Source organism: Paenibacillus sp. FJAT-27812, from assembly GCF_001273905.1.
In the GTDB taxonomy this organism is placed as follows: Bacteria; Bacillota; Bacilli; order Paenibacillales; family Paenibacillaceae; genus Pristimantibacillus.
The window spans coordinates 4,869,921-4,926,524 of sequence record NZ_LIGH01000001.1 but is presented as its reverse complement, the minus strand read 5'-3'; the positions used below and the strand labels follow the sequence as shown (position 1 = coordinate 4,926,524).

59 protein-coding genes and 1 tRNA gene (2 of these 60 running past the window's edge) are annotated in these 56,604 nt (G+C 48.9%); 13 read left to right on the top strand and 47 right to left on the bottom strand.

Annotated elements, in window-relative coordinates:
* The 3 genes in view from pqqB to ADU23_RS20455 are tightly spaced (at most 51 nt apart) and all read right to left on the bottom strand, a layout consistent with a single transcriptional unit that may run on beyond the window.
* Positions 1–831 carry the 5' portion of a pyrroloquinoline quinone biosynthesis protein PqqB gene (gene pqqB / locus ADU23_RS20460; RefSeq protein WP_063846064.1) on the bottom strand. The gene continues 90 nt to the left of window position 1, outside the view, so only the first 831 of its 921 coding nucleotides appear in the window; it begins with the start codon at positions 829–831; the stop codon falls past the left edge of the window.
* A 51-nt stretch (positions 832–882) separates the two neighbouring features.
* Positions 883–954, bottom strand: a complete 72-nt coding sequence (gene pqqA, locus ADU23_RS34305; protein ID WP_369688908.1) for a pyrroloquinoline quinone precursor peptide PqqA — start codon at positions 952–954, stop codon at positions 883–885.
* A gap of 25 nt (positions 955–979) precedes the next feature.
* Positions 980–3,220, bottom strand: a complete 2,241-nt coding sequence (locus tag ADU23_RS20455) for a PQQ-dependent sugar dehydrogenase (RefSeq protein WP_053375426.1) — start codon at positions 3,218–3,220, stop codon at positions 980–982.
* Positions 3,221–3,940: 720 nt separating this feature from the next.
* Between ADU23_RS20455 and ADU23_RS20450 the strand changes: the two genes are divergently transcribed.
* Both ADU23_RS20450 and ADU23_RS20445 read left to right on the top strand, forming a co-directional pair.
* Entirely contained in the window at positions 3,941–4,579 is a 639-nt protein-coding gene (locus tag ADU23_RS20450) for a cell wall hydrolase (RefSeq protein ID WP_053375425.1), read from the top strand.
* Between the two features lie 47 nt (positions 4,580–4,626).
* Positions 4,627–4,815: a hypothetical protein gene (locus tag ADU23_RS20445; protein ID WP_053375424.1), complete on the top strand. Its 189-nt coding sequence runs from the start codon at positions 4,627–4,629 to the stop codon at positions 4,813–4,815.
* Positions 4,816–5,025: 210 nt separating this feature from the next.
* Here ADU23_RS20445 and ADU23_RS20440 read toward each other — a convergent pair whose 3' ends face one another.
* From ADU23_RS20440 to ADU23_RS20430, 3 genes are all read right to left on the bottom strand, one after another.
* Positions 5,026–5,949 (bottom strand): D-alanine--D-alanine ligase, encoded by a 924-nt coding sequence (locus tag ADU23_RS20440; RefSeq protein ID WP_053375423.1) that lies wholly within the window; start codon positions 5,947–5,949, stop codon positions 5,026–5,028.
* Positions 5,946–7,409 carry a MocR-like pyridoxine biosynthesis transcription factor PdxR gene (gene pdxR / locus ADU23_RS20435; protein WP_053377745.1) on the bottom strand — a complete coding sequence of 488 codons (1,464 nt, stop codon included), beginning with the start codon at positions 7,407–7,409 and terminating at the stop codon, positions 5,946–5,948. The genes ADU23_RS20440 and pdxR overlap by 4 nt, the downstream gene beginning before the upstream one ends.
* A 258-nt stretch (positions 7,410–7,667) precedes the next feature.
* Positions 7,668–8,018: a hypothetical protein gene (locus tag ADU23_RS20430; protein WP_053375422.1), complete on the bottom strand. Its 351-nt coding sequence runs from the start codon at positions 8,016–8,018 to the stop codon at positions 7,668–7,670.
* Here ADU23_RS20430 and ADU23_RS34300 point away from each other — a divergent pair.
* Together ADU23_RS34300 and ADU23_RS20425 are read left to right on the top strand one after the other, a co-directional pair.
* Positions 7,995–8,105, top strand: coding sequence for a hypothetical protein (locus ADU23_RS34300; RefSeq protein WP_442950616.1), 111 nt, complete (start codon positions 7,995–7,997; stop codon positions 8,103–8,105). The two genes, ADU23_RS20430 and ADU23_RS34300, sit on opposite strands and share 24 nt — an antisense overlap.
* 278 nt (positions 8,106–8,383) lie before the next feature.
* Entirely contained in the window at positions 8,384–9,556 is a 1,173-nt protein-coding gene (locus tag ADU23_RS20425) for a two-component system sensor histidine kinase NtrB (protein WP_053375421.1), read from the top strand.
* 185 nt (positions 9,557–9,741) lie between these two features.
* Here ADU23_RS20425 and ADU23_RS20420 read toward each other — a convergent pair whose 3' ends face one another.
* The gene (locus ADU23_RS20420; RefSeq protein WP_053375420.1) at positions 9,742–12,354 is read right to left on the bottom strand and encodes an adenosylcobalamin-dependent ribonucleoside-diphosphate reductase; all 2,613 of its coding nucleotides are present in this window, start codon (positions 12,352–12,354) and stop codon (positions 9,742–9,744) included.
* A gap of 277 nt (positions 12,355–12,631) precedes the next feature.
* Between ADU23_RS20420 and ADU23_RS20415 the strand changes: the two genes are divergently transcribed.
* The 3 genes from ADU23_RS20415 (at position 12,632) to ADU23_RS20405 (ending at position 16,429) form a co-directional block, all read left to right on the top strand.
* Positions 12,632–14,455, top strand: coding sequence for a DEAD/DEAH box helicase (locus tag ADU23_RS20415; RefSeq protein ID WP_053375419.1), 1,824 nt, complete (start codon positions 12,632–12,634; stop codon positions 14,453–14,455).
* Positions 14,452–15,411 (top strand): YqhG family protein, encoded by a 960-nt coding sequence (locus ADU23_RS20410; protein WP_053375418.1) that lies wholly within the window; start codon positions 14,452–14,454, stop codon positions 15,409–15,411. The genes ADU23_RS20415 and ADU23_RS20410 overlap by 4 nt, the downstream gene beginning before the upstream one ends.
* Before the next feature lie 121 nt (positions 15,412–15,532).
* Positions 15,533–16,429, top strand: coding sequence for a hypothetical protein (locus ADU23_RS20405; protein ID WP_053375417.1), 897 nt, complete (start codon positions 15,533–15,535; stop codon positions 16,427–16,429).
* On the opposite strand, the gene ADU23_RS20400 is transcribed toward ADU23_RS20405, so the two are convergent.
* Positions 16,420–16,614: a YqzE family protein gene (locus ADU23_RS20400; protein WP_053377744.1), complete on the bottom strand. Its 195-nt coding sequence runs from the start codon at positions 16,612–16,614 to the stop codon at positions 16,420–16,422. The genes ADU23_RS20405 and ADU23_RS20400 overlap by 10 nt on opposite strands.
* Positions 16,615–16,753: 139 nt before the next feature.
* Between ADU23_RS20400 and ADU23_RS20395 the strand changes: the two genes are divergently transcribed.
* Positions 16,754–17,455 carry an N-acetylmuramoyl-L-alanine amidase family protein gene (locus ADU23_RS20395; RefSeq protein WP_053375416.1) on the top strand — a complete coding sequence of 234 codons (702 nt, stop codon included), beginning with the start codon at positions 16,754–16,756 and terminating at the stop codon, positions 17,453–17,455.
* Here the strand turns inward: ADU23_RS20395 and ADU23_RS20390 are convergent.
* The 3 genes from ADU23_RS20390 to ADU23_RS20380 form a co-directional block, all read right to left on the bottom strand.
* Complete coding sequence (locus ADU23_RS20390; RefSeq protein ID WP_082311157.1) at positions 17,420–18,325, bottom strand: divergent polysaccharide deacetylase family protein; 906 nt, start codon at positions 18,323–18,325, stop codon at positions 17,420–17,422. The genes ADU23_RS20395 and ADU23_RS20390 overlap by 36 nt on opposite strands.
* 167 nt (positions 18,326–18,492) lie before the next feature.
* The gene (locus tag ADU23_RS20385; RefSeq protein ID WP_053375415.1) at positions 18,493–18,915 is read right to left on the bottom strand and encodes an Rrf2 family transcriptional regulator; all 423 of its coding nucleotides are present in this window, start codon (positions 18,913–18,915) and stop codon (positions 18,493–18,495) included.
* A 102-nt stretch (positions 18,916–19,017) separates the two neighbouring features.
* Positions 19,018–19,620, bottom strand: a complete 603-nt coding sequence (locus tag ADU23_RS20380; RefSeq protein WP_053375414.1) for a xanthine phosphoribosyltransferase — start codon at positions 19,618–19,620, stop codon at positions 19,018–19,020.
* A gap of 82 nt (positions 19,621–19,702) precedes the next feature.
* On the opposite strand from ADU23_RS20380, the gene ADU23_RS20375 reads away from it, so the two are divergent.
* Positions 19,703–19,786 (top strand) — tRNA-Leu (locus tag ADU23_RS20375).
* 212 nt (positions 19,787–19,998) lie between these two features.
* Here the strand turns inward: ADU23_RS20375 and ADU23_RS20370 are convergent.
* The 4 genes from ADU23_RS20370 to ADU23_RS20355 form a co-directional block, all read right to left on the bottom strand.
* Positions 19,999–20,202, bottom strand: coding sequence for a hypothetical protein (locus ADU23_RS20370; RefSeq protein ID WP_053375413.1), 204 nt, complete (start codon positions 20,200–20,202; stop codon positions 19,999–20,001).
* A 223-nt stretch (positions 20,203–20,425) separates the two neighbouring features.
* Complete coding sequence (locus ADU23_RS20365; RefSeq protein WP_053375412.1) at positions 20,426–20,650, bottom strand: hypothetical protein; 225 nt, start codon at positions 20,648–20,650, stop codon at positions 20,426–20,428.
* Between the two features lie 130 nt (positions 20,651–20,780).
* Positions 20,781–21,101, bottom strand: a complete 321-nt coding sequence (locus ADU23_RS20360) for a hypothetical protein (protein WP_053375411.1) — start codon at positions 21,099–21,101, stop codon at positions 20,781–20,783.
* An 82-nt stretch (positions 21,102–21,183) separates the two neighbouring features.
* Positions 21,184–21,753, bottom strand: coding sequence for a xanthine phosphoribosyltransferase (locus ADU23_RS20355; protein ID WP_053375410.1), 570 nt, complete (start codon positions 21,751–21,753; stop codon positions 21,184–21,186).
* A 267-nt stretch (positions 21,754–22,020) separates the two neighbouring features.
* Here ADU23_RS20355 and ADU23_RS20350 point away from each other — a divergent pair, with 267 nt between their 5' ends.
* Positions 22,021–22,731, top strand: a complete 711-nt coding sequence (locus ADU23_RS20350; protein WP_053375409.1) for a hypothetical protein — start codon at positions 22,021–22,023, stop codon at positions 22,729–22,731.
* Between the two features lie 3 nt (positions 22,732–22,734).
* Here the strand turns inward: ADU23_RS20350 and ADU23_RS20345 are convergent, their stop codons facing one another.
* Complete coding sequence (locus ADU23_RS20345; protein ID WP_053375408.1) at positions 22,735–24,024, bottom strand: ArsB/NhaD family transporter; 1,290 nt, start codon at positions 24,022–24,024, stop codon at positions 22,735–22,737.
* 116 nt (positions 24,025–24,140) lie between these two features.
* Here ADU23_RS20345 and ADU23_RS20340 point away from each other — a divergent pair, with 116 nt between their 5' ends.
* Entirely contained in the window at positions 24,141–25,181 is a 1,041-nt protein-coding gene (locus ADU23_RS20340) for a YkvI family membrane protein (RefSeq protein WP_053375407.1), read from the top strand.
* Positions 25,182–25,202: 21 nt separating this feature from the next.
* Here the strand turns inward: ADU23_RS20340 and ADU23_RS20335 are convergent, their stop codons facing one another.
* The 3 genes from ADU23_RS20335 to ADU23_RS20325 are packed head-to-tail and all read right to left on the bottom strand — an operon-like array spanning position 25,203 to position 30,998.
* Positions 25,203–28,499, bottom strand: a complete 3,297-nt coding sequence (locus ADU23_RS20335) for an AAA family ATPase (protein WP_053375406.1) — start codon at positions 28,497–28,499, stop codon at positions 25,203–25,205.
* Between the two features lie 53 nt (positions 28,500–28,552).
* On the bottom strand, positions 28,553–29,836 hold the full coding sequence (locus ADU23_RS20330) for a metallophosphoesterase family protein (protein WP_053375405.1): 1,284 nt from the start codon (positions 29,834–29,836) through the stop codon (positions 28,553–28,555).
* 34 nt (positions 29,837–29,870) lie between these two features.
* Positions 29,871–30,998, bottom strand: a complete 1,128-nt coding sequence (locus ADU23_RS20325; protein WP_053375404.1) for a glycosyltransferase family 4 protein — start codon at positions 30,996–30,998, stop codon at positions 29,871–29,873.
* A 124-nt stretch (positions 30,999–31,122) separates the two neighbouring features.
* Here ADU23_RS20325 and ADU23_RS20320 point away from each other — a divergent pair, with 124 nt between their 5' ends.
* Entirely contained in the window at positions 31,123–32,295 is a 1,173-nt protein-coding gene (locus tag ADU23_RS20320) for a GGDEF domain-containing protein (protein WP_053375403.1), read from the top strand.
* 91 nt (positions 32,296–32,386) lie between these two features.
* Here the strand turns inward: ADU23_RS20320 and ADU23_RS20315 are convergent, their stop codons facing one another.
* The 13 genes from ADU23_RS20315 to nrdI form a co-directional block, all read right to left on the bottom strand.
* The gene (locus ADU23_RS20315; RefSeq protein ID WP_197286092.1) at positions 32,387–33,172 is read right to left on the bottom strand and encodes a helix-turn-helix domain-containing protein; all 786 of its coding nucleotides are present in this window, start codon (positions 33,170–33,172) and stop codon (positions 32,387–32,389) included.
* 167 nt (positions 33,173–33,339) lie between these two features.
* Complete coding sequence (locus tag ADU23_RS20310; RefSeq protein WP_053375401.1) at positions 33,340–33,609, bottom strand: glycoside hydrolase family 88 protein; 270 nt, start codon at positions 33,607–33,609, stop codon at positions 33,340–33,342.
* A 152-nt stretch (positions 33,610–33,761) separates the two neighbouring features.
* Positions 33,762–34,016, bottom strand: a complete 255-nt coding sequence (locus ADU23_RS20305) for a DUF2164 domain-containing protein (RefSeq protein WP_053375400.1) — start codon at positions 34,014–34,016, stop codon at positions 33,762–33,764.
* Between the two features lie 4 nt (positions 34,017–34,020).
* A complete protein-coding gene (locus ADU23_RS20300) occupies positions 34,021–34,812 on the bottom strand; it encodes a PhzF family phenazine biosynthesis protein (RefSeq protein ID WP_053375399.1) in 792 nt (263 codons plus the stop codon).
* On the bottom strand, positions 34,809–35,285 hold the full coding sequence (locus ADU23_RS20295) for a hypothetical protein (RefSeq protein ID WP_053375398.1): 477 nt from the start codon (positions 35,283–35,285) through the stop codon (positions 34,809–34,811). The genes ADU23_RS20300 and ADU23_RS20295 overlap by 4 nt, the downstream gene beginning before the upstream one ends.
* Positions 35,286–35,405: 120 nt before the next feature.
* Positions 35,406–35,858 carry a GyrI-like domain-containing protein gene (locus ADU23_RS20290; protein ID WP_053375397.1) on the bottom strand — a complete coding sequence of 151 codons (453 nt, stop codon included), beginning with the start codon at positions 35,856–35,858 and terminating at the stop codon, positions 35,406–35,408.
* Between the two features lie 145 nt (positions 35,859–36,003).
* On the bottom strand, positions 36,004–36,912 hold the full coding sequence (gene hprK / locus ADU23_RS20285; protein WP_053375396.1) for an HPr(Ser) kinase/phosphatase: 909 nt from the start codon (positions 36,910–36,912) through the stop codon (positions 36,004–36,006).
* Positions 36,913–37,001: 89 nt separating this feature from the next.
* A complete protein-coding gene (locus tag ADU23_RS20280; RefSeq protein WP_053375395.1) occupies positions 37,002–37,784 on the bottom strand; it encodes an ABC transporter permease in 783 nt (260 codons plus the stop codon).
* 5 nt (positions 37,785–37,789) lie between these two features.
* Complete coding sequence (locus ADU23_RS20275) at positions 37,790–38,593, bottom strand: ABC transporter permease (protein ID WP_053375394.1); 804 nt, start codon at positions 38,591–38,593, stop codon at positions 37,790–37,792.
* Positions 38,593–39,570, bottom strand: a complete 978-nt coding sequence (locus ADU23_RS20270) for an ABC transporter ATP-binding protein (protein ID WP_053375393.1) — start codon at positions 39,568–39,570, stop codon at positions 38,593–38,595. The genes ADU23_RS20275 and ADU23_RS20270 overlap by 1 nt, the downstream gene beginning before the upstream one ends.
* A 154-nt stretch (positions 39,571–39,724) precedes the next feature.
* Positions 39,725–40,681, bottom strand: coding sequence for a class 1b ribonucleoside-diphosphate reductase subunit beta (nrdF, locus tag ADU23_RS20265; RefSeq protein ID WP_053375392.1), 957 nt, complete (start codon positions 40,679–40,681; stop codon positions 39,725–39,727).
* Positions 40,682–40,727: 46 nt separating this feature from the next.
* Positions 40,728–42,812, bottom strand: a complete 2,085-nt coding sequence (gene nrdE / locus ADU23_RS20260; protein WP_053375391.1) for a class 1b ribonucleoside-diphosphate reductase subunit alpha — start codon at positions 42,810–42,812, stop codon at positions 40,728–40,730.
* The gene (nrdI, locus tag ADU23_RS20255; protein ID WP_053375390.1) at positions 42,799–43,158 is read right to left on the bottom strand and encodes a class Ib ribonucleoside-diphosphate reductase assembly flavoprotein NrdI; all 360 of its coding nucleotides are present in this window, start codon (positions 43,156–43,158) and stop codon (positions 42,799–42,801) included. Before nrdI ends, nrdE begins: the two co-directional genes overlap by 14 nt.
* A 278-nt stretch (positions 43,159–43,436) precedes the next feature.
* Here nrdI and ADU23_RS20250 point away from each other — a divergent pair, with 278 nt between their 5' ends.
* Complete coding sequence (locus ADU23_RS20250) at positions 43,437–43,658, top strand: hypothetical protein (RefSeq protein ID WP_053375389.1); 222 nt, start codon at positions 43,437–43,439, stop codon at positions 43,656–43,658.
* Between the two features lie 376 nt (positions 43,659–44,034).
* Here the strand turns inward: ADU23_RS20250 and ADU23_RS20245 are convergent, their stop codons facing one another.
* The 15 genes from ADU23_RS20245 to spoVAC form a co-directional block, all read right to left on the bottom strand.
* The gene (locus ADU23_RS20245) at positions 44,035–44,802 is read right to left on the bottom strand and encodes a class I SAM-dependent DNA methyltransferase (protein ID WP_053375388.1); all 768 of its coding nucleotides are present in this window, start codon (positions 44,800–44,802) and stop codon (positions 44,035–44,037) included.
* The gene (locus ADU23_RS20240; RefSeq protein WP_053375387.1) at positions 44,799–45,755 is read right to left on the bottom strand and encodes a CvfB family protein; all 957 of its coding nucleotides are present in this window, start codon (positions 45,753–45,755) and stop codon (positions 44,799–44,801) included. The genes ADU23_RS20245 and ADU23_RS20240 overlap by 4 nt, the downstream gene beginning before the upstream one ends.
* Positions 45,752–46,099, bottom strand: a complete 348-nt coding sequence (gene rsfS / locus ADU23_RS20235) for a ribosome silencing factor (RefSeq protein WP_053375386.1) — start codon at positions 46,097–46,099, stop codon at positions 45,752–45,754. Before rsfS ends, ADU23_RS20240 begins: the two co-directional genes overlap by 4 nt.
* Before the next feature lie 26 nt (positions 46,100–46,125).
* Complete coding sequence (gene yqeK / locus ADU23_RS20230; RefSeq protein WP_053375385.1) at positions 46,126–46,680, bottom strand: bis(5'-nucleosyl)-tetraphosphatase (symmetrical) YqeK; 555 nt, start codon at positions 46,678–46,680, stop codon at positions 46,126–46,128.
* Positions 46,670–47,260, bottom strand: a complete 591-nt coding sequence (gene nadD, locus ADU23_RS20225) for a nicotinate-nucleotide adenylyltransferase (RefSeq protein ID WP_231637499.1) — start codon at positions 47,258–47,260, stop codon at positions 46,670–46,672. The genes yqeK and nadD overlap by 11 nt, the downstream gene beginning before the upstream one ends.
* A 95-nt stretch (positions 47,261–47,355) precedes the next feature.
* Complete coding sequence (gene yhbY, locus ADU23_RS20220; RefSeq protein ID WP_053375384.1) at positions 47,356–47,661, bottom strand: ribosome assembly RNA-binding protein YhbY; 306 nt, start codon at positions 47,659–47,661, stop codon at positions 47,356–47,358.
* Between the two features lie 57 nt (positions 47,662–47,718).
* Positions 47,719–48,582 (bottom strand): shikimate dehydrogenase, encoded by an 864-nt coding sequence (gene aroE, locus ADU23_RS20215; RefSeq protein ID WP_053377741.1) that lies wholly within the window; start codon positions 48,580–48,582, stop codon positions 47,719–47,721.
* A 37-nt stretch (positions 48,583–48,619) separates the two neighbouring features.
* Positions 48,620–49,744, bottom strand: coding sequence for a ribosome biogenesis GTPase YqeH (gene yqeH / locus ADU23_RS20210; RefSeq protein WP_053375383.1), 1,125 nt, complete (start codon positions 49,742–49,744; stop codon positions 48,620–48,622).
* Entirely contained in the window at positions 49,744–50,268 is a 525-nt protein-coding gene (locus ADU23_RS20205; RefSeq protein WP_053375382.1) for a YqeG family HAD IIIA-type phosphatase, read from the bottom strand. The genes yqeH and ADU23_RS20205 overlap by 1 nt, the downstream gene beginning before the upstream one ends.
* Before the next feature lie 129 nt (positions 50,269–50,397).
* The gene (locus ADU23_RS20200) at positions 50,398–52,650 is read right to left on the bottom strand and encodes a transglutaminase TgpA family protein (protein WP_053375381.1); all 2,253 of its coding nucleotides are present in this window, start codon (positions 52,648–52,650) and stop codon (positions 50,398–50,400) included.
* Entirely contained in the window at positions 52,647–53,894 is a 1,248-nt protein-coding gene (locus ADU23_RS20195) for a DUF58 domain-containing protein (protein ID WP_053375380.1), read from the bottom strand. The genes ADU23_RS20200 and ADU23_RS20195 overlap by 4 nt, the downstream gene beginning before the upstream one ends.
* A gap of 4 nt (positions 53,895–53,898) precedes the next feature.
* Positions 53,899–54,855 (bottom strand): AAA family ATPase, encoded by a 957-nt coding sequence (locus ADU23_RS20190; RefSeq protein ID WP_053375379.1) that lies wholly within the window; start codon positions 54,853–54,855, stop codon positions 53,899–53,901.
* Between the two features lie 142 nt (positions 54,856–54,997).
* Positions 54,998–55,348, bottom strand: coding sequence for a stage V sporulation protein AE (gene spoVAE / locus ADU23_RS20185; protein ID WP_053375378.1), 351 nt, complete (start codon positions 55,346–55,348; stop codon positions 54,998–55,000).
* A 6-nt stretch (positions 55,349–55,354) separates the two neighbouring features.
* The gene (gene spoVAD / locus ADU23_RS20180) at positions 55,355–56,368 is read right to left on the bottom strand and encodes a stage V sporulation protein AD (RefSeq protein ID WP_053375377.1); all 1,014 of its coding nucleotides are present in this window, start codon (positions 56,366–56,368) and stop codon (positions 55,355–55,357) included.
* Position 56,369: 1 nt separating this feature from the next.
* A protein-coding gene (gene spoVAC / locus ADU23_RS20175) for a stage V sporulation protein AC (protein ID WP_053377740.1) crosses the window boundary here: on the bottom strand, positions 56,370–56,604 show its 3' portion. Its footprint extends 218 nt past the window's final position; the window shows 235 of its 453 coding nt (coding positions 219–453); the start codon falls outside the window, past its right edge — the gene reads right to left on this strand; its stop codon occupies positions 56,370–56,372.

Here is a 56,604-nt window from a genome sequence, read left to right as displayed (position 1 = left end):
GTTAGTATTGTTGATATGGATATAGATTTTACGGGAAGCGGGCATTGAAATAAGCTTTTGCAAACTTCCATCAGAACCCGTGATAGGGATGTGCCCCATATCAGCGGCTCCTAGTTCAGAGATGCCCAGATTTCGAAGCTCATCTCCCTGCCAGAAGGTTCCGTCTATAAAAATAGTATGTGCGCCCGCCAAATTCTGCTCTAACTCAGTGGTCCAAGACTCTATGCCCGGTGCATAGACCGCAACGCCGCCGGATAATAGATCTTCGATGCGATAGCCAATTACCCATTCGCGATTCATCCAGTCATTCTCCATACTGCCGCAAGCGGCCACGTAACGGGGCGACTTGCAGCCTAAATAGAAAGGACGAATGACCACATTTCCTTCGAATAGGAATAGAGGCTCGCCCATTTTCACCTCTTGCCAGCGCAGCTTTGCATATGGCTCTAGCACCTTGCGGACTGGAAACGCATACGAAAGCGCATGCAAAACTGGGGCTGACGCATAAATCTCCAGCTCCGCGCCTTCCCTTAAGCTTAAAAGTCCAAGAGTATGATCTAGCTCCGCATCGGTTAGCAGAACGCCCAATAGGGGTGTATCCCGCAGGCCTGGGCCTGGCCATAAGGTGCAATGTGCCTCGATCTGCTCCCGAATATCCGGCGTCGCGTTCAATAAATACCACGACTGCCCATCCAGGCTAAGCGCCAGCGCATTATGCATTCTCGCTTTCACGTTTGAGTCTCTTTCCCTAGCACGGCTACAGTAGCGACAAGCGCAATTCCATTGTGGAAATCCTCCCCCAGCCGCCGATCCCAACACTTTCACAAGCATCTTCATGACCTCCAATAAAGAATAGTGCCGGATTTCTCCGGCACGCAGCTGCTACTTTTGAGAAGCGTAAGAAGTCACTTCAGCACAAACATCAATCACCTTATAGCTTGGCTTAACCCACATAACTTCACCTCCCTCCGCGATCCAATTAAAAGTTAGGCACCAAACGAACGATTTTGTCCGGTGATCCGTCTCCGTTTTTATCGCCGTTGTTGCTGGTAACAAAGTAGATGGAGCCATCTGGCGCTTCCACGACATCGCGGATGCGTCCATATTGGTTTTTGTACAAATAGCTCAAATTGCTGCTGCTGATCGTTGGCTTGCCGTTTTTCTCGACGATACCCATCCGAATGATTTGTTTGCCCTTCAAATTGGCTACAAGAAGATCGCCTTTCCACGGGCCTTTCGTTACGAACGTAATGCCCGATGGCGCCCACGTTGTGCCTTGCGCGTAAATGAGCGGCGCCGTAATTCCCGTGCCATTATGGTTTGGTCCTTCAAACTTCGGCCAACCGTAATTGCCGCCTGGCACGACATAGTTGATTTCATCATGCGACGATTCGCCATGCTCTGACTCAAAGAGGCGGTTCGTTCCAGGCTGGAAAGCAATTCCTTGCGGATTGCGGTGTCCACGACTGAAAATCGGCGAGTTTGGTCCAAACGGGTTATCGCTTGGAATCGAACCGTCTAGATTCAGGCGGAAAATCTTTCCTCCAAGATAGTTAAGCGTTTCTTCTGAATGACCATAGTTACCATTGCCAAAATACAGCTTTTTGTCCGGTCCGACTTTGATGCGGCCGCCGTTGTGATAAACTGCGCCAGGAAGGTCGCTGATCAGCACTTTATCCACCGTTGCCTTATTATCTTTTTCAACCAGTCGAACGACGCGGTTTTTAACTTGGTTATTGCTCGTTCTATACGTGTGGTATACATAGAGATAATGATTTTTATTAAAATCCGGATCGACGGCTATGCCAAGCAATCCGCCTTCACTTCTAGGCATATAGTAGAATGGTGCGCCAAGTGTGATGACCGGTGTGGATTTGACTTGACCGTCAACAATGACGCGAATTCTTCCGCTGTTGCGCTCTGTAAAGAAGATTCGCCCGTCCGGCGCAAAGTCAAGCGCCCATGGAACCTCTAGGTTGTTGCCTACGACTTGCACTGAGTAAGGCTCCGTTGAAGCTGCATTGGTTTTCACGGACAGCGCACTGCTGGCTGCCGAGATGTTGCCTGCTATATCTCTTGCTTTCACTGTAAAGCTGTACGTCGTGTTCGCATTCAATCCATTGATAACTACGGAAGTGCTTGAAGCAATCGCTGCAATTACCCCGTTGTTGAACACGTCATATTGATATACGCCAACATTATCCGTAGCTGCCGTCCATGCAAGACTAACGCTTGAAGACGTTTTGCTCGTGCTCTTCAAACCCGTTGGAACAGTTGGGCTTTGCGTGTCATTCGAAGACGAGGTTTTCACTACAAGCGGGCTGCTCGCTGCGGAAACTTGCCCCGCTGCGTCTTTTCCTTTGACGGTAAAGCTATAGCTCGTATCCGCTTTTAACCCAGTGAAAGTATAAGCTGTTCCAGGCACATTAGCTTGTGTTAATACACCGTCTTTAAAGACGTCATACCCTGTCACTCCTACATCGTCGATCGATGCTGTCCATGAAATGCCCACGCTTGCGTTCGTTATGTTTCCTACCTTCAAATCCGTCGGAGCGGTGGGTGGATATACATCCCCGCTGTTATTGACCTTTACATTTTCAAAGGTAGCCGTGCTTAAAGCATTGACGTTATGGCTTGAAACCGCCAAACCAACGAACAAGGAATTACTCATCGCAACCGTTGCGCTTCCTAAGTCACCCCAGTTAAGACCATTATTGGATACATAACCTTTGATGAGATTGCCGGTGCGCTCCAGCTTAATCCAATAAGGGCTGGTAGAGGCTGCTTTAACGTCTTTCGTAGTGCCTCCTGTGGCCGATCTGTATTGAAACGCCAAACCGTTTTTAGGGGTAAGCAGCAAATCCACATGCTTGGAATTTGCATTTAATGACTCCCTGATCGATATGCCGGCTTTGGCATATTCGTTCGTATTCGTTTGTGAAGATACAAGCGCTATAATGGCTCCATCGCCCGTCCAAGGCTGATAAACGTAATTAAATTGATCGCTGGTTCCCCAAATATCCGTTCCGGCGCCGCTTACTGAAAACTTGCCATTGGCAGGATCAAACGTAGCATTTCCCGGAATTGCAGGTGACCCAATATTTTGAGCTTTCCAAGGACTTGGCACAGGTCCGGGAGCTGCTAATCCAAACGATGGCAACATAGTGATGGTTAAACAAATGCTCACGGCTAGCGCTAACCATCTTTTACGATGAATCATCTAAACACCTCTTTTCCAGTTTTTTTCACTTATTGTTGATTGAAATCGTTTTTAAATAAATCAGAATTAATAAGAAAGATCGAAGAAAAGCGATGCACGTTTGACATGCCCGCATTTCTTCTTCTGAATCTTCACTAAAGCTTTTCTCCTCTCTTTTAATTTGTTTTTATTTACATATTTTCATTTTCTTATCAATTCCTATTTCAACTATACGTATTACTTGATTTGTTATAAAGGCATCTAAAGTTAGATAACGTATCATTTTTCTCTATTTTTAAATAATTTAAGCGCTTTAACTTTAGGGCTGCAGCAATGATATATTTTGTTCGTGCATGTAGACTTACAAGCTGCTGCTTACAAATATATGGCTCTCTCGACCTCATAAATTACATTAATTTGAATCGTAGTAAAAATATTCTCCGCAAACGCCATAATATCCTCTACCGAAAGTAGATTTTTTTAATCCCTTGCATATAACCTGCTGTAACAAAAAAGGGACTGTCTCACCGTTGATGAAACGGCCCTAACAATGGATTAGGCCAAAAATTAGTAGTCCATCATCGTAAATATAATAATAATTCGATGCATTTCCCTTCTTTCAGGGGGCGATGTATATGAGAAAATCTTAACAAGATTATCCTATTCATGCTGTGCTAGAATAAACGCTCTAAGCCATTCAATAATTTTCCTATTATTCGCACACGGAGGGATTTATTCATCATGTACAGACTTCTGACTCTATTCGCTCTACTAGTACTAGTTACCGCCACCGCAACAAATCACAAAGCAGATGCTTCACCTGTGTTGAAACTCGGCAGCGAGGGAGAGGATATTCCGGAGCTGCAGTTCCGACTTCAGTCGGTCGGATATTACAACTTGCCCATCGATAAAAATTTTGGCAAGGCCACCTTCAGCGCCGTCCAACGGTTTCAAAAAAATAACGGGATCCAGAGTGATGGCGTTGTAGGTCCGAAAACTTGGGCGAAGCTCAAAAAATTGTCGGTCAACAAAAAAGAGCTTTCCATGCTAGCGCGAGTCATCTATGCCGAAGCCAGAGGGGAAGAATATAAAGGTCAAGTGGCGGTCGGTGCGGTCGTAATGAATCGCCTCCGGTCTTCCAAGTTTCCGAATACAGTAAAAGAAGTCATTATGGAGCCAAATGCTTTCTCAGCCGTAAAAGACGGACAGTACTGGCTTATTCCGAATCAAACGGCTTTCAAGGCGGCTAAAGCTGCTGTGAAAGGAATGGACCCGACCGGCAATGCGTTGTTCTACTTCAATCCGGTTATCTCCAAATCGACTTGGTTCAATTCGCGTACAGCCACCAAAAAAATCGGCAATCATCTTTTTACGCTATAGGTATGCCAAGAGAGAAGGACATTTATCTAGAACAGGAGAACAAATGAATGAGCATGGACACGAAGGACCGGAATCAAGTTAGAGTTGAATTGGTAATGGATATTATCAAAGGAATTTGTGAAATAGAGACTATTCCGGAAGCTGTTAAAGCGAAGTTAGATGCAATGAGTTATGATGATTTAGGCGTTTTTCTGATGGATATCGTAAAAAAACGGTCTATTGATGAAATCCTTTAATTGAATATCGGGATCTGTTATGCTTTCTTCCCGTTATTTCAATAAAAAAGAGCAAACGCTGTCGCAGCGCTTGCTCTTTTTATCTTTACGACGCTTTCGTCTCCCGGCAGTGCTTGCTTTGTGCTTAGGTTCGCATTTCAGAAAAATAAAGCAGGCATGCTCTTTGCCGTCCCGGTCCAGGTATGCTGCCGCTATAATATTTAACTATCGTTATATGGCACTATTCTTTGATTTATTTCTTTCCTTAAGTGAGTATTTAATGATCAAATCCAACAGTTGGCTGAATGAAATACCCGCAGCTTTGGCACTTTTGGGCAAGAGGCTATTTTTCGTCAAGCCAGGCAATGTGTTCACTTCCATTACATAAGGAATTCCATCTTTAATCATCATGTCGATTCTGGCGTAAACACTGCATTTCAATGTTTGATAGCAGCCTAGCGCAGAAGCACGGACTCGCTCGAAAGTATCGGGAGGCAATTGGATCACTTGTTCATCGGCCCCGCCGTCATCATACTTGGAAGAGTAATCAAAAAATTCAGATTGAGACCGAATAGCGACGATGGGAAGAAGTTTTCCATTTAAAATGGAGCAGGTTATCTCTTCGCCTCTAATATATTGCTCAATCAACACTTCATCATCCCATCGAAAGGCTTCATGCACCTCGGCTATTAACGATTCTCTGTTTTTTATCACTTTAATTCCTATGCTCGAACCGCCTGAATTGGGCTTCACAATAACCGGATATCCCAGTCGTTCGACGTCTTCAATGGATAATTCATCTGCACTGCCCAAATGGATCCAATCAGGGGTATGGATGCCTTCGTTGCGAAATAGTTTTTTGGACATGTTTTTATCCATGCAAAGACTGCTCGATAAAACGCCGCACCCGGTATAAGGAACGCTCAGCGTTTCAAGCGCTCCTTGAATCGTACCGTCTTCACCATACTTTCCATGAAGCGCAAGCAACGCCACATCCATGTTTTTCACTTTTTCTACGAGCTCATCTTTACTATTGATTTCAATCGGATACAACTCATATTTATCTCTATCCAAATTAGCAATCATTTCTCGACCAGTCATAAGGGATACCTCTCTTTCCGATGAAATACCCCCCATAATCACACCAACTCTCATTGCCGTGCCTCCCTCATCATTTGTTTAGCTGTATCGCCTATGATTTGAAGCCCTTTTACAATATCCTCGTCTGCAACTCGTGAGAATCCAAGGCGCATAGTATGATGGCCCTCGTTGTCCGTAAAAAAAATGGTTCCCGGTGTGAATATGACCCCTTTATGACGACAGCGTTCTAACAGGTCATTGGTATCAAAGTTATGATCGAATTCTATAAACACGTGAAGTCCACCGTCGCCTGAAAGACGCTTTAACGGAATAAACGCTTTGCAGCACCGAATGACTAATTCACACTTTCGCTTGTATTCAGATTTGGCTTTTTTTAAATATTTCTCGAAGTTGCCATTATGAAGATATTGATAGAGCAAAGATTGATCTAGCGTAGAAGTGTGAATGCTTCGCGCTCTCTTTACGCTTTCCAGATAATCAATTAATTCCTCGTCGGCCAAGACCCATCCAACCCGGAGGCCAGGGAAAAGGATTTTCGAAAAACTGCCTATATAGATGACGCTGTTTCCAATACCATTGCAAGCAACTAAAGGGGCAACGTGGGATCCTGAATACCTCAGTTCCTCATTGAAACCGTCTTCGATGAGCGGGACTTGGTATTTATGCAGCAGCTTGATAACTTCCGTTCGTTTATGGGGAGACATCACAATGCCAGTTGGATTATGATAAGAAGGCACAAGGTAAGCTAAATCATACGGTCGTTCTGACAATTCTCTCTCCAGCTCCATAAGATTGATCCCGTCTTGCTCCATCTCGACTCCCGTAATCTCCAATCCATGCATCTTGAACATTTTAATGGCTGCATGATGAGTAGGATTCTCGCAAATGACACGCCCATTTTTTTGGATTAAAGCCGACAAAATGATGTCTAACCCTTCTGTAAAACCGTTCGTAATCAGGATTGCCTTACCCTCCAGATTAACCCCTTTATTCTCCATGTATCGAAGCAAATAATCCATTAACGGTTTGTAGCCCTGCGCATATCCGTAGTTTAAGATGATTTCACCCTCAATGGACATCCGATCCAAAAAAGCTCGTTTGACATTGCCCAGATCAAACAGTTTTTCATCCGGTGCGATACTGGTAAAGTTGATTTCCCCTTTGTTCGAGCGTATTCCATGCTTGATAAGATCCAGTTCTTCAGCAATCTTTGCTTGGTCACTAATGTTTTGCTTCCAATTAAACTGCCATGATGGTGCAGTTACGGCCTCGCCCAACATTTGAGCAACATAGCTCCCTTTTCCTTTTTCTACATACACGAGCCCTTCGTCTTGCAGATCAGCGTAAGCGCTAACTACCGTATTTCTACTGACGTTCAACAATAAACTGAGTTCACGCGTGGACGGAAGTTTCTGATTCGCTTGCAATACACCTATTGTCATTAAACGTTTCATGTATTCCTTTACCTGGATATGAGCTGGGCGGTCATCCGTCAAATTGAACTCAGTAAACATCCAATCACCCCTAGAAATATAATGGCATACATTCATCAATAAAATAAGAACCACGCTGCGTGGTTTTCTACCCACTCGTGGATATGTAACTAGCTTTTTTTCCAGTTCGTCCCAATTGGGTGCCGCAATGTTTACTCGTTGTTTCAACTTATCGAACGAATCAAACATTGCTGCAACTTCTCCAAAAGATCCATCAATCCACTTCATAAACGGTAAATGATGAATTATTTTCAGAGCATAATATGAACCCTGTCTGTATTATCGAATGAAGCTAGCTTGATTCGCTGGTGTGATCGTATAACCTAGCTTTTCTAATATATGAAACCCCTCATCCATTACGGATATAGCTTGCTTTAAGAGCGCCTTGTCCTTAGATGCTTTTTTCAAATCGCCGTCGAAAAGAAAACTAACAGAGCTCAAAGCGACTATAGGGACGATATGACTTTTGAGCCAAGCATCCATATCATCATGATATACTAATTTATACTTAACCTGTTGAAACGCATTTTCTAATAAAGGCTTTATCGGAATCTCGCGCTGAGTAAAGATATTTTCGCGCAATTTTTGAGTTCTGCGATTGTCGGAGTGATTGAATGGTGGTTTACCCATGCAATGCCTTGTTCTGTAGAGGAGATTGCTGATAAGTTATGGTCACTGCTCGAGCTGAATCAGATGATACTCCGCAATCAATCTTGATTACATTTTAATTGCCCGTTGGTTAACTTATTTTGATAATTAAAAAAGTCCGCTATTCCGCAGACTTCATTCGGACTATCCCGACGGTAACTCCCCATAAGCAATTAGTGTAGCCTCAGTCAGAGTTCAACTTTTTCCGCAACTTCTCATTTAACACCTCTTAAAGTATGGCCAACGCTACCCAGAAGTCTCCATATCCTAAAAACAACCCGTTTATATAGCAGGAAATTACATTTCTTTATAGAAATATAGACCATTAACAAAGAGGGAGGACGACAATGGCGTATAGCGAAAATAGATTGCGTTCATTATTAATCCCATCTATTCCATTGATTCTAGAAACGCATTTTCATTCCGTAACTTTAAAAAATTCAGAGTCCGCCTGGTTCATAGAGACTCATAAGGAATTGTTAGATTCAGTATTTAGGACGACATTGATGCAGATGATAGAAGCATTGTTCTGGAGTTCTTCGGATTACATCTTATATCTGAATACATTAGAACAAGAAGGTTTTGAGCAAGGGGTTTTTACTGCAGAAATATTCGGTGATCATGTTGATATCATCCTGGAAATGAGCAAGGACATAAACTTAACGGCTCAGAATATTATGTTCAAAATTATTAAAGGGATCGTGGATGATTCCATTCATCTATTGTTTTTGTATAATCGATTAATGGAATGCAACTGGACCCGTTTTACAGGGTTTGCTCGCGGTTATTTGTCAAATAAAAATAAACAGATTGACCATTTGCATGAACAAAAAATAGCAGTCATGGGACAAATGGCAGCAGGTATGGCACATGAAATACGCAATCCACTTGCATCGATCAAAGGATTTGCTCAGCTTGTGAGTCATAGACTTCGTGAGCCTGAAATCAAGGTTGATGAATTAAAAGAATACTTAGACATAACCATTAAAGAAATTGACTCCTTAAACGGACTTGTAACGGACTTTCTTGTTCTGGCCCGAAGAGGCGATAGCTCAAAAAATGACGGCAATATTTTTGATGTGAAAGAGGTTTTACATAGAGTTAATAACATTGTGAATCAACTCATACTTAGCGATGATATCGTTCTCTCCGTTGATTATTCCAAAGAAGAATTGCACACGTTTGGAAACGCTTCTCAACTTGAACAAGTGTTCCTCAACATTTTAAAAAATAGCATTGATTCATTCACCACAGTTAGAGGCAGCATAGATGTAATAGCCACCACCGTCACTCAGAAAAATGAAATAATGCTAACGTTTAAAGACAATGGCGAGGGAATCCCGAAGGACATTTCAAACCGTATATTTGACCCTTTCTTTACAACAAAGGAAAGAGGGACAGGCATAGGATTGTCGATTTGCAAACAACTGATCGAAATGTATGGCGGACGGATTCAGATCGAGTCAGAATTAGGGTTAGGGACTACTGTGACCATTATTTTACCATGGGTGCACCGGTGACCATATATATACTTTGGTCATACAATTAGTTTAATCAAATTAGTGTCCCAAGCGTGACTAATTAACCAATAAAGCCCGACCTCATGAGAGGTCGGGCTTTTGTCCAGCAGCATGCAGCTATTAAGAAACTTTTTCTTCGTGTTCCCCATCAACATTTGTTTTTAAGCGGAAACTTTAATTCACCATCAATTACATTTGCTATACCCGCAATTGCTGCACTGCTTACAACCCTCGATATTAATTAATGAAGCAGAGCCGCAGGAAGGGCAAAGGTCCAGCGAAGTCATATCCATAGGCGGATGCGTCTCAGGCAATCTGCCTTTGGCAGTCTCTTCAAAAGCAAGATTGTTTGAACCCGCTGCTCCTTCAACCGTCACTGCCTGTTCCTCGCCGCTTGCTTGATGCAGCTCCAGCGATTTGGCTACCGCATCGGCAATGGACTCCACCCGGTTGACGCCAAAACCAATCGCTCCTGATCCGCCGATCCCTTTTAAGTGTTTGATAAGCAGCTTCACCTTGTTCCCATGGTCGCCATAGCGCAGAAACAGCGAGCAGACGCGGCCCAAAGCCTCAGCCATTGCAAAAACATCCGAGCCTGCTTTGCCAACATTCAAAAAGATTTCGGCTGGCGTGCCGTTCAAGTCATTAATCGTAATATAAGCCATGCCAAATGGCGTATTCACCTTGTAGGTCGCACCTCGCAGCACCTGCGGCCTCCGTTTGTATTGCTTATCGACCACCAGCTCCGTTGGAACTGCGGGAACAACAGCCTCGACTAAATCCGCATCAAAATATTCGTCACTGCCCGCTTCCGGCGAAGCAGCAGTATCAGGCAGCGCTTCAGCTGCCTTAGCTTCTATAAAATCTTCCTTCTTCGTTGAGAGCACTTGTACATCGCGGCTGCCATCCCGGTAAATCGTTACGCCCTTGCAGCCAAGCTCGAATGCAAGCTCATAAAGCTTGCCGGTCTCCTCTACCGTAAAATCCGCCGGACAGTTGGCCGTTTTCGAGATCGAGCTGTCAACCCATCGCTGGATCGCAGCCTGAACGCGAATGTGATCCTCCGCCGACAAGCTCATCGACGTTACAAAATAATCGGGAAGCTCCTCGCCCGGATGCTTAGCCTTCCAGTCCGCAGCAATGGGCACGTCTTGTTGATCAAACCCAAGCCGGCTCTGGCGGAAGTATTCGAATGCAAAATAAGGCTCGATCCCCGTAGAGGTCCCGACCATCGTTCCCGTGCTTCCTGTAGGCGCCTGGGTGATGACGGTAACATTACGCATGCCTTTATCGGCAACAGCTTCCCCAATCTCCGGAAAAGCGCCAATCATATGCTTCATAAACCCGCTCTGCACATATTTGTCAGCATCAAAGGCTTCGAATGAGCCCTTCTCCTCTGCAATTTCAGTCGACGCCAAGTAAGCTTCGCGAGCCATAAAACCATACAGCTTATCTAAAAATGCCAACGATTCCTTACTGCCATATCGGACGCCCAGCTTAATCATAAGCTCCGCCAGCCCCATCGTTCCGAGCCCAATTCGGCGCTCAAGCTTCTGATTCCGCTCGTTTTCTTCAAAATGATACGGCGTCTTGTCGATTACATTATCGAGAAACCGTACCGACCATCGCGTCACTCGCGCCAGCTCTTCCCAATCGACGTCATTCGCCTTCTCATCATAGAACTTCGATAGATTCACCGCAGATAAATTGCAAACGCCCCAGCCTGGCAAGCCTTGTTCACCGCAAGGATTTGTACTAATAATAGGATTAAAATACCAGCTATTAGACATTTGATTGTAATACTCCATAAAGACGACGCCAGGCTCTGCCGATTTCCACGCCGATTCGATGATGGCATGCCAAATCTCCCGAGCGCGTACAGTCTTGTACGGGATGATCCGTTTGCCAAGCCGCCGCCACTCTTCTAGATCCCCCGTCCACAGCTCATTGTAATCCGATTCCTTCGTATCCGGGAACACAAGCTCCCACTCCAAATCTTCCTTTACAGCCTTCATGAACTTATTGCTTACGCAAACGGATAAATTCGCATTTGTCACCTGACCCATCGTTTGCTTGACGGTGATGAACTCCAGCACGTCTGGATGCCAATCATTTAACATAAGCATTAAAGCGCCGCGGCGGCTGCCGCCCTGCTCGATTAACCCCGTCGTGTAGCTGAACAGCCCTCCCCATGATACGGCGCCGCTCGACGATCCATTTACCCCAGCGACGATAGCCCGGCGAGGCCGCAGCGAAGACAGATTCATCCCCACGCCGCCGCCGCGCGCCATAATCTCCGTCATATCGCTGAGCGTCTTCATAATGCCGCCCCGACTATCCTTAGGCGAAGGAATAACGTAGCAATTAAACAACGTCAACTCTTCGCTTGCGCCTGCTCCCGCCGCGATTCTCCCACCGGGCACTAGCTTCCAATCATCTAAAATATATTTGAATTTCTGATACCATTCCTTCTGTTTCTCATTGCTAGTCTCGACGGAAGCCATCGCACCCGCGAGGCGATCCCACATCTCCGCTGGCGTCTTCTCAATCGTAAGCGTCAGCTTCTCTACGCTGGACTCGACAACCTCCCCGTTTCTAAGCTTAACCGTAACGTTATTTCCTTCACGCGCGACTACTTCCCCCACTTCCTTCGCCGGAAATTTCGGATCGTCCTTCGTCAGAACGAGTACGATATCGCCGACTAACGTTTTGCTCGTATCTGCATTTTTCCAGGCGTACCGATCCAAAAATATTTTTTCGCTTAGTCCCTCAAGCCGATTCCCGTTAGACGTCTCCATCACTGCCGCTTCCTCCTTCGGATTCCCGCGCTGTAGGCATATGTACGTAATTATATGCGAATAGCACAATATATTGTGTCATTTAATCATTATACAATACTACATATTGATTTTCAGACTGATTTTTGGCGAAATATAGCAGCCTTCGCCGCTTTCATGGCCTCTCTCACTCTTTTGCTTGTCCATTCTCTTTTTTAATCGCCTTCTTATTATTATTGGATGAAAAGGCAATACTGATTACAACTTATCCCTTTTACTGCGGAAGGAGCTGCTCAAGATGACATTCCAAACAACGCCGCAGGCTGCCTCAGCCGAAGCCGGCACAGCAATCGTAACGCGCAAGCTTCATCCTTTAGTCGATCTGCAGTGTGACCGCACATGGTTTGAGGAGCTGCAAAATCGTCTTACAAAAAACGGGCCGTGGGATGATTGGACGTTATACCAGCTCGCAATTGAGGCTGAACAAGCGAAGCGGATCGAGAGCTTCGAGCAATTGCTATGTTTAAGATCACTGCCCTCCTTTGAGCCGATGCCGCATCAAATCAGCACGGCGCGCAAGGTTGTGCATGAAATGGGCGGCCGCGCCATACTTGCCGACGAGGTCGGTCTGGGCAAAACGATAGAAGCCGGGCTCGTTCTCAAAGAATATATTGTGCGAGGACTTGCGAAACGTGTGTTAATACTCGTTCCTGCCTCTCTTGTGCTTCAATGGGTGCGTGAGCTGAATCAGAAGTTCGGCATATCGGCCGTTGCCCAGAAGAAGGCGCATACATGGGGTTACGATGTTGTAGTCGCCTCTATCGACACTGCTAAGCGCGATCCTCATCGCGAGCTTGTCCTTGGCACCGACTACGATTTAATCATTATCGACGAGGCGCATAAGCTCAAGAACAAGAAAACGACAAACTACCAGTTCGCCAATCTTCTGCGCAAAAAATACTGCTTGCTGCTAACGGCTACTCCGATCCAAAACGATATGGACGAGCTGTTTAATCTCATTACGCTGCTTAAGCCTGGCCAGCTCGGCGGGCAAAGCGATTTTGCCGCAAACTTTGTTGTCGACAAGCGGCTTCCTAAAAATGAAGACCAGCTGCAGGAAGCATTGTCCGGCGTCATGATTCGCAATCGGCGCGGAGACGGCGGCATCCATTTCACGAAACGTTTTGTCAAAAATATACCGCTTACCTTGTCGGAGGAAGAGAAGGCGCTCTACGATGCGGTTACCGGATTTGTTAAGGAGCGCTATGAGGAAAGCGGCGGCGACTTATCGAGCATGCTCTCCCTCGTTACGCTTCAGCGTGAAGTGTGCAGCAGCCGCGATGCCGTATTTTTGACGCTGGTCAACCTCTTCAAGAAAACGTCGGAGGACTCTCCGATGCGTCCGAAAATTTGGGAGCTTGTTGAAAAAATACGCAATATCAAAGCGAATACGAAAGCGGAAAAAGCGATGGAGCTCGTCAAAGAAATGAATGACAAGGTCATCATTTTCACCGAGTACCGGGCAACCCAGGAATATTTGCTGCAATTTTTCCGTGCGCAAAACATGGTCGCCGTCCCTTATCGAGGCGGCATGAACCGCGGCAAAAAGGATTGGATGATGGATTTATTCCGCGGACGCGCCCAAATTCTGATCGCTACGGAAGCTGGCGGCGAAGGCATAAATCTGCAATTTTGCCACCATATGATCAACTTTGACCTGCCTTGGAACCCGATGCGGGTGGAACAGCGGATAGGCCGCGTACATCGTCTTGGGCAGAAGGAAGACGTCAAAATTTACAATCTTTGCACGATCGGCACAATCGAAGAGCATATCGTCAATCTTTTGCACGAAAAAATCAATCTGTTCGAGCTTGTGATCGGGGAGCTGGATCACATATTGGAGCGCTTCGAGAAGGGCGACGGCTCCCTTGAGCAGCGCCTTGCGCGCATGCTTCTGGAAGCCGGCAATGAAACGGATTTAAAGCAGAAGATCAATCATTTGGGCTCCTCGCTTAGCCGAATTCGCGATGAGGTCATCACAGGTGAAAATCCGCTGCCGGCTAGTCCCGATCTGCTCGTCAATTTGGATACGCTTGGACAAACGGTGGAGGTTCAGCCATGAACGAGAAGCAGGTACACAAATTCGTCAATCGTTATTTAGAAGCAACGGAGTGCTCGATACTCGAGAAGTCGCCCAATCATTTTACGGTTAAGCTCTCTCCTCACGCTGATCGCGAGCTTACGAATCGCCCCTATTATTGGAGCTTCGTCGACCGGGTCGGCGCCGAGCCGGAGACGATGACTTTCCTATTTGTAACGGATAAGAACAAATATGACGCCGCTGAAGAGCTGAAGAAGATCGATGCCGCTTCCGTTCAGCAAGATGCAGGCGAAACGGCCCAGGATGCAGCGGCAAACGCCGCACTCGGCCGCTCGCTCGGCTTCGTGCACGGCAGCCTAGCCGCGCCTGCCCGCGTACCGCGCGAGGATTTGTATTTTGGCGCGCGCAAGCTGGACATGCTGTTTGACGCAGCCAAAGCGAAGGGCAGCTTTGTTTATTTGTTCCAAGAGCCGGAGAAGCGCAGCAGCAATCCCTTTTCCTCGACGCCATATACTGCATGGCTAGGCGTCAATATGCGGGTCGAATTCGCTTGCGACCGCAAGCGCGAGGAAATTCATTGCTATGGCGTTTCGCTTGCGACAGGCCATTGCGTGGAGCTTTTTTATGATCGCTTGCTCACCCACAAGCTTACGCCGCGCCTGCCAGCCAATATTCATATTACGAAAAATGGCATCTCCTTTAACAAGGCACTTGGCATCGTCGAGCAAGCACTGGAGCGTAAGCTTCGCAGCTATGATTATAGCTGGGCGGAAAGCGCTACTGCGAGGCTGGAGGAGGAGCTTGAGCGGATAAGCGGATACTACGAGCCGCTTATTAAGAACGGGCTTGAAGAAAACAAGCCGGCTATCAAGGAGCAATTCGAGCAGCGGCAAGCCGAAATCCGGTGGCAATACGAGCCTCGTGTGACTGCGTCCGCCATTAACTGCGGCATCTTTCATCTCGAAGGCATCGATTAACGGTAATTAGACGATTTCCCCATTGATACGTCAAAAAAAGGCGGTCGCAGGTCCGCCTTATCGCGACAGGTTGCAACAGCCTTCTTAAAGCATGTCCCTTACAATAGCATAGAGGTGATTAATGATGCGGAGAAAATTTATTAAGCTTACAGCGGCTTGCGTGTTAACCGCTATTGTTCTATATGCCGGAGGCTTACAGCCGCAATCTGCGGCAGCCATTGCAAACCGCGCGACGGCTTACGAGCCTGTTCAGCAGCAAGCGCAGCGCTGGGTGGACGAGCTTGCCGCTTCGCCCTCTTTTGCAGCTTGGAAGAAGTCATCCCTTGTCGTATCGCCAATTGGCCCGGGTACTCATAGCTGGCTTGTCCTTGTGAAGCAAAATCAGGATACAGTAGGATACCTCGTCGTGAATGCTCTTGAGAAAGGCGGATATCAACTAGGCGAATATGGGACAAGCACGCACCCGTTATTTGATGAGCAAATACTCTCTAGATCCATGAAGCAGTTGGAGCTGATTAAGCCTGCCTCCAAAACCGAAGCGCTATATGTGCACCCGCTGCTGGCAGCTTGGAAGGTAACCGCGGATAAGGATACGTATTATACGGATGCAGCAAGCGGCGAGGTGCTGCCCGTTCAGTCAAGTGACTGGGCTGCCGCTTCGGCAATGAAACTTAAAAATACGGGACAGATGCTGGCAGCAGATAAAGCGACGATTTTGAAACAGGTAACATTACCATCATTTAATGCATTTGCTAAGCTGCCATGGTTGACCAAGCAGCCCATGCCCTTAAGTTCGAGCTCTTATTCCGATTTATTTGCCCATCTGAACAACAAAGAACAACTCCGCTACACCGCTGAGCTGTTCGATGGTCAAATGCTGTATGTGTGGTCGGTTGTCGGATATAACAAATGGAGCACCGGACCTATATACGTTGCGCTCGAGGCGGACGAGAACGGCTCAGACCGCCGTTATATCCCATTAACCTTGCTAATCGAGCTTGGTCATTTTTACCGATGACGTTCAGCCCTGCCGCGCCACCAAAGCATAATACTCATTGGACCATAACCAAACCATCTCGTCAGCCAAGGCTCTCTTCTCGCTTTGGCTGACGTTCTTATTTGCTTACGTTCCTCCCTCGGCGTCTCCATATAGTTTACGAACCGCTCCGTAACGAATTTCACGTACTCATCGCCTTTTGCCATATGTCCCGCTCCCCTCTCCAAGTCCGTATAAGAAGATGTTATAAGTTTGCCCTGCAGGTTTCGAATGTAAACATGCATGAGTTTTCCTTCAAACAGCCACGCTAACACTAAGTCAAAGTGATGTGGAGGAAACCTTATTATGCTTCGTAAAATAGCCCTCGGCTTAATCGTGCTATGGCTTGCAGCTCTTAACAGCTCATCCAGCGCTCAAGCTTGGCCCCTGCTGCCAGTAGGAACCGATCAGGATTGGGCCTTGCCGTCTACGGTCGTGATTATTGACGTTGGTCATGGCGGCATTGACGGCGGGGCTTCATCTGCCGATATTTTGGAGAAGGATATTAATTTAGCAATCGCGCGCAAGCTATATTTTATTTTACGCAACCAAAACATTCCTGCAGTGCTTAATCGTACCGGCGACTACGCATTAAGTGACGATAACCGCTGGCATATTACACGCTCCAGACATCGCAGGGACTTATCGCAGCGCGAGCAGCTTACCCAGGAAATTGAAAGCGAGCTTCTCGTAAGCCTGCATGTCAATTGGTCGAAAAAAAGCTCCACGCAAGGGCCGCTTGTTCTGCATCAGAGCAGCGGAGAAAGCTCTTTACTCGCGTTTTGCATTCAGGATGCGCTCAACAGACAGCAAAATACAGCCTTCCTTCCAAGGGAAGGAAAGCCGTTTTATTTGCTTAAACGCGTTCAACAGCCAGCCGTTATCGTAGAAATGGGATTTATTAGCAGCGAAAGAGATCGCACGATGCTGACCGATCCGAAGCGTCAGCAGGAGGTTGCGTCCGCCATCGCTTCAGGGATTAGGCAGTATAAGTGGATCGTTCATTGAATCTCCCGGAATGAGCTTAGTCAGCTTCACAAATTGTACGCTTTGCTGCATCGCAGGAATGGACTGCTGAAGGACGGCTGCCGTCTTCAGGCCCGCAGGTCCAACATGTCCGATCGTGATGCAGCTGGCATGCAGTTCCAAATGTTTGCGAAGCACGCCAATTTGCTTTGAAATATGCTGGACCGTATAGACATCATCAAGAAACACATCATTGGAAACGAGCGGTACGCCAAGCTCTGCCGCAATTTTTGGCACGACCGTCTTAAAGGTTGTCCGGCTGTCTAGAAAAAACAAGCCCCGTTCCTTGCATACGCCAAGCACGATTCGCATCATTCTCTCGTCTGCCGTCACCTTCGAGCCCATATGATTATTCATCCCGATCGCATGCGGCACATTGTCAATGGCTTCTTCTACGCGCTTGCGAACCTCCGCATCGCTCAAATCCGTCGTCAATGCGCCGGGACCCAGCCATTTTTTGAGCCCTTTATTCGGTTCCATCGGCATATGAACGATCACATCATGCCCGAGCCTATGCGCTTCCTCTGCATCCTGCTTTGTCGTCGGCATGAAGGGCATAATAGCGGCGGTAATTTTAACCGGAAGCTTCATCATTTCCGCCGTTCCGTTCATCCCATTGCCGAAGTCGTCGATCACGATGGCAACGGTCCGAGGCTCTTGCTTCTCGGCAGCAGCAGCTATGCTCCCAGGTGAAGGCTGGTCGAATATTCGTTCATACCCGGCAGCGCTTCCTGCTAGGGTTAAGCTGCTTATACATATAGCAGCAACAGCTGTCTTAATGAGGAAGCGTTCCTTCTTTCCAAATCCATTTTTCTCGTTGCGGCCGTTAGCCCACTCTTGCTGTCTGCCCATTGCTGCACACCCTTCACTCTTTTATTATCATTGTTTGTGAAGGGACTGGAAAATATACGAAAAACAAGAAACTTATTAGGAAACAATCGTCCATCAGGACAATATCATCGAATGAAAGATGTCGAGAGGCAAAAAAAAGAGGCCCAAATCAGGCCTCTCTTGCAAAATTATATTTTGCTTGCGACATCTTCCGTAATGGCAGCAAGCGTAATGTCTGCCAGCTTATCCTCCATCGCTTTCTGCGCCTCGTTAAATGCAATCTCCAGCGATGACTGGATATTGCGGCCAACCGAGCATGCCGGATTCGGCTTCTCGTGGATAGCAAACAATTCATCCTGCCCATTGTTATGGACGGCATTGTATATGTCGAGGAGCGTTATTTCGGCCGCCGCTCTATTCAGAACAGCTCCGGCTACGCCAGCGCTCGTTGTGACGAGACCAGCTTTATTTAGTAATCCCATAATTCTGCGGATGACGACAGGGTTCGTATTTACGCTGCCAGCAATATAATCCGAAGTCAGCCTTGCTGCTTTGTTCGTCTCCAATAACGTCAAAATATGAACCGCTACCGCAAATCGATTGCTAGTCAACGCACTCACCGCCCGTCAAAAATAATTAATATTGCAGCCTGCAAAAATTGCCGCTTAAGCCAGTTGCCATGTAAGCATTATAGTTACACGGTGTTAAAATTGTCAATCTTTTGACGCGGTTTGCGCAGCGGGCTCAGCAGCGAATGTAACTTTCCCGTCCTCCAAGGAAGCGACGCGTGCCAAGGAATGCACGCGATAGCCCATCTCAATCAACTTCTCGCGTCCGGGCTGGAATGCTTTCTCTATAACGATGCCAATTCCCGCAACCGTTCCGCCTGCCTGCTCAACGATCCGTGCTAGTCCAAGCGCCGCATCACCGTTAGCAAGAAAATCATCAATAATGAGCACGCGGTCCTCCGCAGCCATAAATTTGCGCGACACCGTTACCTCGCTCTCCTCTTGCTTCGTGAATGAGTATATCTTCTCGGTATAAAGATCGTCTTTAAGCGTCAGCGACTTGCGTTTGCGTGCGAACAGCAGCGGCACATTCATCGTCAGCGCAGCCATCACAGCCGGCGCAATGCCTGAGGATTCCAGCGTGAGCACCTTTGTAACGCCTTGTGCTTCAAATAATGAAGCAAAGGTTTGACCAATGCCGAGCATAAGCTGCGGATCAACCTGATGATTGAGAAAGGAGTCCACCTTCAGTACATTTCCGCTTAGGACGATTCCTTCCTCCAAAATTTTTTGCTCTAATTGCTTCACTGCATTTCCCCCCATTTTTATAAAATATTGTTGACAATTCCACCTTATTCATGCTACGATATTTTCTGTTGAAACAAAATATGCGGTCGTGGCGGAATTGGCAGACGCGCTAGATTCAGGTTCTAGTGGTGTAACAGCCGTGGAGGTTCGAGTCCTCTCGACCGCATCCTAAAAAAAAGCATTATAAACTATTTTAGACGATGTATAATCCAATGGTCAATGATTGACTTTATATTGTAAATTCAAACTACTCCTTATTATGATATGCAAATCATAATAGCGAGTGTTTTTTGTTGCTTGCATATTCACTTTTTTATTGAGGGCGCCGCTTAATTAGCCGCACCCGTCCTATCATCTCATCCCTTCATACATCAACGCTTAGAAAAAAATATTTTTTATCACATCATCTATCTTCTTATCTATATTCTCTCTGTCAGCACTGCCTTGCTCGTAAGCTTTATTTAATTCTTCAGCTACCTTCTCGGCAAATTTCTGATCAGCCATTCCTTTTAAAATCTCTTTCCGGCCAGCTACGATATCCCAATTTCGTTCAATCATATTCTGTTTAATTTCATATCGCATTAGAATAAGCTCCCCCTCATTCGTTACTTATGTAGACCGCATACCTGGCTTCTATAACCACAACCATATAGGTTGCTTCCACCTTTAGTTATCCGCGTTTACAAGGATCATACTTAGATTATATATGTCGAACGATGGAAGTTGAAGAAAAATAATAGTCATTATAGCTGAACAAAAAAAAGACCATCCTAAAATCGAATGGCCCCAAAACATCAATCTCTTTTTATGTAGCATCCTCAAAAGGCGTTGCCCGTTCCTCCGATGCCGGCGCGTAGCTATAAATCCGGCTCAGCTTCACCACTCGGCGACTAGGACGTCGAATCACAACGGAGGACTCGTCCCATGCCACTACAATGCCGTGCACATCATTTGCTTCCATCGCGTCCCGCACGACTCTCACTGTCACGCCGCTAACGCGGAATTGGTCCAATTGTTCTTCGCTTACCACTGCTTTTCCCTCCCGATCCTAAAATGGTGCCAAGTCTGTATTGAAAAACCTCAATGCATGCTCGCGCATCACATTGAGGCTCCATTCAACTTATAAAAAAAATGATTCACTCCATCTACTGTTCTTTCAATTAACCTGCATGCTCTTTTGCATCATTGGTTTCGTACCACTCATCCAGCACGCGTGAAGACATTACACGCTTGCCGATATATTCGCTCTGGCGGTCAGTGAATTGATCCCGCCATTCAATGGATAATTCGTCACACAGCTTCACAATCGTTAGCAGCTCCGACCACGCCACATAGCGTTTGTACCAGAAAAACTGCGGATGCTCAATCATATAAGGATACAAATCATCAAATTCCGTATGTTTGCAATCTAGTGCACGCTCAAAGTGGACTTTCGCGTCGCTAAGCTTCGCATACATAAACTCTGCAGACATTTCCCCCATAACTTGTGCCTCCCCTCGATCACTTCTGTATCATTATAAGCGATAATGCCGACTCGGAAAAGGGCATTTGTACTGGAACATCTTACTCAAATGTAATTTCACCGTTATCTAGCGATGAAATACGGACGAGCGGCTCCACTCGAATGCCTTGTTCCCTTAAAGTTCTCCCGCCGGCTTGGAATGACTTCTCGACGACTACGCCAAGACCGATTAAGGTTGCGCCCGAACGCTGGATAATTTTAATGAGTCCGCGTGCAGCATCGCCATTTGCAATAATGTCATCAATAAACAGTACCCGGTCTTCTGCGGTTAGAAACTGTTTTGACACCATAATATCGGTAACCATTCCCTTTGTAAAGGAAGGTACTCTTTCCAAATATGCGTCTGGGTCTGCGATCAACGTCTTCTTGCGCCGAGCGAATACGAGCGGCACTCCAAGCGTATACGCCGTTGCATAAGCAGCGGGAATGCCTGAGGATTCGACCGTAATGACTTTCGTAATATGCTCTTCTGCGAAGCGCCTTGCGAATTCTTGTCCCATTTCCATCGTCAATGCAGGGTCGACCTGGTGGTTGATCAAAGCATCCATCCGCAGCACGTTACTCGACAATACGGACGATTCTGCTAAAATGCGTTGTTTTAAGCTTTCCATCTTTCATTACCTCCACCAAAATCCTTTTCGTTAACGTACCATAGGTCAGGCAAAAAGTGCAACCCTCTTGAAGGGGTTAGCTTGAAACCAACCTATCATCCAAGTATATCTAAGGAATAATTTCTAATCTACGGTAAAAAAGTGCAACTTTTCCCACCATTTCACGTCTAAACTGGTAGCGATTATCCGCTTGTTAAACTAGACTTTTTTCAAACATTTATCCATATAGTTGCCGATTATTGTTATATAACGAAAGGAGTGCAGAACATGCTTCGTAAGAAAAAAGAAACGACCAAAGCAGCGATGCTTGCGGCTACCTCAGCGCTTGTCCTTCTGCTCGCTGGCTGCCAGAGTGCAGTGACAGCTCCACCCGATTATACGGGCAACACAACACCGATTCAAGCCGAAGAGGACGATGAGCCAAACAGCCCGCAGAAAACGTATTCCGAACAGGTTGACAATGACCTTCAAACGGATGAGCCGCACTCCAACTTTGCCGATACGACTAGCAATACGAGCGCTAAGACATCAACGGTACGCAAGAAAGAAGATACGAAAGCAACGGTCAAAACCGCGAGCGAGGACGCAGCTTGGAACGCCGAGGAACCAAAGCTCAATGGCATAGCGATCGGCAGCAGCGATGCCGCAGTCAATAAGCTTTTTGGCAAACCCGTTGACAGCTACCAGCTTGAAGAAGAGGCCGAAGCCATTAAAGTGCTGGAATACAAGGGCTTTGCCATTGGCATCAATACGAACAAGAAAGTCCAATACATCGAGGTTTTCGACAAAAGCATCTCAGCTGGCCTGGGCGGGCTTCACATTGGAGATGACCCTGAGACAGCGCTTAGCTCGCTTGGAAAGCCCGATAAGCAAACGACCTATTTATTGACCTACAAGGCCAAAGGGGCGCTGCTAAAGCTTGATCTTGACCCTGTACATAACGAAATCGTATCGATAAAGCTGCTTGCGCTTCACTAACGTCTAAGACCAATCAAGCACCCATAGGCCTAGCAAGGCGAGCAGCAAGATCGGTAACGTAAGAAGAAGTCCGTATTTGGTATATTCACGCCAGCTGATGGAGATGCCTCCCTGTCGGGCAAGCTGGATCCAAAGCAATGTCGCAAGCGAGCCGATTGGCGTAAGCTTCGCCCCAACGGATGTTCCAAGCAAGCTAGCATAAGGCAAATAGTCCGGACCGTTCACCTGTTCAATCGCAAGGGAGGAAATGAGTACCGCCGGCAAGTTATTGATCGCTGCTGCAAGCAGTGCAAACAATAGGCCCGAGCCAAATATGCCGCTCCACTCGTCTTTCTCGTTAATCTGTTCAAGAACGGCTGGAAACCATGCCGTCGCCCCATGCACATGCAAGCTGTAAACGATTAAGTTCATCGACAGAGCAAAGATGATAATCAGCCAAGGCGCCCGCCCTATCGTTTGCTTGAAGGGTGCTTTTCCCGCTAAGGCCGAAGCGATCCACTGCACCGCAGCGCATCCAAGCGCTACAGCCGCCACCGGAATTCCAATCTTCTCCGATCCTAAATATCCAATCATCATAATGACAATGTTAAGCCATGATAAATAAAACAATCGATTATCCGTAATAGCGGAGGAAGGCTTCGGGAACCGTTCAGGCGCTAGCTCCCTCGTCTCCTCTCGCTTGATCGGTTGCCTAAAAAAGGCGACCGTCACAGCTACGGTGGCAACAATTGCGATTAAGCCGGGCAGCAGCATGCGGGATGCATACTCTCCAAACGAGATGTGAAAGAAGTCGGCTGTCAAAATATTCGTCAAATTGCTCATCATGAGCGGCGCACTCGCCGTATCCGCCATGAAACCTACCCCTAACAGGAAAATAAGCCTCCCGCTGCGCGAAAGCCCGAGCAGCGCCGTTACTTCCAGCACAATCGGCACCATGATCAAGATCGTCCCATCATTATTGAAGAATACGGTAATAAGGGCTGCAAGCAGCGACAAACCGATAAAAAGGACAAGCTGCCGGTGATGAAAGCGTTGGACGAGATGCAGCGCTGCCCAGCGAAAAAAACCGTTATGATCGAGCAGCGACGTAAATAACATGATGCCGATAAGCGAGAATGTTGCATTCCAAACAAAGCTCCAAATGTAAGCTGCATCCTCCGGCTTTATAAGCTGAGCGGCATACAGCAAGACCGCGCCTGCCAGAGCGACAAACGCCTCGTTAATCCCCTTTGGTTTTATCAGTATTAATACTAATGACGTAACAAATACAGCAATCGCAATGAGCATCGACATGTCCTAACTCCTCATGATGGCGTTTCTTTATCCTAAAATTTTGAAAAAAGTCATGCCTGTCCCTCATTGGACATACCTTCTTATATAGAGGGTCATCGAACGGAGGACGGTAGACGATGTGGAAACGTACAGGAAAGGTGCTGCAAATCGCTTCAACCTATATGGGCACAATTGTAGGAGCTGGGTTTGCCACCGGGCAAGAAATATTGCAGTTTTTTACCCGCTTCGGTTATTGGGGAACGGTCACGATTGCTTTGACTACCATACTGTTCATCTGGCTGGGCACCAAGATGATGCTCATTGCCAGCGAAATAAGAGCAAAATCTTACGAGGACTTGAACAAAGCGTTGTTCGGCGACAGATACGGGCGACTCATCAGCCATTTCATGCTCGTCGTGCTCCTAGGCGTAACAGCGGTTATGCTCGCTGGAGCCGGTACGATTTTTTATGAGCATTGGAATATATCCTATCAATCAGGCCTGCTTATTACGATGGCTGGTTGCTACTTTTTGCTGCGCAAAGGAATGAATGCCATCCTAACGGTTAATGCTATTGTCGTTCCCGTGATGCTTTTGTTCACTATACTCATTATTATCGACACCTTTCGAACGCCGGGTGCGGACAAGTTCATTACGCTCTCAAGCGACCATTCAATTTGGGCGGCTTGGGCTTCACCGTTTTTGTACACCGCTTTTAACCTCTCGATGTCGCAGGCTGTGCTCGTACCGCTTGGCGCAGAAATTCGCGATCGCAAAGTAATCATTGCCGGGTCATGGGTTGGCGGGATCGGCATCGGCTTTATGCTGCTGGCTGGCCATATCGCCCTATCCGTTCACATGCCGGGCATTCAGCAATTTGCCATTCCAATGGGCGGGATCGCAAGGCAGCTGGGGCCAAGCGTTCAGTTCATTTACGTTTTTATTATTTTCGCAGAGATCTTTACGACGCTTATCGCTGACATCTACGGCCTCACCCTCCAGCTCCATGAACGGTTGAAATGGGCACGCAGCTTAATTGTCCTGCTTATACTCGCGATTTGTTATGTAGCCAGCCAAATCGGCTTTGGCCCGCTGCTATCAACGCTTTATCCTATTTTTGGACTGATCAGCTTTGGCTGGCTTATCTTGATTATCCGCAAACGTGTAACGCATAGCTAAGAGAAGCCGTTATTTATGTAGCTACATTTGCACGAGCCGTGCATTTTTGCAGTACATCAGCATGGCATCTCTAACATGTTCATGACAGGTCATCACGATCATTTGCCTATCGCTTGACAGTTCGGCGAGCAGCTTCGTCACAGCTTGCAGCCGGCCCAGGTCAAAATTAACGAACACATCGTCCAGCATAAGAGGCAGCTTCGTTCCCTGCGAGGCTTCCTCCGCCAAAGCGAAACGCATCGCTAAATACACCTGCTCAGCAGTCCCTCTGCTTAACATCGCACTGTCGATGAGCTTGTGATCCGATGATTCAAGTCGTATGCCCGGCTCTCCTGGCGTCGTCAGCACCCGAATGTATTTCCCGTCCGTCAGCTTCGAGATCAAACGTGATGCGTTCCGAAGCACGACGGGCTGGCGCTCTTCCTCGTAAATGCGTTTCGTCCTGCTTATTAACGCGGCGCTTATCGAAAGCACAGCATAGCGCTCCGTATCCGCCGCAAGCTTGGCAATCGTCATTTCCTTCTCGGAGAGCAGCTTTTGATGCTCCTCTTCCTTTAGCAGATGCTCGAGCGACTGCCGCAAGCTTCCCCGCTGCTCAAGCTGCTCCCGCTTCCGCTGCTCAAGCGCCTCAAGCTCATAGCTTGACTCCGATTGCAGCGCTTGAAGCTGCTCTTCGTCGTACGTTCTGAAAAGCTCCTCAAGCTCAGAAATCCGCTCCTCCGATAAGCCCGCCGTCATTTCAAGCGTAAGCTTGGACAGTTCAAGCTCCAGCTCCTGCAAATCGCGGCGATGCTGAATGGCGAGCTCATATTGCGCTTCGCTTGTAAGCTCGGCTTCCTCTATTTGCGCTGCGATTTGGGCATGCAGCTCCTGCAGACGGGAATCCGCCGCTTGCTTCGCCATGTGCAGTTCATCGCGGCGCGCGAGGATGCCGCGCGCCTCCTGCTTCGCTGCTGCATGCCGGCGTATCTCGGCATGCAGCAGCCGAAGTGCGAGCGCGGGGTCGGCGGCGAGCTGCGCCTTTGCTTCTTCGAGATGCCCGCACAAGTCGGCCGCTTGCTTAGCGAAAGCGGCCAGCTGTTTGCTTGCTGCGGCTTGCTTCGCCGCCAGCCGGTCGTATTGCTGCAGCCGCTGCAAAGCTTGCTCGGCAAGGTCAAAGGCTTCGAGCGCGGCTGCCGGAGACATGCCCGCCGGCAGCGAGCGTGCTGCAAGCCAGCCGGCCCATTGCCGGGCGAGGGCTTGTCTGGTTTGCGCAGCGGCGGCAGCCGCCTCGCTGCGGCCTGCGGCATGCGCGCGCAGCCGCTCTAGGCGGCGGGCGAGCTCGCCGGCGCTGTCGATGAGGCGCTCGCTGTTTTGGAGCGCCTCATCGCGGGCTTCGACTGCGGCGCGCAGCTGCGTGCGCGCCTGCTCGGCTGCCAGCATATGCTCAGCCGAGCTGTGATGCTTCGCGGCAAGCAGCGATGCCGCAGCTTCCTGCGGCTCGCGCACCATAACCTCCAGCGCCTGATAGATCCGCTTCTCGCGTTCGCTTAATGCGAGATGATCCGCTCTATTACCAGCGGCGGCATAGCTTCCAAGCCCTCTTCCGCGCCGGCTATTGCGGCTGCCCGCCGCCTGTTCCGCGCCGCGGCTCCGCAGCAGCGCCGCAGCTGCAAGCACAAGCGCTGCGACCGCTAACGCCAGCGCTGCAAACACCGTGCCGCCGGCCGTCTTATCCGCCGCCGCAAACCACAGCGCTAGCGCGGCTCCGCCCGCGCCAGCCGCTGCAGCCCAAAGCGGGCCGGCTCCGCCCCGGCCCGCAGCTGCCGCGCCGCCCGCGTCGCTATCGCTCGCGGACCCGGCGGCGCCGGCAGTGCGCGCCCGCTCGAGCTCCCACTCGCGGAGCGCGCTATCCAGGGCGTTCCACGCCCCCTTCAGCGCATCCCGCGTACGCGGCAGCACCACAAACCCAGCGCCGCCCGCCTGCTCGCGCCTAGCCTCATCCCGTTCAGCGGCCGACCGCGCTTCCTCCAAGGCCATGCTCGCTTCCCGCTCCTGCTGCCTTAGCGTCTCAAGCTCGGCAGCGAATCGTTCTTCCGTCCGCGACTGCTCAAGCTCCTGCTGCTTCGCCTCTCGTACAAAGTCCCGATCGGCAACCGTCACTTGAAGCTCTCTAAGCTGCCGCTCCGTCCACTCCGGCGCGATGCTCGTGACGAGTCTCGCGATCATCTCATCATGCTCACGGAGCTCCATTTCCCGCTCAGCGCTATCTTTAGCAAGCTTGCGCATGCTCTCCGATGATTGAAGCAATACCTCCGTTTCGTCTCCAAGCCGAATAAGCTGATCATCAAAGCTTATCGCTTCAAGCTGAAGCTCCATAAGCAGCGCTTTCTGGCGATGCTTCTCCATCTCCTCGCGGTATTCCGCTCTAAGCCGTAGAAGCTCCTCCCAGCTTTTCTCCGCATGCACCGAAAGCCGCGCTGCATAAGCGATTCCTTCCCGCTCAAGAAGCAGCTTCTCCTTTCGCATCCAAAGCGATCTCACCGAGCAAGCCTTGTTCAGCATCGTTTGCCGAGACTCGCGCGCGGGCAACTCCTCTTCAAGTGCGCGCAGCGACTCATCCAGCCTCGAGGTCTGATGCACCAAATCGTTATATGAAGTTATAGCATCAGCTCGTTTCCGTAGAGCCGCTTCAAGCTGCTCGAACGACTTGAGCTGCTGATTAATTTGCTGATTCGTCCCGCGTGGCTTAAAAAGCGATTCCATCTCTGCAGCTATCCGCTTCTCCGCTGCCGCAATCGTCTTGCCGTCGTCCCAGCCCGCTTGGTACAAATAACGTCCGAGCTCATCGCTGGGCAGAGCGCCAATCTCCTGAAGCTCGGAGAGCGTTACTGCAAATAGCTGGCGGTATACCCTTTCACTGACCCCGCCAAGAAATTGCCGCTCAAAGTCCGTTTGCGCTAGCCATACCTCTTCTGCAAAAGCCGTTTCAGCATCCTCCAAAAAGCTTTTCCCGCTGCCATCAATCGTCGTTCGACTCATTTCACGAATTTTTAGCTTGCTTGATCCATCAGCCGCATAACGTTCAACCACATATTGTTTCCCTTGCGAATCGCCAAAAAATAGACGGCCTCCATGCTTGCCGCCATTCACCGGCTCCTGCCGCTCGCTTGGCTGCCCGCGTTTGGCGAAGCCGTACAGCATCGAGCGTACAAAGCCAAAAACCGTGCTTTTACCTGCTTCATTCGGACCATACACGATGATTACCGGCGCATCAAGCGGAACCTGCCGCCCGAACAGCTGCCCGAAACCGTCAATCTCAGCCTTCATTAGCTTCATGCTGCATCGTCAACTCCTAAAGGTTATCGTATACGTCTTCCGGCTTGGCATCATTAGTCCCGATCGTTGCCACGAAGGGTCCCCACCGTCAGCTCCTGCGCTTGCTCCAGCCAGCGCTTTGGCAGCTCGTCCCATTTGCCCTGCATAAGCCTGCCCAGCTTCGCATGCCCCGCAATCGTACCAAGCGCATCCTTCGCAAAATCACGCCACAACGCTTCGTCATCTGCCAGCTTCTCGCTCAATCGATATAGTTCACCGGCGAAGCTGTCCTCCGAAGCCAGCTCCAGCCAGTTCAGCTCGGCTCCCGTATTTGCCTCAAGCCCATGCACCAGCACCCAGGCTTCCCCGGATGCATAAGGCCTACCCTCTTGCAGCTGCTCTAGCAGCGTCCGAACGACCACAGGATCTGATAGCTTCTGATGCAGCGTGCCGCGCCCGGTAAGCGTAAGCCGAAGCATGACAGAGCGGCCTTCGGCTTCTGCCAGCACTTGCTCTATGACCATATCCAGCTGCTGCAATAGCTCTTGCTCTGAAGCAACTGCTTCAATAGAGCAGCTATGCTCAAGCCAGCGCACCTCATCAAGCGGCAAAAACGTCAGCTCGGTCGCCCTTGCAGCAGACACATCAACGATGTAACAGCCCTTTGACCCTGTTTCGCGCGGATTTCTCCCCTGCGTATTGCCGGAATAAACGACATGCGGATAAGTATGCAGTACTCTGCGATGATGAATATGGCCTAGCGCCCAATAATCGAAGCCTTTGCCGCCGATAAGCTCGTCCAGCGTGCATGGCGCGTAAGGGTCATGCGAACCATCGCCGTCAACGTTGCCATGCAGCAGCGCAATATGAAACGGCGCCTCCGGCTGAATTTGATATTGTGCTGCCATATTTTCAGTCATGATCCGCGTGCCGTACGATCTGCCGTAAATAAAAGCAGCCAGCTCTCCGCTTCTGCGATAAGCCGGCTTATATTCCATCTGATCCGCTCCAAACACATGCACATTAGACGGCAGCTTAAGAGCAGCCCGCATGCCATTTAGCGGATCATGATTCCCATGAATAATAAACACCGCAATGCCATGCTCCTCCAGCTTCTCCCACTCTCGAACGAGCATAAGCTGCGCCCGCAGGGAGCGATCTGCCTCATCGAACAGATCGCCGGCTAATACAATAAAGTCCACTTGCTCGCGAATTGCGGCTCCCGTCAATTGCCGCAGCGCAGCAAAGGTCGATTCGGTCAAAGCTTCTCTCACGTGATCCGGTGCCTTCGCTAACCCGCGGAACGGACTATCCAAATGCAAATCTGCTGCATGAATGAATCGAAAAGATACCGTCATCCCATAACCGCCTATTCCGTTTTAAAATGAACCGCTACTCCGGCTTCATATTGAGATAAACTTTTTTCAGCTGTGCGATTACCCGTTGCAGCGAGTAGACCTTCTTCGCTTTATCCCAGCCTGCTCTTGCCAAATTGTATCGATAGGTCGGATCGGTCACGACCTTCTCAAGGGCATCCGCAAGCGCTACTGGGTCCTCGGGCGGTACAAGCAATCCATTGACGCCATCATCGATTTGCTCGGCTATGCCGCCTACATTCGTCCCGACGAGCGCTAGCCAGCATAACGCCGCTTCCGCGAACACGGAACCAAATGCTTCCGCGCGCGATGGCAGCACGAACACATCGAAGAACGGCATGAACTCCTCTGGATGAAGCATGTAGCCGTAAAAGATAATATCGTCGTACAAATCAAGCTTCACCGCTAACGCTTCAAGCTCCTCGCGTATCGGACCGTCTCCAATGATATGAAGAACAAAGGGATGGCCTTTCTTCTTAAGCTCCGCGCAAGCATGAAGCAGCACGTCAAGTCCCTTCGCCGGAACGAGCCTGCACACTGTAATCAGCTGCGTTACTGCATTTTCATGGGCGATCGGCTTGAATCGTTTTTCATCAAACCCGTTTGGAATCACTTTAATTTTTTCGGGATGCTTAATGTGCGGAGAGATATAAGTACGGAACGACTCGGAAACGGTCAGCAAATGATCCGCCTTCGCCTCTAGCTCGCCATAAATGCTCATTAGAAACTGATGCTCCGGTCCGCCCTCTTTAATTTTCCCGTTCAAAATAAGCTCGCGCTCATAGCTGGAGTGAATCGTCACCGCAAGCGGCGTATCAGGAAACAGCTGCTTCATGACAAGCGCGGCAATCGGATGGTGGGCATGTATAATATCGTACGGCTTCTTGATGCGCATTTTTGTCCACCATACGTAGTCTTTATAGGTTTGTATATATTTGTCTACCATCGTATTCCCGCTGTAGACCGTATGATCAAAGGTTTCAAATACGACCTCGTCCTGTCCCTTGCTCCTTACGCGCTTAGGCAAGGAGAACAATTCCATCTGCCAACCCATCTTAATAAATCTATCCTGAATGTACGGGATCATGGAAGAAACTCCGCCCGGCTGCTCCGGTGGAAAAAACAATGCTTGTAAAATATTCATGTGTCCCATCCTTTCAACATAAAACGTCTATCCTCAGCTGTTCGTTCACCGTAAAACATGATATATTAGAACATATGTTTCTGTAAAGCTGCTGCAACCAATACTAGATAACGGTGGTTAACTCATGTCAATTACACAATGGCTATCAGGCCCGAACGGTCAATTGCTTTCATCCTCGGCAGTTATCGTCATTCTCATCTTAATGCTTTTTATGTCAGTAAGGCTTTACGTCAGCTATCGCAATAAACGAATTTATCGCTTGCTCATTACAGCAATACCGCTCATCATCGTCAAGCAGTGCTTGCTCGTCGTTCTGGCCTATCCGGGCTGGTCATTATCCCCATGGCTTTATTTGGCATTTACGATCTTGCAGATCATTTCATTTATTATTATAAACTTTGTTTTCATGAAATTATATACTCATCGTTCCGCTCAGCTCAAAGTCATTCCCTTTATTATAATGAGTATGATGGCTTTCGTTATTGCAGGCATACAATTTGCCATTACGCCCTTTACGACGGATACGGCTGTCGAGGCGCAAGCCTTTACTTTTCCCGCACTCGACTTCTATGGTTTAATCGTTATTTTTATGATCATGCTCGATACCAGAAGCGCGGATATGAGCTCCAAATATTATGCCAGCTTGATCGTGTTTTTCGCTAGCGAGATTGCTAGGCTCGCCAACGCTTATGTATTCCATGGCTCGCTTATTTGGCTCATTTCGATTAGCCAGCTGCTGCCGATCATCTATTACACGCTGCTGTTCATCCTGCTCTTTGAATGGGTGATCGAGCGACTTATGTATACCTATCAGTCGTCTATTATGGATGGTCTGACCGGCTTATATAATCGGCGTCATTTTTATTCTAAAGCGGAGCAACTGCTCCAAAACAACAAGCAGATGGCGATTCTGTTTTGCGATATTGACAACTTTAAAAAATTAAACGATACACATGGCCATCATAAAGCTGACGGCGTGCTTAAGCAGGTCGCTGAAATTATCAAGGAAGAATCTAGCGGCATTGGCTCGGCTGGACGATACGGCGGAGAAGAACTGCTGAGCTGCATCAGTACTGAACGCGTGAAGCCTGAAATTGTTGCGGAATCCATTAGGAACAGAGTCGAGCAGGAGACGATGGTTACGATAAGCGTCGGCTTCAGCACAACCAAAGAAAGCAAAGCCGTTCAAGAGATGATTAAGCAAGCTGACGAAGCTATGTACCATTCAAAGACGACTGGCAAAAACAAGGTAACACCGTTCAAATTAACGCCAGCTTACAAAAAATCACGTGCCTAAAGCTTTCCCTGCGCTTGTCCATCTAGCATTTAGCGAGATGAACAAGCGTTTTTAATTTGCAGTTCAATGGCTATCGGTTTAACGGCTACAATTATGGGATACCCCGCTTAAGAAAGTTATTCATCAACAGGGGCAGAGAAATTAAAATGGGCGGGTCGTCGGGACGTGGCGTATAGAGCATAACCTGTTGATGCGGAACGGAAAGGCAGCTCGTGACGGTGATTGGCTCTTTGGATCTAGTACGCAGCGTATTTTGCGGCAGCAGGACATCCTTTGCTTGCATTTCCCATGAAACCGATGTTGCCATCAAATAATAGGTGCCCGGTTTGATGCCTGTCAAACAAAAATGGCCGAGCGAAGAAAGCAGCGTTCCGTACAAAGGCAATCCTTCTGGAATCGGTTTGGCGAACAAGCCGAGCAGAATGACTCCCTCAAAAGGGATTTCAGCGTGAACGGTCCCTTCAATCCGGTCGTATTTGGTAGAAGGAATTTCAAGCTTTCTCCAATCGTTTAGCTCCCGCAGGGAACGCATTTGGCTTTCCACTTGCAATGCGGAGCTGCGAAATTCAGACGGGGTGACGCCTACGCGCTCGGTAAATCTAGAGGTAAAGGTGCCGAGGCTTTGCTGTCCAATCTCTAATCCGACATCGCGAATGCTCAAATTCGTATGCAGCAGAAGATGCTTTGCTTTTTGCAAGCGGTGGGAGGATGCATAATATAAAGGCGATAGACCGATCCTCTCTTTAAAAATACGCGTGAAATGAAAGCTGCTATAGCCTGCAAATTGAGCTAATCTGGCAAGCGGAAGCGGCTCATAAATATTTTCATGAATAAAGGCGATTACCTCATCTATTTCCGAATATCGATCCGTCACCAACGCTATCCCTACTTTCCTGCCATGTTCCTGTTCTTTACCCAGAAAACAGAACTTATGTTCGCATTTATAATAGCATATCTCTGTCTAATATGAAACCCCACAAGAAAGAAAAAAACACCGGCGGCAGCGGTGTTTTTTTCTATGTAATATGGCGCGGTTATCCGAAGCTATTGCGTGGTTTGCGATGAAAAAAATTCGCGCAGCCGCAGCGCTTCGATGCCGGCAAGCAGCACGATGCCGATGCCATGCGTATCATTCAGCTGCCAGGTCAGCTCATTTTTATAGTACAAAGCCGAGTATGAATATCCCGACCCTCTGCAAACGCCGTAAACGTTGCCGAATTTATCGATGCACTCGTTTTTCAGCCCCTCCCAGCCTCTATGAACAGACCGGACATAACGATCCGCATCGTCCAAATAGCTCGATTGTCCCGTCATTTCGTAAGTGCTCATATACAAATCGTCGCACTATACCGTATCCATGGGGAGTTGGGCAAGGAGTGTTGATAGCTTCCAATCATATTTTTGGACGATCGATGATGCGGAGCGCACTATTAAAGCCGCACGCCGCTGCATCTATCGGACCCGTATCACCGTCTTGCTGCAATCGGCTTCTCAAGCGCATAAAGCTCATCCTCAAGCGTCTGCATTCGCTCGAGCACCGCTTTGCGCGCATCATTAATGGCATGGTTATACAAATGTGGACCTATTTCTTGAATCATAAAATCAAGCAGCTGCTCCGCTGCAATCGATCCAAGCGTCTCCGAACGCTCCAGCTCAAAATACTGCTGAATCCGGCCGGTCAGCTGCTCCTTCTGTTCCTTCGGCAGTTTCATCATTAACATCGTATTATCCCTCCAATTGTCCTTTCAACACCGTTACCGCTTGTCCCGACAAATAAACTCTATCGCCATCCGGCTTCATTTTCACGATACCGCCGCGCTGAGAGGCTTGGTAACCAACCAGCTCGTCCTTGCGCAGCCGCTTTGCCCAGTATGGCGCTAGCGCGCAATGGGCCGATCCTGTAACGGGGTCCTCATCGATTCCCGTCGCTGGGTAAAATGCGCGTGAGACGAAGTCATAAGGAGAGCCAGTCGATCGGCTTGTTACAATAACGCCGCGAGCTTCCACCCTGGCAAGCATCGCAAAGTCCGGACGCAGCGTGCGAAGCGTCTCCTCGCTGTCCACCTCTACAAAATAATCCATCCGATTGCGGCCGGCATATCTCGGAATAAGCCCCAAGCCCTGAACAAGCTCCTCTGGCGCAATGGCCGCTTCCGGCGGCTCGGCCGGGAAATCCATCTGGATCCAAGCTCCGTCGCGCCTTGCCGTTAATCGTCCGCTTTTCGTCATAAAGCTTGCCATTTGATCCGGCGGCAGCTTGCCAGACTCCCATAATACATGTGCGGTAGCCAGCGTTGCATGCCCACACAAATCAACCTCGCCTACAGGTGTAAACCACCGCAGGTCGTAGCCATCTGGTCTAGGCACAATAAATGCCGTTTCCGAAAGATTCATTTCCGAGGCTACCTGCTGCATCCAGCTTTCAGGCTGCGGCTGCTCCAATAGGCAGACAGATGCCGGATTGCCTTTGAACCGTTCATTTGTAAATGCATCTACAATATGCAACTCATAACTCATTTCTCTATCCTTCCTCTCTTTACCCACCATGTGCCAAAGGCGGCTAATACTGCGCCATATACAAGATGGCCGATCAGCCACCATAAGAGCGCTTGAAGATCATCAATGGCTGGGGTGCGCTCCGAGAGCTGTGTGAGCGGTATCCAAGTGCAGCACGCTGCTGCAAGGCTCATGCCGAGGCTCAGCCCGGCAGGCGAGCGCCAAAGCGACAAGAGCGATAAATATAGGATGCCTAACGGAATCGAGACGAGTATATGCAGCGTAAACTCCATCCACTCGTTCATTGGACCCGGCAGCCACGAAATAAAATCGATATTGAGCAGCAGCACGTAGACAGCTGATCCCGTTAGCCGCTCCAGCAGCTTCATCGTAAGGCCGAGTACAACGCCGCTGAGCGCGCCTGCCAGTAGTCCAGCGGCTGCCAGCTTCGGCAAGCTGCTCCTTGAAGATCCTCTTTCCCCTTTAACCGCCAATACGTTTCCTCTTCTCATTCACCTGTTCAAACAAAAAAGAGCCTGCCCTCGCAAAACGAGCCGGAGCGAATGACTTTCATTCGATGCTCCTCTCGTTTGCGCGCAAGCACTTCATATAGGTTATCCTTTGAGCGGAATAAGCAGTTCTACCGGCTCTTCCTCCAAATGATGCTCATCAATATAAAATAGTTCCAGCGATACGGCGTTTTCCTGCTTCTCTAACCGCATCTCGTTTATCCAAGTATGAAGCTGCTCATACCCTTCGCCGATTCTTTTGTTCGAGCAGGCTACCATCGCGTAACGATGTTCCGGAATCGTGAACTGCACCATGCCGGGAGGAACCTCCTCCAGATGCTGCACCTCATAACAAGCAAAGTACGTCGCAAATACTTCATTTCCAAAATAGGGACTATACAGCACCGTAGATTTGGCAGCGTCATTTAACTCATGTTTGCGTGTCAAAAACTCGGTTTGCAGCCGGATGGCTTCATCCGGAAAGGATGAATAGGGGCCGCAATAGCTAATGCCTGCCAAATGGAGCGCAGGTTTGGTGACGATTGAGCAGTTTTCCACGCGGTTTCCTCCTTCGAATCTGTCAGGACTTGTGCGCTAGGATGAGCTTTCTCTGCCCTTAGTGTATCATGCTTTACTAGCAAATGGAATGTCGTTTCGCCTTTATTCCATTCAAGTAAGGAATAAACAGGCTGCAAAACGAAGGCTACTCCATTTCCAAACGCTTCATAAACTCTTCCACTGCGCTGTAGCCTTGCTGTCTAAGGTACCAGTTGTTTGCCGCCGCCTCGATCAAACCCGCAATATCTCTTCCCGGCTGCACCTGAATCTCAATGTGCGGAATTTGTACGCCCATATATTCAGTCGTTTTTGGCACAAGCTCCAAATCATTGTTCAGCTCATTGTCCCGCCATCTGGTCAGCTCGATATCCAGCACGATACGCGTCTCGTCTTGAAAGGCTTGCCTGCCATAAAGCCTGACGACGTTAATAAGCCCAATGCTCCGCAGCGCTAGAAACTCCTTTGTTTTCCCGTTGTGCGTTCCTAGCAGCGTTTGCGAGCTCAGCTTTTTTAATACGACGATATCATCCGCTACCAGTCTAGAGCCGCGCCCAATTAACGTATGCGCGGTTTCGCTTTTGCCGATGCCTGATTTGCCGCGCAGCAAAATGCCAATGCCCGACACGTTCAGGCAGATGCCGTGGATCGAAATTTCCGGTGCAAGCGAGTTGAGCAGATATGCATCCAGCATGCCTAGAAACTGAGCTGTTGGTATCTTTGTGCGAAGCAAGGGAATGCCCTCTTGGTCGCAATATTTTTTCAAATATTTCAGTCCGTCTTGACCTGCGGTAACGACAAAACATGGCGGATGATATTTGACGATATTTCCAATATGATGATTTCGTTCCTCTTCACTTAACGTATGCAAATAAGTAATTTCTTTTCTGCCTAATATTTGGACATGCTCCTGCGGAAAAAATTCAAAATACCCGACAAACTCAAGCCCTGGGCGATATGCCCTCGCTTTTGCAATTTGCCGATCCAGCTGATCCTCTCCCGCCAGCACTTCTAATGAAAATTTCTCTGCAAGCTCTCGTATCGCTATCGATTTCAAAGCGACTTTCCCCCTTTGCTGTCATCTATGATCATATTCAACAACGCCCTTCTTATCCCTGCTGGAGTTGCTTATTCATTTCTGTGGCGCTAGGACCCCGTAGAGCGGTAATGACGAACGCCGATGCGCCATACGAGCAGGCACGGCAAAATAAATACGATGCCCGCTATAGGCGCCAAAATGTACGGCAAACCATTGCCTGTCGTTTTATCGAGCAAATAAAGCAAAGGCAAGTAGTTGACGCATCCAAATGGGATAATGAACGTAAAAAAGCGCGTCACCCATTTTTGATAAATGTTAAGCGGATACTGGGCCATTTCCCTGCCGCCGTCTGTAAAAATATTAGCGATTTCAAGCCCTTGAATCGTCCAGAAGCACATCGTCGCAGCCAGCATAAAGATGCCGGTAAAAATAAATACGCCGCTCGCGATCATAAAAAAGAGAGTGATGATCTTAAGCAGCGACCAATCCACTGCAAGCTGGCTAATCGCCCAAGTGAGCACCATCGCGCTTTGCAGCAGCCTGCCGACGCGGGTAAACTCGAATTTCGAGCCTAGCACTTGCAATACGGTACTGCGCGGGCGCACCAGCACGCGGTCAAAGTCGCCGCCTGCCACCAAGCTGGAGAACGAATCAAAGCCCCGCGCAAAGCATTCGCTAATCGCAAAAGCCATATGAATGATAGAGAAGCAGAGCGCTACCTCTTGGAAATCCCAGCCCTTGATTTGCCCGAACCGCTCGAACATGAAGTACAAGCCCGCAAATATCGAAAACGGCACAAGAAATTGTCCGATCGAGAGCAGCCAAAACGAAGTGCGATACTGCATCTGCGACTTAAATAAAATCAACATATATTTTCCGTACAATTTCATTTCCGTTACCCTCCATTTACGACGACTCTGCGTAATGCTTTTGCCATCGCCAGTCTGCCTAGCCCTACCAGTACGATGAACCAAATCAGCTGAATGGCGATGCCGATCAGCGCTTCATCCTTCGGTATGTGCCCGGAATAGACGCGAAACGGAAAATCAGCGGTCCAGCGGAAAGGAAGCACGTAGACGATATTTTGCAGCCATGAGGGCATAAGCGGGACAGGTATGACCATGCCGGCCAAAAATTCGCCGATGACGCCGAACATAAGCAGGGAGCCTGCTGGAGATAACGTCACAAAGACCGAGATGTACATCAGCATGGAGAGCGAGACGATCATTAATAGTCCGAGAACGAGTGCAATAATAAACAAGAATAAAGCAAGCGGGTCTGAAGGTGCCGGCATCTTGTAAGGCTGCGGCAAACAAAAGGCAACGACCAAAATAGGCATGCTTCTCAAAAGCGTGCTCGCAAGCCTTTGCGCGAGCAGCTTGGCATACCATAACCCATAAATGCCGCTTGGCCTGCAAAGCTCATACGCGATATTGCCCGTTGTAATAAGCTGGAACAGCTCATTGTCGCGAAACCACAGCATAATAAAAGCCAGGAAAGCTTGCTGCAGCCACACGTAGGTAATGAGCTGGCTTAATGTAATGGGCGGCTGTGTAGTCGCTCCGCTATAAAACGCTTCGAACACCATTATGATAATAAAACCCCAAAAAAACTGAGTAGCGATCCCCGCAAGCGCGGCCGTGCGGTATTGCAATCCGTTTGTGAGCCGCAGCTTAAAAACTGATACATACGCCTTCATTATATTTGGTGCTCCTTGTACAATTGTACGATCATATCTTCGATAGGCAGCGTATCAATCGTAACATCAAGGAGATCCACTTGTGCGGATAGGCCAATCAACAGCTCCGAAATCACGACCTCAGCCGTGTCGACGCTTAGCACGGCCCGCTCGGGGGACCATGATTCAATGACCGCGCCCGGTACCCGTAGCGGAACCGATTGATGGTTGTACAAGACGGTAATCGTCTTCTTTGTGCCGAATTGATTGCGAATTACGCTCAAGCTTCCGTCATAAAGCAGCTTCCCTTTGCCGATCAGAATGATCCGATTCGCCAGCGCCTCAATGTCATTCATATCATGCGTGGTCAAAATAATGGTAACGCCCTTCTCCTCATTAATGGTGCGAATAAATCGGCGTACCGCGATTTTGGATACCGCATCGAGGCCAATCGTTGGCTCATCCAGAAACAGGACGCTTGGGCTGTGCAGCAGCGAGGCCGCAATTTCGCAGCGCATCCGCTGCCCTAGACTAAGTTGCCTGACGGGCATTTGGATAATTTCCTGCAGCTCCAGCGTTTCCGTGAGCAAAGCTAGCGTCTCTCTGTATTCCTGTTCTGGCACCTTGTAAATATCCCGAAGCAGATCAAACGAATCGATAACGGGCACATCCCACCATAGCTGCGATCGCTGGCCAAAAACAACGCCGATGTTTTTCACATACGCAACCCGGTCCTTCCACGGCGTGTATCCCATGACCGTGCAGAGGCCGCTGTCTGGAACGAGAATGCCGCTCATGACTTTAATTGTCGTAGATTTGCCGGCGCCGTTAGGCCCGATGTAACCTACAATCTCGCCGGGCTCAATCGAGAAAGAAATATCGTTAAGCGCTTCCACAACTTTATAATCCCTTTTAAACAATGCCTTTACTGCCTGCTTGACGCCAGACGAGCGCTTGGCTACTTGATACGATTTGCTTAACCCATGAACTGTTATCACTTTTGTTACCTCCGTGCAAGATTTGAGAGGGAAATATTAACATTGAATATATATAGTGTCAATCGTTTTCATATAAAAAAAATTAAAATCGCTCTCCATCAGCCATAAGGCCGAATAAAGAGCGATTCATATATGGAAAAACGATTAAGTTTTATTAAAAGTTGAAGACAAAATCATCGTCATTCAAAGGCTCAACGTGAATCGTACGTACGTAGCCATTCCCTTTTTTGGAGAAGAAATCATGCTGCTTCGTATGTGTGCTTATACCGTTGAACACGATCGGGTTAACCGGCTCCTCAGGGAAATGAGGCTCCATGCCAAGGTTCATAAGCGCTTTGTTCGCATTGTAGCGGACGTACACATTCACTTCCTCAGCTAATCCAAGCGGAGCATACAGGTGCTCTGTATACACGATCTCGTTCTCGTAAAGCTCGTTCAGCAAAGCATACACCTCGATTTGAAGCTGTGCTTGCTCCTCGGGGCTAAATGTTTGGAACAGCTCTTGCGCCAGCACGCCAACGTATAGACCATGGATGCTTTCGTCGCGCAAAATCAAATCGATAATTTCGCCGCTGCTTGTCATTTTGCCTTGGCCTGCCAAGTAAAGCGGGTAGAAGAAGCCGCTGTAGAACAAGTAGCTTTCTAGAAATACGGAAGCTGCCATCGCTTTGTACAGCTCTTTTGGTCCCGTAATGTTCGAATACCATGAAGAAATGAGATTTGCTTTCTTTTGCAGCTGCTCATTTTGCTCTACCCATTGGAAAATTTCGTCGATCTCTTCCCCAGATGCGAGCGTTGTGAAAATACTGCTGTACGATTTGGCATGAATTTGCTCCATCATGGACATAAACGACAGCACTGCTTTACGCTGCAAGCCATCAACATGCTCCAAAATCTTCGGCATGCCGATGCCGCCTTGAATCGTATCAAGCAAGGTCAGACCGCCGAGCACGTTTTTGTATAGCGTGCGCTCCGCGTCGGTCATTTCCATCCAATCCATTTTGTCATCCGATAACGGAATCTCTTCATCCGTCCAAAATTGCATGACGTTTTGCTGCCAGAATGTTAGTGTGAAATCGTCATCCGGGCGGTTCCAGTTTACTGCTTTCATTTGGTGAGCTCCTTCTTTGCTACGTAAGCATCGATTAAAATTGATCTTAAACTGCGCAGCTCGTGCATTCCTCAACAGAAAGCCGCTTCGTTCTTGTGTAATAGAGCGATTTAAGCCCTTTTTGCGCAGCATAGACGTAGAAACGCGCCAGCTCGCGAGTGGTTACATTACTGTTTACGTGCAGTACGGATGAAATGCCTTGGTCAACGTGCTGCTGAATTTCTGCAATTAGATCAATCAGCTTGAACTGATCGATGTTGTATGCCGATTTGTAATAGAAGTAGTTGTCTTGCGACAAGTACGGCATTGGGTAATACGTTGTCGAGTTCGCGTAAGTACGCGTTTCGATGTGCTCTACGATCGGCATAACGCTTGACGTTGCATTTTGAATGTACGAAATGCTTTGTGTTGGCGCAATAGCCAGACGGTATGCATGGTATAGGCCGTGCTTTTGCACTTTCGCTTGCAGCTCTGCCCAATCCTCAGGTGATGGAATTTCCATGCCTTCGAACAATTCTTTCACTCTTGCTGTTTTTGGACGGAAATCGTTCTCTACATAACGAGTGAAATAAGTGCCTTTTGCATATTCGGAGCGTTCAAAATCTTTAAATGTAATGCCGCGCTCTTTGGCGATCTCCATGCTTTGCTCGATGGAGTAGTAGTTCATCATCATAAAGAATACGCCGGCAAAATCTTTCGCTTCTTCGCTTTCGTAAGCGATTTTGTTTTTAGCTAGGTAGCCGTTCAGGTTCATCGCGCCAAGACCGACAGAGTGAAGCTCTTCATTCGCTTTGCGAACGCCTGGAGCATTGTCGATATTGGACAAATCGCTGACCGTCGTCAAGGCTTCGATTCCAACGTGAACCGATTCCTTCACTTTCTTGTGCTCCATCACGTTAACAATGTTAAGTGAGGCAAGGTTGCAGCTAATATCGCGTTGAATAACATCGTCGAAGCCGTAATCTTTAATTTCCGAAGTCTCCTGCAGCTGGAATATTTCCGTGCACAGGTTGGACATTTTAATAGAGCCAATATCCTTCAAAGCATGAATGCTGTTGGCATTGGATTTGTTCATAATGTATGGGTAGCCGGATTCTAGCTGAATCGAGGCGATTTTTGTCAGCATGTCGCGTGCGTTCATTACTTTTTTCTTCGTTACTAGCTCGTTAGCAAGCAATTCCTCGTACATTTCGTCCATATCCATGTCGTCGAGATGTTTGCCGTAAGCTTTTTGTACGGAATGTGGGCCAAATACGAAAAGCGGCTTGTTTTGTGCGGCAAGCTCATAAAATTTATTAGGAATAATAAGGCCGATGGACAACGTTTTAATACGCGCCTTCTCGTCAGCATTAATTTTTTTGCAATCAAGGAATTCAATAATATCCCAGCCGAAAATATTGTAATAGCCAGCGCCCGAACCTTTGCGTTGACCCATTTGATCCGCATAGGAGAAAGCATCCTCCATCAGCTTCAGTACAGGCATAATGCCCTTCGCTGCGCCTTCAACGCCTTTGATAGGCTCGCCGCGTCCACGAAGCTTCGACAGGTTGACCGCAACGCCTCCGCCGATTTTGGAAAGCTGCATACATGTGCCCAGCACGTAGTTAATGGAGTTAAGAGAGTCGTCCATTTCGAGCAGGAAGCAAGAAACCATTTCGCCGCGGCGGCTCTTGCCCGCGTTCAGGAAGGTTGGTGTAGCAGGCTGCAAGCGTTGGTCGATCATCGCTTCGGCTATACGGAGCGCTCTAGCTGCATCTCCTTCGCCTAGGTGCAAAGCAACGATAGATACACGATCGGAGTATTGCTCCAAGTACTGCGCTTTGTTGTTTGTTTTCATTGCATAGTCTTTGTAGAACTTTGATGCTGCCATATACGATTGGAATTCGAAGCCGCTGTTCGCCGTTAGCGTAAATACAGCCTCAACCTGCTCATACGTATATTTTTCAAATACATTATCGTAATAGTCGTTCTCGATTAAATAGTCTAGCTTGTGACGAAGGGAGTCGAACTTCACGCTCTTCTCTTCTACTTCTTCCATAAATGCGGCAACAGCCTCTTTATCTTTATCCAGCTGGTAAAATCCGTCTGCACCGCGCTGCATCAACTCGTTATTCAGTTCAATATGCTTCAATGGTTCGCACCCTTTCGACAAAATGTTGCGTATCTTGATTCGTACCTGATAGCTCAAACTTCAAAATCACGGGAACATCGTACTTTTGTGAGATCGTATCCGCGCTCTTTGCGAACCCGGCACCCCAGTTGCGGTTGCCGCTGGCAGAAACGCCGCGGAGCATTTCGGAGTTGGTTTCCAGAAACGAAGTGACCTTCTCCGGAACTTGTCCGAACCCAGTTGTGTACGTGACCAGCACGAACGGCTCGTCCACTTCTTCCTTCTCATCGATCGGCACTGCCCGCATATTCAATTTTTTGATGAAACGCTTGACATTGCCTGTTTTGGAATCATAGACGACTAGCATAACACGTTCGCTCCCCTACTGAAAATAAGCAATTAAAAAGCGCTTCTGACTAGCATTTTCGTCAGCTGCGCTTGTTCATGATTTACCAAGGGCTAATCATTAAAGGCACTCATCTACATCAATATGTAGTTTGTGTTTTTGATTCTACATCAATATATAGGAGTAGTCAATGAAAATTATGGAGAAAATATTAATCTATTTTTTTGACGCACTCGACTATTTTACCAGATGAGGATATGATGGGATAGTGACATTTTATTGATATTTTGGAGGCCCAGATGAACGTTAAAACAACCGCAGAACAAATGCGAGAATCGATCGAAAAACTGTTCAAAGATGCCGGATATTCGGTGCCGGAGCTGCTAATTTACATCGAAAAGTTAGAAAATGAACAGGAGCAAATGGCTCAAACCATCAAAAAAATGAGGCTTGATTCCATCCGCAAAGCGTCTGCTGAAGCAGGAATGAACAGCCGGTTAAAGGATGCCCTTCGCGAATAGATAAGGTAGCGAACACAAGATCTAGCGATATGCAACCATCTATCCCTAGATAACCAATAGCACTTCTCGTTCACCCAAGCTCCGCTGATAAAAAAATGCAATCTACTCATTTTTCGACAGCATTCGACCTGAATACAACATATAGAAGCTGGCAGCCATGCTCCGCCAAGCCCGCATTCGCAATCCATGCGACCACAAGATGTAGTCCCCCGAGCAGCATAAACATGTGCAAAGGTCGCTATCAACCTTACTCACACCAAGATTCCACCCAATAAGTCCATCATCCATGCCTGCAACTCAAGCCACCCAAATCAAAAAAGGGTTGTCCCATAAAGTCGTAACAGACCTTATGTGACACCCTTCGCTATTCCTGTAGCTATTTGACAGCTGCGAAGAACAGACGCTCTGACTCGCTCGTTGCCGGAAGCAGCTCGAAATCGGCGTAGCGATCGACCGTTTGAAAGCCTGCGCGGCGCAAAGCGGACTCGATCCAGTCCGGATCGTATGCACGCTGCACATGCGATTCCTCAAAACGATTGAACTTTGAGTCGCGATCACGCGAGAAAATCGTTAAATGATGCTCGATCTCGCAGCGCTCCTCCTCAAAATCGCATGTCCATATATATGCGACATCGCGTTCATCAAGCACAAAGGGCTGCTCCTCCGCATAACGAATGAGCTGCTTTGGCGGATGCATGTCGAAGAGGAAGGTTCCGCCGCTGCGCAAGCCAGCGAATGTAGCACGGAAGGCAGCCTCGATATCCGCTTCCTCCGTCAAGTAGTTCAAGCAATCGCAAAACGAAATGACCGCATCCATTGGCTCCTGGAGCTCCCATTCGCGCATGTCCTGATTAAGCCACCGGATAGAGCCTGGACGCGGTCTTGTGACCTGCTGAGGCGTCTCATCCCACTTGCTGCGGGCAACGGTAAGCATGTCTGAAGACAGGTCAATGCCGTATACTTGAAAGCCTGAACGGGCTAGCGGTATAGATATGCTCCCAGTACCGCAGCCTAGGTCTACAACCGTGGAAGGCATGCCGTAACGCGACCAAGCCGCTCTTGCAAAGCCCAACCATTCCGCGTAGGGCATGTCCTCCATTAGCTGGTCGTAGACTGTCGCGAACTGCCCGTAAGAGCGTGTCATTGCTCATCAGCTCCTTCAGAACCGGAACTGGAGGACTGTGTCTCAGCCGTTTGGCCAGCTGCTTCCGCAGTCGGTTCAACAGCCAAATACGTCCAGCTGCCTTTCTGAGTGACTAGCCTTTCTCGCATCAGCTTGCCTAACGCGCGCTTGAACGCACCTTTGCTAATCCCGAATTTTTGTTTAATAATGTCGGCATCTGTTTGATCAGAGTATGGCATCCCGCCGCCTGGTCTTTCCTTAATAAAGGCTAGAATACGATCGGCGTCCTCTATTCTTCCAACTTCCTTGCGCTGCGCCATCGAGAGATTAGCTCTTCCATCTTCCCGTATGAACGTTACGCGTGCGCTTACGCGCTCTCCCAACCGCAGCGGTCTAATCCGCTCAGCGCTTGGAATAAGCCCATATACGCCAAACCCAACAACGCCGCCGTCGATGATGACGAATGAGCCTAGCTGCAGCGTCTTCGTTACCCAGCCTTCGACCCATTGGTTGTTCCAGCTCTCCGGTGCAGGGAATACAAGCTCCGAAAGCTCTTCTTCAAAAGCGATCTTAGCGACCAGCCGCCCGATTTTGTCATGTTTCATCACAACAAACACTTCGTCGCCCGGAAGCGGCCTGTATTCAATGCTCTCAGGAAGCTCCGAAAGCGGCAGCAGCAATTGTCTGCCTAAGCCCATTTCCAGAAAACATCCCAATCTCGGATGAACGTCCGCTACCTGCAGCCGAGCAAGCTCGCCTAATTGAAGGAGCGGCTTCTTCATCGTTGCCGCCAAACGGTCCTCCGAATCATAGAACAAAAAGGCTTCCACTTGGTCGCCGATTTTTGGCTTGGAGCCGACGAGCTCGGTATAGTGCATCAGCACATCCGATTCTCCGTCGCTGAGGAAATAACCGTAGGGCGACACTTCACGTGCCACCCTTAAGGTTTGTGTAGTGCCCGCTACAAAACTCATGCGAACTCCACAACCTTCGCATCCGACCATAGACGCTCAATGTTATAGTATTCACGCTCATCGCGATGGAAGACGTGTACGATAACATCGCCTAGATCGATTAGTACCCATCTTGCCGAATCCATACCTTCAATGCCGCGAATGCGAGTGCCGTTTTTCTCAGCTTGCTTGCGGATCTCGGTTGCAATGGCTTGCACCTGTGTATCCGAGTTACCGCTGCAGATTACGAAATAATCCGCCACCAATGAAATTTCCTTCAAGTTCAAAGCAACTACCCGTACCGCTTTTTTGTCTTCTGCTGCCGCGACCGTGATTTGTAGCAACTCATCCGAATGTACCGCCATAGCTCAGCCTCCTGTTATTTTCTATATTATTCCAATAAACCGTTTCGCGCTTCTATCGTTAGCGGAAATATACGTTTTCCTTTTTCTAATAAGAAGGAAATAGTAGAATTAAAGCCTGCTACCAAAGCTTGATTCAAATCCTGCTCGCTTAACTCCCGAATGTTCGACACGCCCGGAAAATCCCGCCCAGGCTCCATATAATCAGCCAGACATACGATTTTTTCGAGCTTCGACATTCCGCGCCGACCAGATGTATGGTACCGGATCGCATCAAGCACCTCGGCATCGGTGACGCCATATTCATGCTCGGCAACCCAAGCTCCAACAGGCGCGTGCCACAACTCTTTATCATATTGCAGCAGGATGGATGGCAGGGCTTGGTCACGAATGACCTGCTCCATGCGCTCTACCTTCCAATACTTAGCCACATCATGCAAAATGGCAGCCCGCTCAGCGCGTACCGGGTCCTCCCCAAATCTGCTAGCCAGGATAACCGACGTTTCCATGACTCCCTGCGTGTGAAGCCATCTCCGCTCCGGCATTTCAGCTTTCACCTTGTCGATCATTTGCTCACGATTCATACAAATTGTACCTCCTCATGTAGCTATTCACCGAATCCGGCACTAAATACTGGACGGATTGCCCGGCATTCGCCCTGCTTCTAATCGCGGTGGACGAAATATCGATGCCTGGCATATGAATCAGCTGTATCCGCTCCTGCAAAAAAAGCGGCAGCGCCGCAATATCAACGGGCTCGTCCGGACGCTCTAATCCGATAAAGGTGATTTGTGCAGCGAGCTGCTCAATCCGATACCATTGCGGGAGATCATTAATCCGGTCCGACCCGATAATGTAGGAAAATGAATCGTTAGGATAGAGCTTCTGAAGCTCCATCACCGTATCGTAGGAATAGCTTACTCCGCCGCGTTGCAATTCAATATCAAACGCGCGGAAGGAAGCATTGCTTTCAATTGCCCCGCAAACCATCTCGTAACGCCGCTGTCCGCTAACGCCCGGTTCATTCGCTTTGAGCGGAGGACCGTAAGACGGAATGAACCATACCTCATGCAGATCACATTGCTCGCGCGCCATTTCTGCTGCGATCAAATGACCGATATGGATGGGATCGAAGGTTCCGCCCATAATACCAATCTTACTCACTTATCGAACTCCTCCTGACATCAAGCACAATAAGGCTAACTAGCAGCTCCTGCGCAATATAGTATGCCCTTTTTCCCAGCTTTTGATGGTTATCATTATTTGCGGGCGGCGCTAGGAAGCTCGATTTGTTTGTTGTCCTTCGATTCCTTGTAAAGGACAATCGTCTTGCCGATCACTTGAACCAGCTCCGCGCCGGCTGCTGCTGCAACCTCTGCGCCGATTTCCCTTGGATCGTCTAGGCAGTTGTTAAGCACGGACACTTTAATGAGCTCCCGTGATTCGATAGCCTCTTCGATGTGACGAACGAGGTGATCGTTGGTGCCGCCTTTGCCAACCTGGAAAATAGGCGTCAAATGGTGAGCGAGTGATCTTAAATAACGTTTTTGTTTACCTGTAAGCATGTATGTGTTCCTTCTTTCATCTCAATAATTCGTCTGCTTGTTGCCATTATGAATGTCTTATGAGCTTTGCAATGCAGCCAGTACGGTTTCCCGCATCGCTGCGACCGGGGCAGGCTGGCCCGTCCAATATTCGAAGGCATATGCGCCTTGATAAATGAACATCCCTAAACCGCCGTGAATACGGCAGCCCCGCAGCTCAGCTTGCTGTAAAAAGGTTGTTTTTAAAGGATTGTATATTAAATCGCTTGCAACCGCACCCGGCTTCAGCCAGCTTGCATCAATCGGAGACTCATCCGTTTTCGGGAACATCCCTACGGATGTCGTGTTTATGATGATATCCGCTTGCCCGCAAGCGGCTTGCAGCTCTTCATTCGAGATCGCCTCGATTTCCGATTGGTCTTGAAACAACGCTGCCAGCTCGCGCGCGCGATCTACAGAACGATTAGCGATCGTGATTCGAGAAGGCTGCTCGCCCGTCAAGGCATACACAATTCCGCGTGCTGCTCCGCCTGCTCCAATTACGACGATACGCTTGCCGGCAAGGTCGCTCTCCGCTTCTTCCTTAAGAGAGCGCACGTACCCGATTCCATCCGTATTATAACCGATAAGCCGTCCTGCTTCATTTACGATCGTATTGACTGCGCCAATCGCCCGTGCTCCAGCGTCAATCTCATCCAATACGGACATGATGTCCAGCTTGTGAGGGATCGTGACATTAACGCCGCGAATGCCCATCGCCCTCACGCCTGCTGCAAAATCCTGTATACGATCGCTCGTCACGTGAAAAGCGTTATAAACGCCATTAATTCCCGTTTCCCGAAAGGCACGGTTCATCATGATCGGTGATTTTGAATGCCGAATCGGATCGCCGATTACCCCATACAAAACGGTATTGCTATCAATCCGGTTTCCTGCGCTCATATTCGTCACAGTGAATTCCCCTTCCAAGGCCATGTCTTTAGATCATCGAGTCGCGAAGCATAACTTTAACGCCCTTCGGCGCATAAATATCAATAACCGCTCCGCCGGTACCGTTCACTTGAATCCAGCCAAGACCGGAAATAAATACATCCTTGTTCAAGCCGCGCTTCACGCGAAGCGAATGCCTTGTCCATGCCGGAATCGTCTCGAGCTCCTCGAGGCTAGGTCCGCCAAGCAATTGGCCTCGGTGATCCGAATAAAGCTCATCGGCGCGCTCCAGCTTCGTACGGTGCATGTTAAGCGCATTCGATACGTAGAACGTAAACGATTGGCGGTCGCCTTCGACGAAATCGAAACGCACTAGGCTGCCAATGAACAGCGTCTGGCCCGAGTTTAATTGATAGACAAGCGGCTTAATCGGCTTGTCCGGCAATAGAGAGCCAAGAAAGCTGCGCGGCACAACTTCCGTCATACGCGATGAATAGACGATGCCCGGCGTATCGATAATGGCTTTGCCATCCTCCAGCGGAATATGAACAGCATCCAGCGTCGTTCCCGGGTAGCGGGACGTCGTAAGTTCACGTTCCATATCGCTGTAATCGCGAATGAGTCGGTTAATTAACGTGGACTTGCCGACATTCGTTGCGCCGACCACATAAACATCGCGGCCGTTACGATATTGCTCAAGCGCTTCAATGACACGCTCAAAGCCCATATTGCGCTTCGCACTGCAAAGGACGACATCGACCGTCCGCAGCCCTTCTTCCTTCGCTTGCTTCTGTACCCAGTTCCGAAGGCGATTCACATTCATCGCTTTCGGCAGCAGATCAATTTTGTTCACGACAAGCAGCACCGGATTGTTGCCGACAAAGCGCTGCAAGCCTGAGATCAAGCTTCCTTCAAAATCGTACAAATCGACAATATGCACGACAAGGCTGTCCGTATTTCCAATGCTGCCAAGCAATTTTAAGAAGTCATCCTGATCAACCGCAACGGATGACGCTTCATTATAATTGCGAATACGGAAGCATCTCTGGCAAATAACCGGATCGCGTCCATTAGCCGCTTCCGGCAAGTATCCTGGCAATTCAACACTTTTTGTCTGCAGCGCCACGCCGCAGCCCGCACATGAGCCAGATGTCTGACTTAGTTGTTGTTCCATTACTTTGTTTCCCCCTCATACCATAACCCTTTTTTCCTCAAACGCACTAATGCAAACCGTTCAATCCGGCGATTCACTCGTGTCATGATCCCTTCGTCTAAGGGAGCAATCGGCGTTACAAGAATGGTGTACAGTCCCATTCGATTGCCGCCAAGCACGTCCGTCAGCATTTGGTCGCCGATAACGACCGCATGCTCAGCAGCCAGCCCAAGTACGCCAAGCGCTCTCCGGAACGATTTCCCTGCTGGCTTGCGCGCGGCATGAATATATGGAATATTCAGCGGCGAAGCAAATTTACCGACACGTGTTTCATTATTATTAGAGACGATAACGACCTGAAAGCCCCGTGAGCGCACGTAATCAAGCCACTGCACAAGCTCAGGCGTTGCTAGCGCCTCCTTCGCACCGACGAGCGTATTATCCAGATCCGTAATGATGCCGCGAACGCCTCTTGCATGCAGCTCATCTAAGTTAATTTCATACACTGTATTAACGCGCATATGCGGCAACAGCCGTTCAAACATATTGGAGATCCCTCTGCTTTCTGCCTGCTATCTTACGAAACTATACCATACAAACCAAATTTGTTGCAAAAAAATACCGCTGCCAATTTCACTGGCGCGCGGTATTTGTTCAAATTATGGCGAATAATGTTACCTGAGCTGATCAATTAATGATTTCACCTTCAGTACAAAACGATCAGCTTCCTCGTTCGTTGCCATGATCGGGCTATACTTGGCTTGTTCAAAACGGTCTAGCACCGTTTTAAAGTCATCGCGCAGCCGCTTCTGGCTTTGCGACCAGCGCATAACGGCCTCCCGCAGCGTTTCATGATCCTCGCGCTCCATGCCGCGTTTCTTGCAAACGCGAAGCAGCTTCTGCGTCTCCAGTACAATTCGGTCATTGGAGGTGTAACTGCCATGACGGAGCTTGCGGAAGAAAACAATAACTTTGGTGCGCCTGACGAACAGCCAAACCGCTGCAACTACAGCAAGCAGCGCTACTGCGCTCCATGTCCAAATTCGCGCATTCGATTTACTTGCCGATTGGACCGATTCAGTCGAAGCTTCCGTATCCGTATCAATCTCAGGCAAAACTTCCTTCTCTTCTTCTGCGAACGAATAAGGGAATGAGAAGCCAGCCGTCGCTTCAAAGGGAATCCATCCGAAGCCTTCAAAGTAGATTTCTACCCAAGAATGGGCGTCGGAATTGCGTACCATATAGGTGCCGGCTCCGCTAGGATTAACATCCTCCCTGAATTCGGTAGGTGGACCGAAGTCGCTTGCCGGAAGCGCGCCGGGAGCGAAACCTTTAACCCATCTAGTAGGGAGACCAAGGCTTCGCGCCATTACCGCCATCGAAGTGGAGAAATAATCGCAATAACCTTCCTTTAGCTCAAACAAGAACTGGTCAACAAAGTCTGATGTGGAGCCTGTAAGCTTCGTTTCATCCGGCTTATTGTTGTAGTTATAATTGAGCCTTAAATAAGTTTCCAGCAACTTGGCCTTATCGTAATCATTGGTTGCCTCAGCAGTTACGTCCATCGCTAACTGCTTTACGCGATCTGGCAGCGTATCCGGCACTTGCAAATAATAACGATTGCTTGCCGCTTCAGCTTTATTCGTCCATCCAGCTTTAGCTTTTTTGAGCAGTTCCTCGTCCAGAACAGGCACGGAGGAGGTGACCGAGTAGGTTTTCGGATAGATACGGTTTTTCATTGACCAATTCAGCAGCCTCAGCTCATTGGTATCAGGCACCCAAATATAGCCAGTCGGAATTTCCTTCTGGTCATCGTTGATCCAGTTCACCTTCGTAAGCGGTGCGGCAGCGAACAACACCGGATACGTATCCTTGCGAATCATCGTAACGATTTGATTGATTTCTAACGTTCCCGCCACGGGTGGCTCGTCTAACGAGGAAAGCACTTGCCCCTTCTGCACGCCGGTAACGCCTCTTTCTGATTGCCCAACTTCCGCGTTTACCCAGCCTTCCCCTGTATAGAAGTTTTTCGACTCCCCGCGCCAGTAGCTGCGATGCGATGTGGTAACCGTCATCATCGGTGAATAATCGTACTCGAATCCTCCGCCGAGTTTTTGATCATTTCTGCTGTAGCCGGAGCTCGCGCTTGCCGTACTTCCGGGAGTGACCGAATCTGCCCCTTTATCGCCAAGAAATACTTCTACCTTCTCGCCCTTCGATTCCTTCCAGATCGTATATGGATCCTGCAAAATCGGAGATAATGACGGCATGTTCAGTCCGACAATCATAAGCACTGATAGTACGAGCGCAATTGGCAATATTAATTGAAGCGGATATTCAATAAGCTCCTTCCAGCTGTTCGGATGCTCCCGCTTCAGCCTCGACATATGGCTTGCCACAAGCCATAGCAGCCCAATGAATACGACCATCCCTACCTCATCCCATAGCCAGATTGGCGTAAAGGAATCCGCTATGGTCAGAACCAGTATGCTTACCCCAACAAACCCGAACATCCGAATCCGTGTGGTCGTCCAAATGCCAAACAAAATATGCAGCAAAAGCAGCGCGGCGCTTATCCAAATATAAGGGTTCAGCTGTACGACATGCGCTTGCAGCCACCAGATCCATTCATCCCAGCGCTGCGGGCTCGCAACAAGCCAATCCATTCTGGCTAATTGGGTTGTAATAAAAATGGCTGTGCATATTTTAAGAACTAGGTTCAAATATCGGAAACGAAGCGGCAGCAGCACATCGATGGCGGCAGCTGCAAATAACGTATAATATGCGATTTCGTATGTCTCGTCCCACCAATAGCCCTCAAATATAGAAATCGTATTCGTCAGGATAATAGCGATAAAAATAAATCTCAGCTTCTCATACCAGTCAGCCGTAATATAGCTGCCGATCGATTTTAATACTTGCCTCATGCAATTCCACTCCCTTCCAGAGCGGCTGGGAGCTCCTGCAGCTGACGAATTTCAAATACCGGCCATCCGCGTTCACGCATCATAAGCTTCCAAGAAGTATTATGGCTTAACCGATCAACCGAGGAGGAGATATGAAGCATGCAAGGCGTAATGCCTTTCCGGGAAAGCCATTCCATGCTCCGAATGATATCGGCGCCAACGTCAGGTGTAACGACGACGGCGAAGCTTCCGGACTCAAGGATGGAATCCGCACGCGCAAGCGACGCATAAAGCGGCCGAGCTGCATCCGCATCAACGAAGGTTAAGTGCTTCATAAGCAAATTCCGTTGATCGAGGCCTGCTTTGGGCGGAATCATCGTCATCGTCTCGCCTATCGATAGCAAGCCCATCGCGGTATCGTCCTTCAAGCCATTTTCGAGCAGCGAGGCTGCCGCAGACACGGCAAGCTCAAAACGCGTCGCGAGCTCGCCGCCATAGGCATCAGGATGGCGATCGAGAATGACAACCGTACGCGGGAGCGATTCGCGCTCAAATGCTTTTGACTTCCACTCGCCGGTCTTTGCCGTCGCATTCCAATGAACGCGCGATAAGCGGTCGCCGTACAAATATTCGCGGACACCGTTAATTTGCGTCGTCTCCTTCGCGGAACGAGAGGCGATGGCATGGGAATAAGGACCGCGTATGCCTCGTTGGATCCCATTCCACTGTCTAAGCGGAACGGTCTGCGGCAACACGTTAAATACCGTTTCGGTTCCAAACCGGCCCGAATGCTCAAACAAACCGAATACATCATAAGACAAGCATTGCGTATGCGTGAACCGGTACTCCCCGCGCTGCAAGGGCGGCGTCTGATAGGCAACCTGGCCTGCGCGCTTCCAATTCGGAACAAAGGAGGTCTCGAACGCAAGCCGCTGCCCGTTATGACGCTGCAGCTGATCTCTTACGATGACATAAGGAAGCGGATAAAAGCCTGGAATCTTCACATGCAGATTCACATCGAGCGAGCTCCCGGCAGATAATGATTGGTCAAGGGCGGACGAGCCCGGTGCTGTATAGCTTCTGCTGCCCGATACTTTATTAATGCCGCTCCATCTGCCAAGCACCAAGTAGATGAGCAGTAAATTTAAAATCATAAAGAGCATGATCGCGGTTTTGCCGCCTTGGAATAAAAAATAAAAAAGACTGGTCAAATAAATAATAGCGACAAGCTGCCACCGCAGCTTCGTAGATTTAACCGCTGTCATCGGACTAACGCTCTAGCCGAACCGGCACTTTCGTGGACTGAATCACCTGCGAGATGATATCCTCCGCTTTCAGCCCGTTCATTCTAGCTTCCGTTCGTAGTAGCAGTCTATGCGACAATACGTATGGAGCAAGCTCCTTTACATCGTCAGGAGTCACGAATTGACGCTGCTGGATGTAAGCGCTCGCTTTAGCGGCACGCGCCAGCGCCAGTGCCGCTCGGGGGCTAGCACCAAGCATGACGCTGCCATGCTCTCTAGTTCCTCTTATTAGGCCTACCAAATATTTTCCGACAGCCTCATCGATATGAACCTGCTGCACTTGATCCTGTATATGGATCATATCATTGATGTTGATCATCGCCTCAATTCGATCGGACGGATGTATTCCTTCATTAGATAACACCATTTGCTGCTCATCGGATTCGCTCGGATAACCGAGTGACAGCTTCATCATGAATCGGTCAAGCTGCGCCTCAGGAAGCGTATACGTGCCTTCGAACTCAATCGGGTTTTGTGTAGCAAGCAGAACGAACGGGCGCGGCAGCTCGTACGTATCTCCGTCAACCGTCACATGCCCTTCCTCCATCGCCTCAAGCAAAGCGGACTGCGTCTTCGTAGTCGCACGGTTGATCTCATCGGCGAGCAATATATTAGCCATCACTGGACCTGGACGAAATAAAAAGGTTTCTTGCTTGGGATGATAGATGGAAACGCCAGTAATATCGGTAGGAAGCAAGTCCGGATTGCATTGAATGCGGCGGAATTGGCCGCCGATTGATTTTGCCAGCGCTTTCACTAATTGTGTCTTGCCTGTGCCCGGCACATCCTCTAATAACACGTGTCCGCCTGCAATAACGGCGATGAGCAATCTTTGGATCTCTTCCTGTTTGCCAAGGATACAAGATTCTAAGTTTCGAAGAATAGTAGCGCATAATTGCATGTCTGCAGGACGAATATCCATTTCATAACCTCCCAAAATAACGCCTAAGTTCATACTCAATACTACTATTTTACAGTACTTCCTTTGGTGTGCACAAACTTTTTCGCTACAAAAAAAATTGGAAGATCCTACAGGATCCTCCAATTTGAAAATATAGCAATGGCTATCCTTTAGGCCTGACCACGAGGGCAGCCAGAAAGGAGAAAATGATGGCCGCCGATATGCCGGCGCTTGTTACTTTGAAAATACCGGATATTACCCCGATCCAGCCTTGATCATGCAGTTCGGTTAAGGCTCCGTGAACGAGCGCATTACCGAAGCTTGTAATCGGTACGGTAGCTCCCGCTCCAGCGAACTTGACCAATGGCTCATATAAATCGAAGCCGTCTACGATAGCCCCAATGACGACTAACGTCGACATCGTATGCGCCGGCGTCAGCTTGAGAACATCAAACATCAGCTGACCGATTACGCAGATCCCTCCGCCAACCAGAAACGCCCACAAAAAAATCATGCCGTCTTACCCCCCTTTTGCACTTATTGCCACCGCATGCGCAATGCATGGAATACTCTCGCCTTGCTGGAAGGAGAGCGGAGATAACAATGCGCCGGTAGCAACGACCAATATTCGTTTCAATTCGCCTTTCTTGATCCGCTTAAGCAAATGACCGTATGTGACAACCGCGGAACAACCGCAGCCGCTGCCGCCCGCTTGAACCTTCTGCTTCTCAACGTCATATACCATAAGGCCACAATCGCCGAATACCGTATCGTCCATCGGCACGCCATTTTGGATCAGCAGCTTCTTCGCGATCGGATGCCCCACACCGGCTAAATCGCCCGTTACGATTAAGTCATAATCTTTTGGCTGCCGTCCCGTATCGTTAAAATGGGCTTGGATCGTATCGACCGCTGCCGGCGCCATTGCCGCTCCCATATTAAAGGGATCGGTGATGCCCAAATCGATGACCTTCCCGATCGTAGCGCACTCCACGACCGGCCCATCGCCTTTATCGGCTATGATCGCTGCGCCCGCGCCTGTTACCGTATATTGCGCAGTCGGCGGCTTCTGAGAGCCATATTCCGTCGGATAGCGGAACTGCTTCTCAGCCGTACAGTTGTGGCTGCATGTTCCGGCTAGCACATGGCTTCCTCCGCCTGAATTGACCACAAACGAAGCGAGCGCCAGCGACTCCATGGAAGTGGAGCATGCACCGAACAAACCGATATAAGGAACGCCGAGCGACCGGGCGGCAAAGCTGCTGCTAATAATCTGATTCATTAAGTCGCCGCCAAAATAAAATTGAAGCTGGTCACGCTCGATGCCGGCATTTTGTATGGCGAATTCAGATGCTTGCTCAAGCAGGAGCCGCTCCGCCTTCTCCCAGCTCTTCTGCTGCATATCAAGCTCGGGATGGACAAGATCAAAGTCAGCTGCCAGCGGCCCTTCACCCTCGTCAGGACCGACTACTGTCGCTTCGCCAATAATTACCGGGCGTTTCTCGAACCACCATGTCTGTTTCCCGCGCAGCATATTATTGACCCCCAGTGCCAAGTATGAGATGGGCAATACCGACGAAGAAAGCCGCCACCGTACCGTAAACAATAACGGAGCCTGCCAGCTTGAACATATTGCCGCCAACGCCAAGCACAAGGCCTTCGCTGCGATGCTCTAGGGCAGCCGAGCACATGGAATTCGCAAATCCTGTTACAGGAACGGCGGAGCCGGCACCGGCCCATTGCGCGATTTTGTCATACACGCCTAAGCTC

What these genes read in the sequence shown, in the direction of transcription:
- ADU23_RS20440 (WP_053375423.1), bottom strand. Translation starts at nt 5,949, where the DNA reads ATGAGAGTTGGTGTGATTATGGGGGGTATTTCATCGGAAAGAGAGGTA.
- yqeH (WP_053375383.1), bottom strand. Translation starts at nt 49,744, where the DNA reads ATGGAACAACAACTAAGTCAGACATCTGGCTCATGTGCGGGCTGCGGC.
- ADU23_RS20400 (WP_053377744.1), bottom strand. Translation starts at nt 16,614, where the DNA reads ATGGCAAAAGGCGATGAGTACGTGAAATTCGTTACGGAGCGGTTCGTA.
- ADU23_RS20420 (WP_053375420.1), bottom strand. Translation starts at nt 12,354, where the DNA reads ATGGAGACGTCTAACGGGAATCGGCTTGAGGGACTAAGCGAAAAAATA.
- ADU23_RS20355 (WP_053375410.1), bottom strand. Translation starts at nt 21,753, where the DNA reads ATGGAAAGCTTAAAACAACGCATTTTAGCAGAATCGTCCGTATTGTCG.
- ADU23_RS20360 (WP_053375411.1), bottom strand. Translation starts at nt 21,101, where the DNA reads ATGGGGGAAATGTCTGCAGAGTTTATGTATGCGAAGCTTAGCGACGCG.
- ADU23_RS20415 (WP_053375419.1), top strand. Translation starts at nt 12,632, where the DNA reads ATGACATTCCAAACAACGCCGCAGGCTGCCTCAGCCGAAGCCGGCACA.
- ADU23_RS20390 (WP_082311157.1), bottom strand. Translation starts at nt 18,325, where the DNA reads ATGGGCAGACAGCAAGAGTGGGCTAACGGCCGCAACGAGAAAAATGGA.
- yhbY (WP_053375384.1), bottom strand. Translation starts at nt 47,661, where the DNA reads ATGCTTACAGGTAAACAAAAACGTTATTTAAGATCACTCGCTCACCAT.
- ADU23_RS20410 (WP_053375418.1), top strand. Translation starts at nt 14,452, where the DNA reads ATGAACGAGAAGCAGGTACACAAATTCGTCAATCGTTATTTAGAAGCA.
- ADU23_RS20330 (WP_053375405.1), bottom strand. Translation starts at nt 29,836, where the DNA reads ATGACGGTATCTTTTCGATTCATTCATGCAGCAGATTTGCATTTGGAT.
- ADU23_RS20205 (WP_053375382.1), bottom strand. Translation starts at nt 50,268, where the DNA reads ATGTTTGAACGGCTGTTGCCGCATATGCGCGTTAATACAGTGTATGAA.
- ADU23_RS20425 (WP_053375421.1), top strand. Translation starts at nt 8,384, where the DNA reads ATGGCGTATAGCGAAAATAGATTGCGTTCATTATTAATCCCATCTATT.
- ADU23_RS20190 (WP_053375379.1), bottom strand. Translation starts at nt 54,855, where the DNA reads ATGGATATTCGTCCTGCAGACATGCAATTATGCGCTACTATTCTTCGA.
- ADU23_RS20305 (WP_053375400.1), bottom strand. Translation starts at nt 34,016, where the DNA reads ATGTTAATGATGAAACTGCCGAAGGAACAGAAGGAGCAGCTGACCGGC.
- ADU23_RS20310 (WP_053375401.1), bottom strand. Translation starts at nt 33,609, where the DNA reads ATGACGGGACAATCGAGCTATTTGGACGATGCGGATCGTTATGTCCGG.
- ADU23_RS20455 (WP_053375426.1), bottom strand. Translation starts at nt 3,220, where the DNA reads ATGATTCATCGTAAAAGATGGTTAGCGCTAGCCGTGAGCATTTGTTTA.
- ADU23_RS20450 (WP_053375425.1), top strand. Translation starts at nt 3,941, where the DNA reads ATGTACAGACTTCTGACTCTATTCGCTCTACTAGTACTAGTTACCGCC.
- ADU23_RS20240 (WP_053375387.1), bottom strand. Translation starts at nt 45,755, where the DNA reads ATGAGTTTTGTAGCGGGCACTACACAAACCTTAAGGGTGGCACGTGAA.
- ADU23_RS20335 (WP_053375406.1), bottom strand. Translation starts at nt 28,499, where the DNA reads ATGAAGCTAATGAAGGCTGAGATTGACGGTTTCGGGCAGCTGTTCGGG.
- ADU23_RS20245 (WP_053375388.1), bottom strand. Translation starts at nt 44,802, where the DNA reads ATGACACGCTCTTACGGGCAGTTCGCGACAGTCTACGACCAGCTAATG.
- aroE (WP_053377741.1), bottom strand. Translation starts at nt 48,582, where the DNA reads ATGAGCGCAGGAAACCGGATTGATAGCAATACCGTTTTGTATGGGGTA.
- nrdF (WP_053375392.1), bottom strand. Translation starts at nt 40,681, where the DNA reads ATGAAAGCAGTAAACTGGAACCGCCCGGATGACGATTTCACACTAACA.
- ADU23_RS20340 (WP_053375407.1), top strand. Translation starts at nt 24,141, where the DNA reads ATGTGGAAACGTACAGGAAAGGTGCTGCAAATCGCTTCAACCTATATG.
- pdxR (WP_053377745.1), bottom strand. Translation starts at nt 7,409, where the DNA reads ATGTTTACTGAGTTCAATTTGACGGATGACCGCCCAGCTCATATCCAG.
- nrdI (WP_053375390.1), bottom strand. Translation starts at nt 43,158, where the DNA reads ATGCTAGTCGTCTATGATTCCAAAACAGGCAATGTCAAGCGTTTCATC.
- spoVAD (WP_053375377.1), bottom strand. Translation starts at nt 56,368, where the DNA reads ATGCTGCGCGGGAAACAGACATGGTGGTTCGAGAAACGCCCGGTAATT.
- ADU23_RS20195 (WP_053375380.1), bottom strand. Translation starts at nt 53,894, where the DNA reads ATGACAGCGGTTAAATCTACGAAGCTGCGGTGGCAGCTTGTCGCTATT.
- ADU23_RS20350 (WP_053375409.1), top strand. Translation starts at nt 22,021, where the DNA reads ATGCTTCGTAAGAAAAAAGAAACGACCAAAGCAGCGATGCTTGCGGCT.
- ADU23_RS20405 (WP_053375417.1), top strand. Translation starts at nt 15,533, where the DNA reads ATGATGCGGAGAAAATTTATTAAGCTTACAGCGGCTTGCGTGTTAACC.
- ADU23_RS20430 (WP_053375422.1), bottom strand. Translation starts at nt 8,018, where the DNA reads ATGGGTAAACCACCATTCAATCACTCCGACAATCGCAGAACTCAAAAA.
- ADU23_RS20275 (WP_053375394.1), bottom strand. Translation starts at nt 38,593, where the DNA reads ATGAAGGCGTATGTATCAGTTTTTAAGCTGCGGCTCACAAACGGATTG.
- rsfS (WP_053375386.1), bottom strand. Translation starts at nt 46,099, where the DNA reads ATGGCGGTACATTCGGATGAGTTGCTACAAATCACGGTCGCGGCAGCA.
- ADU23_RS20395 (WP_053375416.1), top strand. Translation starts at nt 16,754, where the DNA reads ATGCTTCGTAAAATAGCCCTCGGCTTAATCGTGCTATGGCTTGCAGCT.
- ADU23_RS20345 (WP_053375408.1), bottom strand. Translation starts at nt 24,024, where the DNA reads ATGTCGATGCTCATTGCGATTGCTGTATTTGTTACGTCATTAGTATTA.
- spoVAE (WP_053375378.1), bottom strand. Translation starts at nt 55,348, where the DNA reads ATGATTTTTTTGTGGGCGTTTCTGGTTGGCGGAGGGATCTGCGTAATC.
- ADU23_RS20200 (WP_053375381.1), bottom strand. Translation starts at nt 52,650, where the DNA reads ATGAGGCAAGTATTAAAATCGATCGGCAGCTATATTACGGCTGACTGG.
- ADU23_RS20300 (WP_053375399.1), bottom strand. Translation starts at nt 34,812, where the DNA reads ATGAGTTATGAGTTGCATATTGTAGATGCATTTACAAATGAACGGTTC.
- ADU23_RS20370 (WP_053375413.1), bottom strand. Translation starts at nt 20,202, where the DNA reads ATGCGATATGAAATTAAACAGAATATGATTGAACGAAATTGGGATATC.
- ADU23_RS20280 (WP_053375395.1), bottom strand. Translation starts at nt 37,784, where the DNA reads ATGAAATTGTACGGAAAATATATGTTGATTTTATTTAAGTCGCAGATG.
- ADU23_RS20325 (WP_053375404.1), bottom strand. Translation starts at nt 30,998, where the DNA reads ATGAATATTTTACAAGCATTGTTTTTTCCACCGGAGCAGCCGGGCGGA.
- ADU23_RS20250 (WP_053375389.1), top strand. Translation starts at nt 43,437, where the DNA reads ATGAACGTTAAAACAACCGCAGAACAAATGCGAGAATCGATCGAAAAA.
- yqeK (WP_053375385.1), bottom strand. Translation starts at nt 46,680, where the DNA reads ATGAATCGTGAGCAAATGATCGACAAGGTGAAAGCTGAAATGCCGGAG.
- ADU23_RS20320 (WP_053375403.1), top strand. Translation starts at nt 31,123, where the DNA reads ATGTCAATTACACAATGGCTATCAGGCCCGAACGGTCAATTGCTTTCA.
- ADU23_RS20445 (WP_053375424.1), top strand. Translation starts at nt 4,627, where the DNA reads ATGAGCATGGACACGAAGGACCGGAATCAAGTTAGAGTTGAATTGGTA.